The sequence below is a fragment of the Xenorhabdus griffiniae genome (assembly GCF_001028135.1).
GTDB lineage: Bacteria > Pseudomonadota > Gammaproteobacteria > Enterobacterales > Enterobacteriaceae > Xenorhabdus > Xenorhabdus bakwenae.
The window spans coordinates 1-50,554 of record NZ_LDNM01000041.1 but is presented as its reverse complement, the minus strand read 5'-3'; the positions used below and the strand labels follow the sequence as shown (position 1 = coordinate 50,554).

At 43.2% G+C, this 50,554-nt stretch carries 47 protein-coding genes and 3 pseudogenes; 26 read left to right on the top strand and 24 right to left on the bottom strand.

Annotation, left to right across the window (positions count from 1 at the left end):
- Nucleotides 1-523 precede the first annotated feature (523 nt).
- The gene (gshB, locus tag AAY47_RS10800; protein ID WP_047769719.1) at nt 524-1,483 is read right to left on the bottom strand and encodes a glutathione synthase; all 960 of its coding nucleotides are present in this window, start codon (nt 1,481-1,483) and stop codon (nt 524-526) included.
- A gap of 9 nt (nt 1,484-1,492) precedes the next feature.
- Nucleotides 1,493-2,224, bottom strand: coding sequence for a 16S rRNA (uracil(1498)-N(3))-methyltransferase (gene rsmE / locus AAY47_RS10795; RefSeq protein WP_047769717.1), 732 nt, complete (start codon nt 2,222-2,224; stop codon nt 1,493-1,495).
- Between the two features lie 289 nt (nt 2,225-2,513).
- Here rsmE and AAY47_RS10790 point away from each other — a divergent pair, with 289 nt between their 5' ends.
- Nucleotides 2,514-3,020: a prepilin peptidase gene (locus tag AAY47_RS10790; RefSeq protein ID WP_053014257.1), complete on the top strand. Its 507-nt coding sequence runs from the start codon at nt 2,514-2,516 to the stop codon at nt 3,018-3,020.
- A 701-nt stretch (nt 3,021-3,721) separates the two neighbouring features.
- On the opposite strand, the gene AAY47_RS10785 is transcribed toward AAY47_RS10790, so the two are convergent.
- On the bottom strand, nt 3,722-4,606 hold the full coding sequence (locus AAY47_RS10785; protein WP_047769715.1) for an MBL fold metallo-hydrolase: 885 nt from the start codon (nt 4,604-4,606) through the stop codon (nt 3,722-3,724).
- Between the two features lie 146 nt (nt 4,607-4,752).
- Between AAY47_RS10785 and AAY47_RS10780 the strand changes: the two genes are divergently transcribed.
- On the top strand, nt 4,753-5,667 hold the full coding sequence (locus AAY47_RS10780; protein ID WP_047769714.1) for a LysR family transcriptional regulator: 915 nt from the start codon (nt 4,753-4,755) through the stop codon (nt 5,665-5,667).
- Here AAY47_RS10780 and AAY47_RS10775 read toward each other — a convergent pair.
- A complete protein-coding gene (locus AAY47_RS10775; RefSeq protein ID WP_047769711.1) occupies nt 5,650-6,579 on the bottom strand; it encodes a LysR family transcriptional regulator in 930 nt (309 codons plus the stop codon). The genes AAY47_RS10780 and AAY47_RS10775 overlap by 18 nt on opposite strands.
- Before the next feature lie 131 nt (nt 6,580-6,710).
- On the opposite strand from AAY47_RS10775, the gene lysA reads away from it, so the two are divergent.
- Entirely contained in the window at nt 6,711-7,973 is a 1,263-nt protein-coding gene (gene lysA / locus AAY47_RS10770; RefSeq protein ID WP_047769709.1) for a diaminopimelate decarboxylase, read from the top strand.
- 69 nt (nt 7,974-8,042) lie between these two features.
- Here the strand turns inward: lysA and fadE are convergent, their stop codons facing one another.
- Nucleotides 8,043-10,490: an acyl-CoA dehydrogenase FadE gene (gene fadE, locus AAY47_RS10765; protein ID WP_047769708.1), complete on the bottom strand. Its 2,448-nt coding sequence runs from the start codon at nt 10,488-10,490 to the stop codon at nt 8,043-8,045.
- A 253-nt stretch (nt 10,491-10,743) separates the two neighbouring features.
- Here fadE and lpcA point away from each other — a divergent pair, with 253 nt between their 5' ends.
- The gene (lpcA, locus tag AAY47_RS10760; protein ID WP_047769706.1) at nt 10,744-11,325 is read left to right on the top strand and encodes a D-sedoheptulose 7-phosphate isomerase; all 582 of its coding nucleotides are present in this window, start codon (nt 10,744-10,746) and stop codon (nt 11,323-11,325) included.
- A gap of 36 nt (nt 11,326-11,361) precedes the next feature.
- A complete protein-coding gene (locus AAY47_RS10755) occupies nt 11,362-12,129 on the top strand; it encodes a class II glutamine amidotransferase (RefSeq protein ID WP_047769704.1) in 768 nt (255 codons plus the stop codon).
- A gap of 144 nt (nt 12,130-12,273) precedes the next feature.
- On the opposite strand, the gene AAY47_RS10750 is transcribed toward AAY47_RS10755, so the two are convergent.
- Nucleotides 12,274-12,579, bottom strand: a complete 306-nt coding sequence (locus AAY47_RS10750) for a hypothetical protein (RefSeq protein ID WP_047769702.1) — start codon at nt 12,577-12,579, stop codon at nt 12,274-12,276.
- 107 nt (nt 12,580-12,686) lie between these two features.
- Here AAY47_RS10750 and AAY47_RS10745 point away from each other — a divergent pair, with 107 nt between their 5' ends.
- The 8 genes from AAY47_RS10745 (at nt 12,687) to nqrM (ending at nt 19,876) form a co-directional block, all read left to right on the top strand.
- A complete protein-coding gene (locus AAY47_RS10745; protein WP_047769700.1) occupies nt 12,687-14,030 on the top strand; it encodes a Na(+)-translocating NADH-quinone reductase subunit A in 1,344 nt (447 codons plus the stop codon).
- Nucleotides 14,031-14,033: 3 nt separating this feature from the next.
- Entirely contained in the window at nt 14,034-15,272 is a 1,239-nt protein-coding gene (locus AAY47_RS10740) for an NADH:ubiquinone reductase (Na(+)-transporting) subunit B (RefSeq protein WP_047769698.1), read from the top strand.
- Nucleotides 15,265-16,059: a Na(+)-translocating NADH-quinone reductase subunit C gene (locus AAY47_RS10735; protein ID WP_047769695.1), complete on the top strand. Its 795-nt coding sequence runs from the start codon at nt 15,265-15,267 to the stop codon at nt 16,057-16,059. The genes AAY47_RS10740 and AAY47_RS10735 overlap by 8 nt, the downstream gene beginning before the upstream one ends.
- On the top strand, nt 16,052-16,681 hold the full coding sequence (locus tag AAY47_RS10730; RefSeq protein ID WP_047769693.1) for an NADH:ubiquinone reductase (Na(+)-transporting) subunit D: 630 nt from the start codon (nt 16,052-16,054) through the stop codon (nt 16,679-16,681). Before AAY47_RS10735 ends, AAY47_RS10730 begins: the two co-directional genes overlap by 8 nt.
- Before the next feature lie 8 nt (nt 16,682-16,689).
- Complete coding sequence (nqrE, locus tag AAY47_RS10725) at nt 16,690-17,286, top strand: NADH:ubiquinone reductase (Na(+)-transporting) subunit E (RefSeq protein WP_038235359.1); 597 nt, start codon at nt 16,690-16,692, stop codon at nt 17,284-17,286.
- A 15-nt stretch (nt 17,287-17,301) separates the two neighbouring features.
- Entirely contained in the window at nt 17,302-18,528 is a 1,227-nt protein-coding gene (gene nqrF / locus AAY47_RS10720; protein WP_047769692.1) for an NADH:ubiquinone reductase (Na(+)-transporting) subunit F, read from the top strand.
- Nucleotides 18,529-18,651: 123 nt separating this feature from the next.
- A complete protein-coding gene (locus tag AAY47_RS10715; protein ID WP_369813282.1) occupies nt 18,652-19,635 on the top strand; it encodes an FAD:protein FMN transferase in 984 nt (327 codons plus the stop codon).
- Between the two features lie 16 nt (nt 19,636-19,651).
- The gene (gene nqrM / locus AAY47_RS10710; RefSeq protein WP_047769688.1) at nt 19,652-19,876 is read left to right on the top strand and encodes a (Na+)-NQR maturation NqrM; all 225 of its coding nucleotides are present in this window, start codon (nt 19,652-19,654) and stop codon (nt 19,874-19,876) included.
- Between the two features lie 88 nt (nt 19,877-19,964).
- Here the strand turns inward: nqrM and AAY47_RS10705 are convergent, their stop codons facing one another.
- The 3 genes and pseudogenes from AAY47_RS10705 to AAY47_RS10695 form a co-directional block, all read right to left on the bottom strand.
- Nucleotides 19,965-20,477: a sigma-70 family RNA polymerase sigma factor gene (locus AAY47_RS10705; protein ID WP_047769686.1), complete on the bottom strand. Its 513-nt coding sequence runs from the start codon at nt 20,475-20,477 to the stop codon at nt 19,965-19,967.
- Between the two features lie 131 nt (nt 20,478-20,608).
- Nucleotides 20,609-22,908, bottom strand: a pseudogene (locus AAY47_RS10700) (TonB-dependent hemoglobin/transferrin/lactoferrin family receptor).
- 203 nt (nt 22,909-23,111) lie between these two features.
- Nucleotides 23,112-23,534 (bottom strand): hypothetical protein, encoded by a 423-nt coding sequence (locus AAY47_RS10695; RefSeq protein WP_047769684.1) that lies wholly within the window; start codon nt 23,532-23,534, stop codon nt 23,112-23,114.
- 575 nt (nt 23,535-24,109) lie between these two features.
- Here AAY47_RS10695 and AAY47_RS19990 point away from each other — a divergent pair.
- Nucleotides 24,110-24,805: a gp53-like domain-containing protein gene (locus tag AAY47_RS19990; RefSeq protein WP_053014256.1), complete on the top strand. Its 696-nt coding sequence runs from the start codon at nt 24,110-24,112 to the stop codon at nt 24,803-24,805.
- A 141-nt stretch (nt 24,806-24,946) separates the two neighbouring features.
- On the opposite strand, the gene AAY47_RS10685 is transcribed toward AAY47_RS19990, so the two are convergent.
- Entirely contained in the window at nt 24,947-25,414 is a 468-nt protein-coding gene (locus AAY47_RS10685) for a DUF1348 family protein (protein ID WP_047769682.1), read from the bottom strand.
- 102 nt (nt 25,415-25,516) lie between these two features.
- On the opposite strand from AAY47_RS10685, the gene AAY47_RS10680 reads away from it, so the two are divergent.
- The 3 genes from AAY47_RS10680 (at nt 25,517) to AAY47_RS10670 (ending at nt 27,615) form a co-directional block, all read left to right on the top strand.
- Nucleotides 25,517-26,080, top strand: a complete 564-nt coding sequence (locus AAY47_RS10680; protein WP_047769681.1) for a TetR/AcrR family transcriptional regulator — start codon at nt 25,517-25,519, stop codon at nt 26,078-26,080.
- 108 nt (nt 26,081-26,188) lie between these two features.
- Complete coding sequence (locus AAY47_RS10675; RefSeq protein WP_047769679.1) at nt 26,189-26,536, top strand: SH3 domain-containing protein; 348 nt, start codon at nt 26,189-26,191, stop codon at nt 26,534-26,536.
- Between the two features lie 110 nt (nt 26,537-26,646).
- Nucleotides 26,647-27,615, top strand: a complete 969-nt coding sequence (locus AAY47_RS10670; protein WP_047769677.1) for a threo-3-hydroxy-L-aspartate ammonia-lyase — start codon at nt 26,647-26,649, stop codon at nt 27,613-27,615.
- Nucleotides 27,616-27,678: 63 nt separating this feature from the next.
- Here the strand turns inward: AAY47_RS10670 and prpR are convergent, their stop codons facing one another.
- On the bottom strand, nt 27,679-29,349 hold the full coding sequence (gene prpR / locus AAY47_RS10665; protein WP_047769675.1) for a propionate catabolism operon regulatory protein PrpR: 1,671 nt from the start codon (nt 29,347-29,349) through the stop codon (nt 27,679-27,681).
- A 294-nt stretch (nt 29,350-29,643) separates the two neighbouring features.
- Here prpR and prpB point away from each other — a divergent pair, with 294 nt between their 5' ends.
- The 4 genes from prpB (at nt 29,644) to AAY47_RS10645 (ending at nt 35,220) form a co-directional block, all read left to right on the top strand.
- Nucleotides 29,644-30,549 (top strand): methylisocitrate lyase, encoded by a 906-nt coding sequence (gene prpB, locus AAY47_RS10660; RefSeq protein ID WP_047769673.1) that lies wholly within the window; start codon nt 29,644-29,646, stop codon nt 30,547-30,549.
- The gene (gene prpC / locus AAY47_RS10655; protein ID WP_047769671.1) at nt 30,542-31,714 is read left to right on the top strand and encodes a bifunctional 2-methylcitrate synthase/citrate synthase; all 1,173 of its coding nucleotides are present in this window, start codon (nt 30,542-30,544) and stop codon (nt 31,712-31,714) included. Before prpB ends, prpC begins: the two co-directional genes overlap by 8 nt.
- A 22-nt stretch (nt 31,715-31,736) precedes the next feature.
- Nucleotides 31,737-33,188: a bifunctional 2-methylcitrate dehydratase/aconitate hydratase gene (locus AAY47_RS10650; protein ID WP_047769669.1), complete on the top strand. Its 1,452-nt coding sequence runs from the start codon at nt 31,737-31,739 to the stop codon at nt 33,186-33,188.
- 139 nt (nt 33,189-33,327) lie between these two features.
- A complete protein-coding gene (locus AAY47_RS10645) occupies nt 33,328-35,220 on the top strand; it encodes a propionate--CoA ligase (protein ID WP_047769667.1) in 1,893 nt (630 codons plus the stop codon).
- Between the two features lie 155 nt (nt 35,221-35,375).
- Here the strand turns inward: AAY47_RS10645 and AAY47_RS10640 are convergent, their stop codons facing one another.
- Both AAY47_RS10640 and AAY47_RS10635 read right to left on the bottom strand, forming a co-directional pair.
- Entirely contained in the window at nt 35,376-35,783 is a 408-nt protein-coding gene (locus AAY47_RS10640; protein WP_053014255.1) for an Ail/Lom family outer membrane beta-barrel protein, read from the bottom strand.
- A gap of 268 nt (nt 35,784-36,051) precedes the next feature.
- A pseudogene (locus AAY47_RS10635) lies at nt 36,052-36,541 on the bottom strand (glutathione S-transferase N-terminal domain-containing protein).
- 223 nt (nt 36,542-36,764) lie between these two features.
- Between AAY47_RS10635 and AAY47_RS10630 the strand changes: the two are divergent.
- Nucleotides 36,765-37,319 carry a cytochrome b gene (locus tag AAY47_RS10630; protein WP_047769661.1) on the top strand — a complete coding sequence of 185 codons (555 nt, stop codon included), beginning with the start codon at nt 36,765-36,767 and terminating at the stop codon, nt 37,317-37,319.
- A 21-nt stretch (nt 37,320-37,340) separates the two neighbouring features.
- Nucleotides 37,341-37,922, top strand: coding sequence for a YceI family protein (locus AAY47_RS10625; RefSeq protein WP_047769660.1), 582 nt, complete (start codon nt 37,341-37,343; stop codon nt 37,920-37,922).
- Between the two features lie 66 nt (nt 37,923-37,988).
- Here AAY47_RS10625 and AAY47_RS10620 read toward each other — a convergent pair whose 3' ends face one another.
- The 3 genes from AAY47_RS10620 to pvcA are packed head-to-tail and all read right to left on the bottom strand — an operon-like array spanning nt 37,989 to nt 41,226.
- Nucleotides 37,989-39,269 (bottom strand): glycosyltransferase, encoded by a 1,281-nt coding sequence (locus AAY47_RS10620; protein ID WP_047769658.1) that lies wholly within the window; start codon nt 39,267-39,269, stop codon nt 37,989-37,991.
- Between the two features lie 30 nt (nt 39,270-39,299).
- Complete coding sequence (pvcB, locus tag AAY47_RS10615; RefSeq protein WP_047769656.1) at nt 39,300-40,184, bottom strand: tyrosine isonitrile desaturase/decarboxylase; 885 nt, start codon at nt 40,182-40,184, stop codon at nt 39,300-39,302.
- A 43-nt stretch (nt 40,185-40,227) separates the two neighbouring features.
- Entirely contained in the window at nt 40,228-41,226 is a 999-nt protein-coding gene (gene pvcA, locus AAY47_RS10610; RefSeq protein WP_047769654.1) for an L-tyrosine isonitrile synthase, read from the bottom strand.
- Nucleotides 41,227-41,782: 556 nt separating this feature from the next.
- Between pvcA and AAY47_RS23295 the strand changes: the two genes are divergently transcribed.
- Nucleotides 41,783-42,004: an ATP-dependent Clp protease proteolytic subunit gene (locus tag AAY47_RS23295; protein ID WP_369813280.1), complete on the top strand. Its 222-nt coding sequence runs from the start codon at nt 41,783-41,785 to the stop codon at nt 42,002-42,004.
- Here AAY47_RS23295 and AAY47_RS10605 read toward each other — a convergent pair.
- On the bottom strand, nt 41,948-42,541 hold the full coding sequence (locus AAY47_RS10605) for a TetR/AcrR family transcriptional regulator (protein ID WP_235428339.1): 594 nt from the start codon (nt 42,539-42,541) through the stop codon (nt 41,948-41,950). The genes AAY47_RS23295 and AAY47_RS10605 overlap by 57 nt on opposite strands.
- Before the next feature lie 113 nt (nt 42,542-42,654).
- On the opposite strand from AAY47_RS10605, the gene AAY47_RS10600 reads away from it, so the two are divergent.
- The gene (locus AAY47_RS10600; RefSeq protein WP_235428338.1) at nt 42,655-43,875 is read left to right on the top strand and encodes an MFS transporter; all 1,221 of its coding nucleotides are present in this window, start codon (nt 42,655-42,657) and stop codon (nt 43,873-43,875) included.
- Nucleotides 43,876-43,978: 103 nt separating this feature from the next.
- Here the strand turns inward: AAY47_RS10600 and AAY47_RS10595 are convergent, their stop codons facing one another.
- The 3 genes from AAY47_RS10595 to eco all read right to left on the bottom strand — a co-directional run bounded on the left by AAY47_RS10595 (nt 43,979) and on the right by eco (nt 46,044).
- Complete coding sequence (locus AAY47_RS10595; RefSeq protein ID WP_047769650.1) at nt 43,979-44,431, bottom strand: GNAT family N-acetyltransferase; 453 nt, start codon at nt 44,429-44,431, stop codon at nt 43,979-43,981.
- Between the two features lie 102 nt (nt 44,432-44,533).
- The gene (gene aqpZ / locus AAY47_RS10590; RefSeq protein ID WP_047769648.1) at nt 44,534-45,241 is read right to left on the bottom strand and encodes an aquaporin Z; all 708 of its coding nucleotides are present in this window, start codon (nt 45,239-45,241) and stop codon (nt 44,534-44,536) included.
- Between the two features lie 326 nt (nt 45,242-45,567).
- Nucleotides 45,568-46,044 (bottom strand): serine protease inhibitor ecotin, encoded by a 477-nt coding sequence (gene eco / locus AAY47_RS10585; RefSeq protein WP_047769646.1) that lies wholly within the window; start codon nt 46,042-46,044, stop codon nt 45,568-45,570.
- A gap of 269 nt (nt 46,045-46,313) precedes the next feature.
- On the opposite strand from eco, the gene AAY47_RS10580 reads away from it, so the two are divergent.
- Complete coding sequence (locus tag AAY47_RS10580) at nt 46,314-46,538, top strand: YdcH family protein (protein WP_047769721.1); 225 nt, start codon at nt 46,314-46,316, stop codon at nt 46,536-46,538.
- 143 nt (nt 46,539-46,681) lie between these two features.
- On the opposite strand, the gene AAY47_RS10575 is transcribed toward AAY47_RS10580, so the two are convergent.
- The 4 genes and pseudogenes from AAY47_RS10575 to AAY47_RS21980 form a co-directional block, all read right to left on the bottom strand.
- Nucleotides 46,682-46,918, bottom strand: coding sequence for an ogr/Delta-like zinc finger family protein (locus tag AAY47_RS10575; RefSeq protein ID WP_047769644.1), 237 nt, complete (start codon nt 46,916-46,918; stop codon nt 46,682-46,684).
- Between the two features lie 114 nt (nt 46,919-47,032).
- Entirely contained in the window at nt 47,033-48,496 is a 1,464-nt protein-coding gene (locus tag AAY47_RS10570; RefSeq protein WP_047769642.1) for a phage late control D family protein, read from the bottom strand.
- Complete coding sequence (locus AAY47_RS10565; protein WP_047769640.1) at nt 48,493-48,999, bottom strand: phage tail protein; 507 nt, start codon at nt 48,997-48,999, stop codon at nt 48,493-48,495. The genes AAY47_RS10570 and AAY47_RS10565 overlap by 4 nt, the downstream gene beginning before the upstream one ends.
- Nucleotides 48,996-50,554: pseudogene (locus tag AAY47_RS21980) on the bottom strand (phage tail protein); the annotation flags it as partial. The pseudogene AAY47_RS21980 and the gene AAY47_RS10565, both read right to left, overlap by 4 nt.

Below are 50,554 nucleotides of genomic sequence, written 5' to 3'. Positions count from 1 at the left end.
TCAGTAAAAACCTTGTGGGAAGGATGGCTAAAATTGCAGGCCATCCTTGAAGGCTATGAACTCGCACTGTCTCTTGAACAAGACTTATGATCAAGAGACAGCCTTCTATGAAGGTGGCTTTGATTTCGCCCCAGAGGGGCATACTAAAATCTCTAAAAACAAGTCCCTGCCACTTCTATTACTTTAAAATCTAAAAACCAATAAGGCAGAGCCAAAACCTGTTGCTGACCACCTCCGCAGGAGGTGGTATTCAGTTATGACTAAACGCGCATACGTCAAAATATTTAAGTTCAAGGTCACCGTCTAAAGACGGTGGTTTTAACCTTTCATATGGAAAAATAAAAAAGCCCCTCAAAAATCGAAGGGCTTTTGCTAGCGGTTTCAGTTATAAAGTGGATGAGATGTGGATGACGTCATATAAATCCTTTTATAATCAATATGTAACATCTCTAAAATTCCCACAGTATGTGGACTCTTATTATAAATGGCAAATATTGTCAGGAAACGAATGTTGTTTGACCTGTTAAGCTATCTGTTTTTCCAATCGTTTTTCGATAGCATCCATCAACATGCCAGTAATGGCGATGTCCGGGAAAGCGGCTTCAATTTCACGTACACAGGTTGGGCTGGTTACGTTGATTTCAGTTAAGCGGTCACCAATGATATCCAGCCCAACAAAAATTAACCCTTTCTCTTTTAATACCGGAGCAACTGCACGGGCAATTGCCCAATCGCTTTCTGACAATGGGCGAGCTTCTCCACGACCACCTGCCGCCAGGTTACCACGGGTTTCTCCTTGAGCCGGGATACGGGCAAGGCAATAAGGCACAGGTTCACCATCAACAACCAGTACGCGTTTATCGCCATCTTTAATGGCAGGCAGAAAATTTTGGGCCATACAATAACAATTGCCATGTTCAGTCAGGGTTTCAATAATAACGCCGACATTCGTGTCATCTTGTTTCAGACGGAAAATGGAAGCGCCTCCCATACCATCTAAAGGTTTAAAAATAACATCGCCATGTTTTTGGTGGAATTCGCGTAGTTTTTTGGCACTGCGGGTCACTAGCGTATCGGGTGTCCATTCTGGGAACCAGGCAGTAAACAGTTTTTCGTTACAATCGCGCAGGCTTTGGGGCTTATTAACGATCAGGCTGCCTTTGGTTTCTGCTCTTTCCAGAATATAGGTCGCATAAATGTACTCAGTATCAAAAGGTGGATCTTTGCGCATCAAAATAACGTGCAAAGTATCGAGAGCGATTTCTTGCTCACTGCCAAACTGATACCACTGTTGTGGATTTTCTTCCACCGTGAGCAAACGTGTGCGGGCGCGAGCCTCTCCCTGATGCAGGTAGAGATCATGCATTTCCATATAATGGATTTCCCATCCGCGTTTTTGTGCTTCCAGCAGCATGGCAAAACTAGTGTCTTTCTTGATGTTGATGGATGAAATAGGATCCATCACAATACCGAGCTTGATCATTTTTTCTCCTTAACCCAGGTCACCAAAACGTACTTGCAATGCGGTAATTGCAGTGAGTGCTGTCGTTTCTGTCCTCAGGACTCGAGGCCCTAACAGGATATCAGTAAATTGATATTTTGCTGTCATTTCTATCTCTTCGGCAGACAATCCCCCTTCAGGCCCAATCAGCAGGCGTACTTTTTCCACGGGGAGTGGGAGGGTATTGATGCTATGGCTGGCACGGGGGTGCAGATTTAATTTTAGGCTGCCGTCATTTTCTGCGCACCAGGTTTCAAGTGGCATAATGGGGCGGATTTCAGGGATCTGGTTACGTCCGCACTGCTCACAGGCAGAAATGGCAATTTTTTTCCATTGTTGTAATTTCTTCTCCAACCTTTCTGTATCCAGTTTTATGCCACAACGTTCAGACAGAAGTGGGGTAATCGTGTTGACACCCAATTCAACCGATTTTTGGATTGTAAATTCCATTTTTTCACCACGGGACATGACCTGCCCCAGATGCAGGTTCAGTGGTGATTCATGATCAGATAATTTGCCATCAAGGATAAACACCTTAACTGTTTTTTTACTGGCTTCCGTGATTATTGCATCAAAAACCTGATTACTGCCATCAAAGAGTTGTAATGCTTGCCCATTACTCATTCTAAGCACGCGACCCACGTGATTGGCAGCGTCATCACTCAAATAAACTTCCACGCCTGTTGAGAGCAGTTCAGGGTGATAAATGCGGGGTATTCGCATATTCTTCTTTCCTTCTTTTTCCGGGTTCTTCCGGTATGGCGCAAACAGCCATATGACAAAATTGATTCATTGCCATGATAAATGAGCGCTGTTTGCGTGATCAAGTTATCTCTTGGCTTAAGGGATACAAGATATCTCCATGCGAGCTGGTTCGCATATTTATTTTATAATTGCTTTTTTAGCTAAATTTTCATTGCCAATAACCGGAATAAAAAATTAATATTCATCTTGTCCTGATTGATGTCAGGAAATTAAGGAAAGAAGACGGTAACAAGGATGTTATTTATAAATGGATTTTAATTTATTACAGGTGAGAAACAGGAAGGGTTTTATTTTAATTAACGTAGATTATATAATAGTTATGTTTTTCTGTAGCACCTTATTGTTATTGGCCGTTATCGATGTTAAAACGTATTGCTTGCCGGATATTATCACTCTTCCTTTATTATGGCTTGGACTTTTGGTTAATATTGATGGCAATTTGGTTTCAATAAAGAGTGCAATATATGGCGCCATATCAGGGTATCTTTTTTTGTGGTTTTTGTATTGGTTATGTCGATATACCTTAAATAAGGAGGGAATAGGTTATGGTGATCTTAAATTAACCGCAGCGATCGGTGCTTGGTTGGGTGTGGAAATAATACCAATATTGATGCTGATGGCTTCATTATTTGGCGTGTTCGGGTTTGTAATAATTGGCGTGAAAAGAAAATCGTTTCCTAAATTTATCGCATTTGGGCCTTATTTATGTTTATCCGCGATAGTATTACTGGGGTATGGTATTGGCAGAGTATAGTATTCATCTGCAAAGTGAGACAATAAATAAAAAGTGGCGGAGAGAACAGGAACCTAACCTACGGTACGCATTCTGTAAATACTAGATGTTAAAAGCATCTAGTTGTTTTAAGCTGCTTTTCTGCACATGCCAGACGTTGGAAGCATCTGGTTAGCTTGAGCAGCGCATCCTGCGTACATTAGACGTTAAAAGCATCTGGTTGGTTTAGGCTATTATTCTGTATGCGCTAGATGTTAGAAGCATCTAGTTGGCTTAAGCTGCTTGCCCTGCATATTCTAGATGTTGGAAGCATCTAGTTAGCTTTAGGTTGCTGGCTTATCTCTCCGCTGACTGCAAATTTAAAAAAAATGAGATTTTTATTCAAGCTGATTTATTGGATTATGGACTATTGATCACAACTTAAGGTTATTAGTTATTTCAAAGTATAAAAAGGCGCTAAATATCACATTAATCAAAAAGTAATTATGTTTGTTTAATGAGTTTTTTCCATTTTTAAAATGAATGCATTATTGGTTTTTATATGGGGGTTAATATAAAGTATTAAAATAAATTTTGATACTAATTTTATTAAAGATGGGTAATGAGGTTTTGTTTTTTATTTGGCGTTGTTGATTCGTTGAAATTAAACGGGGCATTAAGGTGATATTTCAAATATTGTTATACGGGCGCTGCTATCCGCAACACCCGTGATGATTTTTAACTTACTGAGGCCACTTCATTTCGCCTTTTAATACTTTGGCACTTAGCTCAAGACTCGATTCATCAGCCAGATCTGGATAGTGTTTCTTCATGGCTGCAACCAGCGCATTGGAATCTTTTGCTTTCGGTAACTCTTTTTCCAATGTCGCCAGGTAATTTTGGGTAAAAGTCACTGAATCCAACGTCATTGATGAATTCCCCAGATAGTGGCCTGGTACAACAGTTTTAGGTTGCAGGCTTTTGATGCGATCCAATGTTTGTTGCCAATGCTGGCGTGACGCTTTGGTCTGGGTATCCGCAATCCATACATGGATATTGTCAGAAACAGTCACACCACCAACAACGGCTTTTAATTTAGGAACCCAGACAAAAGTACGATCTGCGGCTGGGCCATCTAAACCTTCAATAATCAGTTTTTCACCATCAACAGTGAAGGCGTTTCCTGTTAGTGGCTCTGGTACGACGATCTTTTTGGGGGCCTGGTCTGCAAGAATTCCTCCCCAATAAGCCAGCTTGCCATCTTTGGTTTCATTGATTGCTTTGATGGTTTCTGGTGATGCGATAACTTTGGCATCAGGGAAAGCTTCGGTGATCACATCAAGGCCAAAATAAAAATCAGGATCGGATTGGCTGATATAGATCGTTGTCAATTTTTTACCTGTTTGCCGGATCATTTTAACCAGCGCTTGTGCATCATTTTTCTTAAATTGGGCATCGATCAGGACAACTTCATGATCACCGCTGATAATTTCAGAAGAAACAGGGAAAACACCTCTTTCACCTGGATTATAGATATCCAATTTCAGATCGGTTGCTTGAGCCAGTGAGGTTATCCCTAAGGAGAGTGTCGCTGCCAGAGCGATGTTTAATGTTGTTTTGCGAGCCATCGTCGAATTCCTGTAGCAAAAAGCTAGTGTGCTTGAATGGCATGTATGATAAGTTGCATATTCCGATTTAAAAACCCCATAACCAGCAACTATTTGTTGCACAAATCGAGCGAATCAGGACGAAAAGAAAAATAGGTTGGCTGAAAATGGATAGGATCACCGCAGCACAAGTGTTTGTTACGATTGTTGAACAGGGAAGCCTCATCGCGGCTGCAGAACGGTTGGATATGTCGAGGGCAATGGTATCGCGATATTTGGCTGAAATGGAAAAATGGGCAGGTGTTCGCTTATTGCATCGTACAACACGTAAAATTAGCCTGACTTCGGCGGGTGAAAGTGCTTATCAACGCAGCCTTAAGTTAATGGAATTAGCAGAAGGAATGCCGGCGCAACAGTCTTTGGAAGCACAAACCTTGAAGGGATTGTTGCGAGTGAGTTGTTCCCAATCATTGGGCGTGAGTGCGCTGGCAGTTGCCATGCCTGAATTTATGCGGATATATCCGTACATTGCCGTCAATTTGCAAATGGATAATAAGGCTGTCAATTTGATAGAAGAACGCATTGATTTGGCAATCCGTATTACCAATAATCTGGAGCCAAATCTAATTGCTCGCCCATTATCAACTTGCCATTCCATCGTTTGTGCTGCGCCGTCTTATTTAGCGGAAAAATCTATTCCCAACAATCCTATGGAGTTAACATCACATAATTGCCTGACCTATAACTTTTTCGGCAAAAGTTTGTGGGTATTTAAAAAACAGTATGAGCACTATTCAGTTCCTGTCAGTGGTACGTTAAGTGCCAATGAATCGACCGTATTGATGGAAGCTGCTTTGCAGGGAGCAGGAATTGCAATGCAGCCTTACTATTCAGTTTCTTCTTATTTGATGTCAGGGCAGTTAGTTGAGCTGCTGCCTGATTACCAACCTCAGGCAATGGGGATCTATGGCATTTATGCCAGCCGCCAGAATATGCCAGCAACTTTGCGTGCACTGTTGGATTTTCTGGTGGATTGGTTTGCGACATCACCTCATTGGCAACAATTAATGTTGAAACGCTAATGTCAATTTGTCGGCAAATAGAGCAACCTGTTGTTTTAAATGTGTAATGAAGGTCTCTACGGACTCTGAGGAGGGGCGATGGATGGGTTTGATTAAACTGACTGTGAATGGAATGTCGATACTGAATGGCCGAATGCAGATTTTGGCGCTGTCATCTAAATAATCCAATGCAGTTAGCGGATTTACGATAGACACGCCAATGCCTTCGTTAATCATGGCGCAAACTGAGGCTGCGCTATGGGTTTCCATCACCATCTTACGATTGATTTGGTGCTCAGTAAAAATGGTATCAATCAGTTGCCTGTAACTGTCTGTGATCGAAAGACTGATAAATTTTTGATTGTGAAAATCTGCTGGCGTCAGTTGTGATTTTTGACCGAGCGGATGATTAATGGGTAAAACACAAACTTCATTTAAGGTTATCAACGTTTCTCGTTCAGTACCTGCTGGCGTCTGTAAATGTTCGGTTAAGCCAATATCATGGCGCTGTGCTGCAAGCCATTCTTCCAAAAGGGGAGATTCTTGTGGAATGATGGTCAGCCTGGCTTCGGGATAGTGTTCAATAAAACTGCAACAGGCTTTTGGCAGCAGAGATTGGGAGAACATTGGCAGGCAGGCGATGGATAACTGCGCCTGTTCAAATTGTCGGATACTGTCAGCCGCATTGATTATTCTTTCCAGCCCATAATAAGAGCGCTGCACTTCTTCGAATAACCGTAATCCTTGCGCGGTTGGAAACAAGCGCCCTTTGATTCGATCAAACAATTTAAGTTTCAGTAATTGTTCAAGGCGTGCAAGTTCACGGCTGACCGTGGGCTGGGATGTTTTCAGTAATAATGCTGCATCAGTCAGGTTTTTGGTGGTCATTACAGCATGAAAAATTTCAATGTGTCGCCATGAGCAGGAGTGCATACATTGTTCTCTTTGATTGGAAAATAGCCATAAGGATATCAAAAATGAATAGACTATAGCTAAATGGATATTTTTTTCCTGTCCTATTATTGTCAATAATGAGGGAACCGCTGATTTTGTGAGACACTTCCATGACTATATCGAGCTTACCTCATGACTTAAGGAAACATTTTACCCCTGAAAATCTGCTTCGTTTACCTGCTCAGTATGGAACACCATTGTGGGTTTATGATGGCGATAGCATCATCAAACAAATTAAAAAATTAAAACAGTTTGATGTCATTCGGTTTGCACAGAAAGCGTGTTCCAATATCCATATTTTACGCTTGATGAGAGAGCAGAGCGTGAAAGTTGATGCCGTGTCATTGGGTGAAATCGAGCGGGCGCTTTATGCAGGGTTTCAACCTGGGCGTGAGAAAGCAGAAATTGTGTTCACTGCGGATGTGATCGATGAGGCAACATTGTCGCGTGTCATTGAGCTGGATATTCCGGTCAATGCCGGTTCTATTGATATGTTGGCACAAATTGGTGAACGTCAGTCTGGTCATCCGGTTTGGTTGCGCATCAACCCCGGATTTGGGCATGGGCATAGCCAAAAGACGAATACTGGCGGCGAAAACAGCAAACATGGGATCTGGTTTCAGGATCTCCCTCTGGCAATTGAAAAAATTCATCAATATGGTTTGCAGTTAGTCGGGTTGCACATGCACATTGGTTCAGGAGTAGATTATCAGCATCTTTCCAATGTCTGTAATGCTATGGTGGAGCAGGTCAGGTTGTGCGGGGAAGATATTCAAGCCATTTCCGCAGGCGGGGGTTTATCAATTCCTTATAAGGACGGTGAAGAGTCAGTCGATACCGAACATTATTACAGCTTGTGGCATGAAGCTCGCCAACGTATTGAGCAGCATCTGGGGCATCACGTTGAGTTAGAAATCGAACCCGGTCGTTTTCTGGTTGCTGAGGCAGGGATTTTGCTGGCGGAAGTACGGGCGGTTAAATCTATGGGCAATCGGCATTATGTGCTGGCGGATGCGGGGTTCAATGACTTAATGCGTCCGGCGATGTATGGCAGTTATCACCCTATTTCGGTATTACCGATAAACGCGCTGCCGGAAACCACATTGGCAGAAACCATTGTCGCGGGGCCGTTATGTGAGTCTGGTGATGTGTTCACTCAGTTGGAAGGCGGAGAAGTTATATCACGTATGTTGCCTCGTGTTAGTGTCGGAGATTATCTGATTTTTCACCATACCGGCGCTTACGGTGCTTCTATGTCTTCAAATTATAATAGTCGTCCTTTGATCCCGGAAATTTTGTTTACCGGGGGAGAGGCGCATTTGATCCGTCGTCGCCAGACCATCGAAGAGTTGTTATTGCTGGAAGCCATTTAAATAAAAACGGGGCGTTGGTGCCCCGTTTCTTAGTCCCATATTTGCATTAATCAGGTTTTCTGGTCAGCATCATGCGGCTTTATCTTGACGCTGACTTTCAGGCTTTTTTGCTGAATTAGGTACAGCGAATGCATTTGGCTCAAATTCATCGACATTGATTGAACGCAGCCGACTGCTTTCAGCACGTTTCAGGATCTCTGCTTCTTCCTGGGTGATTCTGTTCTCAGCCAGTGCCTGTTCAGCTAATTTATCCAAACGGGTGAAGCTTAGATGTTTGCCTGCTTCGCGGCTCAAGCGAGCATGGATAGGCTCTGCGGCGATGATATCGTGCAAGGCTTCTTCCAGTAACCCGTGGGGGTTATGTTCGCTGGGCGTCAGATATTGCCCACGTCCAATCCGGCTACGGGTTGCAGAAGGAGTCTGTAATATCTGGGCCAGTTTGTGATCCAATTTATCAGATGGAGCGGTATGTACACGTCCCAATGGGAAGACGATTACACGCATTAAACCTGCAACCAAACGGTTTGGGAAGTTGCGCAGTAACTCATTCATGGCCTGTTCAGCTTGATTCAGGCTATCTTCTACTGCCCATTGTACCAATGGTAAATCTTCTTTTTGGCGCCCTTCGTCTTCATAGCGTTTCAACGCGGCCGAAGCCAGGAAGATTTGGCTCAGAATGTCCCCCAGACGAGCTGAAATGCGTTCACGGCGTTTCAGACTGCCGCCCAATACGCCCATTGAAACATCAGAGAGCAGGGCAAGGTTGGCGCTTAAGCGGTTGATCTTCTGGTAGTAACTGCGAGTAGCATCATTGACTGGCGAATGACTGCCTCTGCCTTTGGTAATACCAAGCCACAGGCTGCGCAAAGTATTGCTGGCAACATGGCCTAAGTGACCAAACAGAGCCTTGTCAAAGTGTTTCACATTGTTGCTTTCTGCTGCGGCGATTTCAGCCAGTATATAAGGATGGCAGCGGATTGCCCCCTGACCAAAGATGATCATGCTACGGGTCAGGATATTCGCACCTTCAACGGTAATAGCAATGGGTGAACCCTGATAACCGCGGGCAAGGAAGTTAGATGGCCCAAGGCAGATGCCTTTGCCGCCGGCGATATCCATGGCATCAATGATGGAACGTTGGCCTCTGTGCGTACAATGGTATTTCACGATAGCAGACAGAACGGAAGGTTTTTCGCCCAACATGATACCGCCGGTGATCATGGTTGCAGCCGCGTCCATCAGGTAAGCGTTACCTGCGATACGTGCCAGTGGCTCTTCAATCCCTTCCATTTTACCGATAGGTAACTTGAATTGACGGCGAATATAGGAATAGGCCCCGATTGCCATCGTTGCACTTTTTAATCCTCCGGTTGCGTTGGATGGCAGAGTAATACCACGACCAACAGACAGACATTCGACCAGCATACGCCAGCCCTGACCTGCCATTTTTGGCCCGCCGATGATGTAATCGATAGGAACAAAAATATCTTTACCACGCGTTGGGCCATTCTGGAATGGGATATTCAGCGGGAAATGGCGGTGACCAATTTCAACGCCGGGCGTACTGGTTGGGATCAGGGCACAGGTAATGCCCAATGATTCCGTATCACCCAGCAGATGATCAGGATCATACAGTTTAAATGCTAATCCCAACACGGTCGCAATAGGGGCAAGAGTAATGTAACGCTTATTCCAGTTCAGGCGCATACCAAGCACTTGCTCGCCTTGCCATTCTCCCATACAGACAACACCGGTATCAGGAATAGCTCCGGCATCTGAACCGGCTTCTGGGCTGGTCAAAGCAAAGCAGGGAATTTCTTCACCGCGTGCCAGACCGGGCAAGTAACGTTTTTTCTGTTCGTCTGTGCCATAGTGTTGCAGCAATTCACCCGGCCCCAGAGAGTTAGGTACACCAACAGTAATTGCCAGAATACCCGATACGCCGGCCAGTTTTTGTAGTACCTGAGACTGAGCGTAAGCGGAAAATTCCAGCCCCCCGTATTCTTTCTTGATGATCATGGCAAAGAAACGGTGTTCTTTCAGATAGGCCCAAAGCGCTGGTGGTAAGTCAGCCAGTTCGTGGGTGATTTGGAAATCATTTGCCATGCGGCAGGCTTCTTCTACCGGACCATCAATAAATGCTTGTTCCTCAGCAGTTAACTGTGGTTTTGGGTAGTTATGCAGTTTTTGCCAGTCAGGGTTACCCCGGAATAGATCGCCTTCCCACCATGTGGTTCCTGCATCAATGGCTTCTTTCTCTGTTTTGGACATGCTTGGCATAACTTTACGGAAAGCTTTTAGGCCGGGCGCAGAGAATAAAGAGATACGAACTGGTGTAAAGACCAGCGGGAACAGGACGATAGCGAGTGGTAACAGCAGCCAGTAACTCCAAAGGCCGGTTATGCCCATAACGAATGTATAGGCAACAAGCAGTAAACTACTGAGCATCAGGCCGACTTTGTGGTAACAAAGCCCGCCAATCAAGACTAAAAATAAGATAATGCTGAAAGCGGTCATAGTAAAACTCCTGTAAATCTCAGGTTGAGTTGTCAGAGGTCTGACCTGTTGTGATGTCCTTCTTTTTTAGATGAGGAAAATGTATTTATCAATACATTTACATCTTAATTACAATCTAGCTCACAAAGTCGTTTTAGTTTTGCAAACAATAATTCTTTCAAAATGTGATGATATCTTCTTTCAGATGGGGGAATCCGTTACACTGGTTAGCTGATATTATTAATCCCGAAGACTTTTCAGGAGTATGAATTCCATGTATCAAGAACTGATCCGCAGTGAGTTATCCGAAGCCGCAGATACGTTGGTTAACTTCCTCAATGATGATGCCAATATCGACGCCATTCAAAAAGCCGCCGTTTTGCTGGCTGATTCATTCAAGGCAGGAGGAAAAGTGCTTTCCTGTGGTAATGGTGGTTCGCATTGTGATGCTATGCATTTTGCGGAAGAATTGACTGGCCGCTACCGTGAGAATCGCCCGGGATATCCGGCCATTGCGATTTCTGACCCCAGCCACTTATCTTGTGTGAGTAATGACTTTGGTTATGACTATGTATTTTCCCGTTATGTTGAAGCTGTCGGTCAAAAAGGTGATGTACTGCTGGGCATTTCAACTTCTGGAAACTCTGGCAACATCATTAAAGCGGTTGAAGCAGCCCACGCCAAGGGTATGAAAGTCATTACGCTGACTGGCAAAGATGGCGGCAAAATGGCAGGAACGGCAGATGTTGAAATTCGGGTGCCCCATTTTGGTTATGCAGATCGTATTCAGGAAATTCACATCAAAGTCATTCACATCTTGATTCAATTGATTGAAAAAGAAATGGTAAAAGCCTGATTGCTTTTCATTAGGAATCGGCATTAGGGGTAGGTGATGTGTGAATTACTTGGCATGAGTGCCAACGTGCCAACAGATATTGTTTTCAGTCTGAGTGGCTTAATTCAGCGTGGTGGGCATACCGGCCCACATAAAGACGGTTGGGGAGTTACCTTTTATGAGGGATTGGGATACCGGACATTTAAAGATCACCAATCCAGTTGTCATTCACCTGTAGCTCGATTTGTACAAGGCTATCCAATCAAATCGGAAGTGATTGTTGCCCATATTCGTCAGGCAAACCGTGGTCATGTCTCCCTGGCCAATACTCATCCATTTACCCGTGAACTGTGGGGAAGGTATTGGACTTATGCCCATAATGGTCAGCTTAAGGGATACAGTAAGCTGAAAACGGGTAGTTACCGTCCGGTGGGTGAGACAGACAGTGAATGGGCATTTTGCTGGATATTACATCAGTTATCGTTGAAATATCCCAAGCGACCTTCCAATTGGCCTGCGGTATTTAAATTTATTGCTTCCCTGGCGGATCACCTGAGAAAGAAAGGTGTTTTCAATATGCTGTTGTCAGACGGGCAGTTTGTCATGGCTTACTGTTCGACTCAATTGCATTGGATTACTCGTCGTGCCCCTTTCGGCAGGGCTAAATTACTTGATCAGGATGTTGAAATCGATTTCCAGCAGCACACCCAGCCAGGGGATGTCGTATCTGTGATTGCCACCCAACCTTTAACCGGAAATGAAGTTTGGCACCGTATTGAATCAGGTGACTATGTGTTATTTCATCTTGGAGAGAGGATAATTTGATTCGCTGTTCCGAAAGGGTGATTGGTTTTCTGGTTTTACATTAATGACATATTGCCCGTCTATTACGTTAACTGTGGCAGGAATGCTATTTTGGACAAAATACGCATAAGCGGCTGTCATTGTTTCCAAAACAACTCATTGTCGTTATTTTACTGCCGCTTCCATTAAATTCCTGCCGGAATCTCCTTTTGATTTATCGAACCCGTTGGGAAGACTCAAATTAACAGCGCAATAATTAATTTTTGATTGAAAATCGCCCTGATGTAGAGAAAAGTGATAGAAACATTCGTCTTTATCGAATGGTTGACGGTTTAGCAGAGAAATTATTTTTATTTGCTTGAACTGTGTCACTTGATTAATCAGACAGTCAGTGGGGGAGGTGTTAGAATTACCCCGGCGAAAATTAAGAGAAACTTTGTAACGATTATCGGAGTGAATAACTTGAGACATATATTGCTCAAGGTTTTTTGTATTACTAGAGTCGCTGCATTACCTCACGGGAATACCGCAAGGTAATCTGTAGTATATGATTTAACTGATAAACTTGTGCAAATCTTATGATTAAAATTAAAAAAGGACTCGACCTCCCGATAGCAGGAGCGCCTGCCCAAGTTATAGAAGATGGTCCGACAATTCGCCATGTGGCTTTACTGGGTGAAGAATATGTCGGAATGCGTCCTTCTATGCTGGTAAAGGAAGGTGAGCATGTCAAAAAAGGGCAAATTCTTTTTGCAGATAAGAAGAATCCAGGGGTTGTTTTCACGAGTCCCGCAAGCGGGAAAGTTGTCACTATTGGACGTGGTGAACGTCGTGTCTTGCAATCTGTTGTTATTGAAGTAAGTGGCGATGAGAAAGTCACATTCGATCGCTATGAGCGTGCTGAACTTGCTGGTCTGAGCCGTGAACAAGTAGAGAAAAATCTGCTTGCGTCAGGATTGTGGACAGCGTTGCGTACACGTCCTTTCAGCCGTACCCCTGTCTCCGGTTCCACACCAAAGGCCATCTTCGTTACGGCAACGGACACCCAGCCACTGGCTGCTGATCCTCTCGTCGTTATCGCCACTCAGGAAGAGGCTTTTGTTGATGGCCTGAATATTCTGTCAAGATTGACGGAGGGGAAAATCCACGTTTGTTACGGCGCTGGCAATATTCCAACGGTGGGAAATAACGCTCAAATCACCTATAGCCAGTTTACTGGCCCACACCCAGCCGGTTTGGTGGGCACTCATATTCATTTCATTGAACCTGTTAGTGCCCAAAAAATGGTTTGGCATCTGGGTTATCAGGATGTTATTGCTATCGGTAAACTGTTTACCACGGGGGAGCTTTACACTGATCGTGTGGTGTCTCTGGCAGGGCCACAGGTGAAATCGCCACGCTTGGTACGTACTCGGTTAGGCGCTGATTTGCGGGAATTGACGCAAAATCAGTTGCAAGAGGGTGAAAACCGTATTGTTTCTGGTTCCGTACTGTGTGGTACAAAATCAGATGACATTCGTCATTATCTTGGCCGCTTCCATACGCTGGTTTCTGTCCTTGCGGAAGGTCGGGAAAAAGAGCTGTTTGGTTGGATCGCGCCCGGCGCTAATAAGTTCTCGGTTACCCGCACCACAATCGGCCATTTCCTGAAAAAGAAACGTTTTGCTTTCTCAACCACAACAAACGGTGGGGAACGTTCTATGGTGCCCATTGGCAACTATGAGCGTGTCATGCCGCTGGATATCATGGCAACTCACCTATTGCGTGACTTGCTTGCAGGTGATTCTGATAGCGCTCAGGCGCTGGGTTGTCTGGAGCTGGATGAAGAAGATTTGGCCTTGTGTACCTATGTTTGCCCCGGCAAATATGAGTACGGCCCGGTACTGCGTGAAGTGCTGACTAAGATTGAGCTGGAAGGGTAATTCATGGGCCTGAAAAATTTATTTGAAAAAGTAGAGCCTCACTTTGAGTCCGGTGGCAAACTGGAAAAGTATTATCCTCTCTATGAGGCAGTGAGCACCATTTTCTATACGCCGGGCACAGTGACAAAAGGAAGTGCCCATGTCCGTGATGCCATCGATCTCAAGCGCATGATGATCCTGGTGTGGCTATCTGTTTTCCCTGCGATGTTTTGGGGCATGTATAACGTCGGAAATCAGGCACTACCTGCGCTGACTCATTTATATAACGGAGATGCCTTACAACAGATTCTGGCTTCTGACTGGCATTATATGCTTGCTCAGTATCTTGGAGCATCATTAACACCAGATGCCGGATGGGGCAGTAAGATGCTGTTGGGAGCGACCTACTTCCTGCCAATTTATGCGGTTGTGTTTGTCGTGGGTGGCTTCTGGGAAGTTTTGTTTGCCATTATCCGCAAACATGAAATTAACGAAGGCTTCTTTGTTAGCTCCATTCTGTTCGCATTGATTGTTCCACCCACACTGCCATTGTGGCAGGCGGCTTTGGGGATTACTTTCGGCGTGGTGATTGCGAAAGAGATCTTTGGTGGTACGGGTCGTAACTTCCTGAACCCAGCTTTGGCGGGTCGTGCTTTCCTGTTCTTTGCTTACCCGGCCCAGATTTCTGGTGATTTGGTTTGGACTGCGGCTGACGGTTTTTCGGGTGCAACGCCTTTGTCCCAATGGGCAGCAGCGGGTAGCCACGGTCTGATAAATACCATTACCGGTCAGCCAATCACCTGGATGGACGCTTTTATTGGTAACATTCCAGGCTCAGTTGGTGAAGTCTCCACTTTGATGATTTTCATCGGTGGTGCCATCATTCTGTTTGCCCGCATTGCGTCATGGCGCATCGTTGCTGGTGTGATGATCGGTATGATTGCTGTGTCTTACCTGTTTAATGCCATTGGTTCCAGCACTAACCCCATGTTCGCTATGCCGTGGTACTGGCATATGGTTCTGGGAGGCTTCGCTTTCGGTATGATCTTTATGGCGACTGATCCTGTATCCGCAGCGTTTACGGATAAAGGGAAGTGGGCATACGGTATCCTGATCGGGGCTATGTGCATTTTGATCCGGGTGGTAAACCCCGCGTACCCAGAAGGAATGATGTTGGCGATTTTGTTCGCTAACCTGTTCGCGCCACTGTTCGATTATCTGGTCGTACAGGCCAATATTAAGCGGAGAAAAGCCCGTGGCTAATGATAAACCAAGAAATAATGATAGCATCGGCAGAACATTCCTCGTTGTTTTTGTGCTGTGCCTTGTTTGCTCGATAGTGGTTGCCGGTTCAGCCGTTGGTTTGAAAGCACAGCAGCAGGAACAGAAGTTGCTGGATAAGCAGCGTAATATTCTGGATGTGGCGGGTTTACTAAAACCTGCCATGACAACGGCGGAAATCAACGAAATTTATAACAGCCGTATTCAGCCTGAATTGCTTGATTTGAAAACAGCAACGTTGAAAAAAAGCAAGGGTAATTTTGACCTGAATAATGCCCTGCGCAGTGACGAAACCAGTATTGCTTTGTTACCAGAGCTGGATCTGGCGAAAATTCGCCGTCGTGCCAATATGACTGAAATCTATCTGGTCAAGGATGAAAGCGGTAAAACGACTGAGCTGGTTCTGCCAATATATGGCTCTGGCCTGTGGTCAATGATGTATGCCTTTATTTCCATTGACATAGATGGTGTCACATCCCACGGCATCACTTATTACTCTCATGGTGAAACTCCGGGTTTGGGGGGTGAGGTTGATAACCCGCAATGGCGTAAACAGTGGGTTGGTAAAAAACTCTATAACCCGCAAGGTGTTCCGGCACTTAAGATTGTTCGGGGCGGCGCCGGTGATAACCCTTACGGTGTAGATGGGCTGTCTGGCGCAACCCTGACTTCTAACGGTGTTCAGCATATGTTTGATTTCTGGCTGGGTGATAACGGTTTTGGCCCATTCCTGAAAAAAGTACGTGAGGGAGCCTTGAAAGATGGCTGATAGTAAAGAGATAAAACGCGTCCTTCTTGGGCCGCTGTTTGATAATAACCCAATTGCATTGCAGGTTTTGGGGGTGTGTTCAGCGCTGGCTGTGACCACTAAATTGGAAACTGCGTTAGTCATGACCATTGCAGTTACCTTGGTCACCGCGTTTTCCAGCTTTTTCATTTCATTAATTCGTAACTATATTCCTGGCAGTGTGCGAATCATCGTACAGATGGCGATCATTGCATCTCTGGTTATCGTCGTAGACCAGATCTTGCGGGCTTATGCCTACGAAATTTCCAAACAGCTATCAGTGTTTGTTGGCCTTATCATCACGAACTGTATTGTCATGGGACGTGCTGAAGCTTATGCCATGAAAGCGCCACCCGTTGAAAGTTTTATGGATGGTATCGGCAATGGTTTGGGCTATGGCGTTATTCTGTTGCTGGTTGGTTTCTTGCGTGAACTGTTTGGTTCAGGAAAATTGTTCGGTGTTACGGTGCTGGAATCTGTCAAAAATGGCGGTTGGTATCAACCGAATGGCTTATTCTTGCTGGCACCGAGCGCATTTTTCATTATTGGTATGCTGATTTGGGGTTTGCGGACTCTGAAACCTGCGCAGGTTGAGAAGGAGTAACAAACAAAATGGAACATTATATTAGTTTGTTTGTCCGCGCAGTCTTTATCGAGAATATGGCATTATCTTTCTTTCTCGGTATGTGTACGTTTTTGGCGGTATCAAAGAATGTTAAGACGGCCTTTGGCCTGGGTGTGGCAGTCACCGTCGTATTGGGAATTTCTGTTCCTGCCAATAACCTTGTCTACAATCTGGTGCTCCGTGATGGAGCACTGATGGATGGGGTGGATTTGAGTTTCCTGAACTTCATTACCTTTATCGGGGTCATTGCAGCATTGGTACAGATCCTGGAAATGATCTTAGACCGTTATGTTCCGGCACTTTACAACGCATTGGGAATTTTCTTGCCGTTGATTACAGTGAACTGTGCAATTTTCGGTGGCGTTTCATTTATGGCACAGCGTGACTATAACTTCAGTGAATCCATCGTATACGGTTTTGGTTCAGGTATGGGCTGGATGCTGGCAATTGTTCTGATGGCTGCTATCCGTGAAAAAATGAAATATGCGGATGTTCCGGCAGGTCTGAAAGGATTGGGGATCACCTTTGTCACCACCGGTTTGATGGCATTGGGCTTTATGTCCTTCTCCGGTGTGCAGCTCTAAAGGCGAGAGGAATTCATGGATATAATCATTTTAGGCGTAGTCATGTTTACCCTGATTGTGTTGGTACTAACGGCAATGATTTTGTTCGCAAAATCTAAGTTAGTGAACACCGGGGATATTAACGTTGAAATCAATGGCGATGAGGATAAGGGTTTCTCTGCTCCCGCTGGTGATAAGTTGTTGAATATGCTTTCCAATCAGGGGATTTTCGTTTCCTCTGCTTGTGGTGGTGGTGGCTCTTGTGGTCAGTGCCGCGTGAAAATTAAGGAAGGTGGTGGCGATATTCTGCCAACGGAGCTTTCCCATATCAACAAGCGTGAAGCAAAAGAGGGTTGTCGCCTGGCATGTCAGGTCAATGTGAAACAAGACCTGAAAATCGAACTGCCGGAGGAAATTTTCGGGGTTAAGAAATGGGAATGCGAAGTTATCTCCAACGATAACAAAGCCACTTTCATTAAAGAATTGAAGCTGAAAATTCCAGATGGGGAAGTGGTGCCATTCCGTGCCGGTGGTTACATTCAGATAGAATGTCCTCCCCATGTTGCCCGTTATGCTGATTATGATGTTCCACAGGAATATCGTGAAGATTGGGATAAGTTTAACCTGTTCCGTTATGTCTCCGAAGTCAAAGAGCCGACGGTTCGTGCTTATTCAATGGCGAACTATCCAGAAGAGCATGGCATTATCATGCTGAACGTGCGTATTGCCACGCCACCACCAAGAAACCCAGATGTTGTTCCGGGTATCATGTCTTCTTATATTTGGTCACTGAAAGCGGGTGATAAAGTCACGATCTCCGGCCCATTTGGTGAATTCTTTGCGAAAGACACTGATGCAGAAATGATCTTCATCGGTGGTGGTGCAGGGATGGCACCAATGCGTTCTCACATTTTCGATCAGCTTAACCGTTTAAACTCCAGGCGTAAAATCTCTTTCTGGTATGGTGCGCGCTCTAAGCGTGAAATGTTCTATACCGAAGATTTTGATCAGTTGGCCGCAGAAAATGAGAACTTCACATGGCATGTGGCTCTGTCAGATGCTCTGCCGGAAGATAACTGGGATGGCTATACGGGCTTTATCCATAATGTCCTGTATGAGAATTATTTAAAAGATCATCCAGCGCCAGAAGATTGTGAATTCTATATGTGTGGGCCTCCAGTCATGAACGCTGCGGTCATTAAGATGTTGAAAGACCTTGGCGTAGAAGATGAAAACATCATGCTGGATGATTTCGGCGGCTGATGGTATTAACGACAAGCGCCCACATTTTGTGGGCGCTGTGATTTAGAAACAGCCAAAATAAGCCAGAAAGAGTAAGTTATGTTGAGTAAAAAAATGATCAACTGGGGGGCATTGCTGTTTGCAATGATGATGCTGGCGGCATGCGATGGCACCAAACAGCAAAACCTGAATGGACAGACGATGGGGACTTATTACTCCGTTAAATATGTTGCTGATTCATCGACACCTGCCCCAGAAAACCTGCAAAAAGAGATTGATCGTCTGCTGGAAGAAGTGAACGATCAGATGTCCACTTATCGGCCGAATTCTGAACTGAGTCGTTTTAATCAAAGCCGTGAAGTGAATCAACTGTTTCCGGTATCTGCCGCTACGGCGAAAGTGGTCAAAGAAGCTATTCGAATCAATAAGCTGACAGAAGGCGCACTGGATGTGACGGTTGGCCCACTGGTGAATCTGTGGGGATTTGGGCCGGAGGGTCGGATTACCAAAGCGCCGACGGATGAAGAATTGGAGATGCGTCGTGTCTGGACGGGGATCGATAATTTGTCTGTTAAAGGCAATAATTTGATTAAATCCATCCCTGAACTGTATGTTGATCTCTCTTCCATTGCCAAAGGCTATGGTGTTGATGTTGTCGCTGAGTATCTGGAATCTCAGAATATCAAAAATTACATGGTTGATATTGGTGGTGAAGTTCGCACCTCGGGCAACAACGGCAAAGGAAATCCGTGGCGGATAGCGATTGAAAAACCATCGGATAGTGGCATGGAACAGAGCGCCCAGGAGATTATTGAACCGGGTAATATGTCTGTGGCAACGTCGGGTGATTACCGCAACTATTTTGAACAGAATGGCGTGCGCTACTCTCACACCATTAATCCGAAAACCGGCAGGCCGATAATGCATAATTTGGTCTCAATTACCGTAATAGCGCCGACATGTATGAATGCAGACGGCTTTTCTACCGCTTTGGATGTATTAGGGCCTGAGAAGGGTATAGAAGTGGCTGAGAAGCTGAATATTCCGGTTTTTATGATCGTTAAAACCAAAACAGGTTTTGAAGAACGCTATAATACGGCCTTTAAGGCATATTTACAGAAGAAATAAGAAAGGGGGAAAGGCGATGGAAGTCTTTATTGCCACTTTTATCTTTTTCTTGCTGGCTTTTGCTGGCATGGCACTGAGCTATATTTTTAAGCGCAAAAGCATTCAGGGAAGCTGTGGTGGCTTGGGAAGCATCGGCGTAGAAAAAGTGTGTGATTGTCCATCACCATGTGATGCCCGCAAGAAACGCATGGCAAGGGAAACTGCCCGTCAAGCACAGTTGGAGAAGGATCGTATTCTTTGATACGGTTTTTCCGTCAAGTAAATTTTCAGTTAAAACAAGTGCCCTGCTGCCAGATAAACAGCGGGGTTTTTTGTTCGGATATGGATGTTCAATGCGTATTAAGGCGACATTCCCTGTGGGCTTGCTGCAAATAATTTTTCACTGAGCTTATTGAGATCTCCAAATGTTCCGCAACCTCTTTATAACGCAGGCCCTGGAGTTGAATGAGCAGAAATGTTTGTCGAACTTTTGTCGGAAGTTCATCCAGTGTCTTATCTACCTTTTCTAACTGCTCTAACAGCAGAAGTTGATTCTCCGAAGAATTGGCTGAGATTTGAGGCTGTTCACTGACATATTCCAGATAATGGTCTTCCAGTTTTTTCCTGCGCCAGTAATTGGAGAGCGTTCGGCGCGCTATCGTCATTAAAAAGGCTTTGGGCTGGCGGATATTTTCAAGATCCGAAGATTGCATCAATTTGATGAAAACTTCATGGACGAGATCTTCAGCTTGATTAGGACAAGCACTGTTGTGTCTGATCCAGTTGCGTAACCAGTGATGGTAATCGGTATAGAGTTCCTGGGTGATTTGATTGTGCTTAAATGTGCTTTTTTGCACCGCCATAATGATATTGCCTGATAGGATACAACTGATAATAGTTATTATTTGTATTTGATGGACAGAAGTCAATGCAGTGTTTGGAAACCTAACCCTCTTTAGGTAAGAGGGTTAGGGATTGGGTGACCCAGTGTCAGTTAGAATTGTTGTGAAATACTGAATTTGTAATTCCGGCCGATACCTGAAACCTTATTTCCTAAGTACGGATAGTAATCACGGTTGAACAGGTTATCGATAGTAACTCGTGCTTCAAACCCTTTTATAAAATCAGGACGCCAGCTTGCAAACAGGCCGTGCAGGGCGTAGCCCTTACTTTTAGGTAGTGACCAATAGCTTGCCTCTGGATCTCCATCTACGGGGGATCGATCTTGTTTGCGGATAAAATCACCTTTCCATCCCATTGTCATCTGCCACTGTGGAATTTTAAACCCTAACATGGCATGTGCAGACGTTGGCGGTATTTCTGCAATCCAGGTTTTATGTCTTAACCACGGATTACGTGGAGAAGTATCACGCTGTCCACGCAGAGTAGAGAACGAGAATTTTCCAAAGAGTGTGCGGCTGTCGTAGAAGGTTTCTATTTCTAAGCCTTCAATGGTATATCCCGGTAAGTTGCGATAATTTCCCAATGATTTTCTACATGAATTGGTTGATCCACTATCAAGTTGGGCTTCACAGTAAATACCACGCCTTCTAAAGATTTCATCTTTGCCACGGTTACGGAATAAGGTGGTACGGATTTGCAGGCTATCCTCTTCAAGTATTAAGTTATCGAAATTGAGAATTGCACCGAGGCGTATTCCTGCCATTCTTTCGACGGCAAGATCGCGGCTGGAGCCTCTAAGGCTACTAATGTTCCCTTGTACCTCATATTGTTCATCAACGATTGGTGCACGCCATGTACGACTAATATCTGCAAATAATGAAAGGTTTTTATTTGTTTGCCACAGAATGCCTAAGTGGGGGGACCAGCCGGTATAGGTGACACTGCTATAGTCATGATTAGATTCTGGCGATGTATCGTTATACAGGAGTGCGTTATTTTCTTTACCCCTATTTTTGACATGATCATAGCGAACACCCGGTGTGACGGTGACGCTCCCTATTTTCAGGGAATCTTGGATATAGAAACTGTAAGCTAATTGATCTCCAGCAGGCATATAGCCTGGTTTATAATAACCATAGTTATAGTCTTTATTTTTTATTTTGTCCTTATTGAACATCAGTACATTGCGTTCATTTTTATGCCAACGGGTTCCCACCAGTAATTTATGTTCAATCATACCGGTTGAAAATACGCTTTTGTTATTGATATCAAACAGATTATCGGTGTAATCAACCCAGCTTTTATTACCCATTGATGTACTAAAATAGCGGGAAGCATTTTCTGGGCGAGTATCGTCTTGCTTGGTTTTGGAATAAGCATGGAGCATCGTCAGGTTTAACCACGGGCTATTTTCTGGTGCGATATTCCATTTGGCAGTAAAGTTCTGATCAAGTTGATCACGAAAGACCAATTTTCTTTTCCAGGCGTCATCCAAACCATATTTCTTTATATCAACAGCTGATGGAACGGGCATCTCATCACTTTTAGTCGACCAAGGCTGCCAGCGCCATCCGATTTAGATCGCATAGCGGACAGGCTAATCGTATGAGCGTCACTGGGATAAAAGTTGGTTTTCAATAAATAAGATATTTGGTTATTTTGTGAAAACTCAAAACGTGTGCCATCAGGGCGTTTAATATTGTGCCCATTTCGCTTGCTTACATAAAGCAAGCCATCGGCAAAGCCATTGGGATCCCTGCCGTATATTGCGCCACTATTGATCCACTGCCTGTCATTGGTGTGGTAGCTTTGTTTGACAAAACCACCCCAATCTTCATCGGGGCGCAGTAAATCGTTCGCCTCTTTTGTCACCAGTTTGACCGAACCACCAAATCCACCATTACCGTTGAATAAATTGTGTGGCCCTTTATCAACCTCTACCCGTTTGATTAATTCAGGCTCAATAAAGACGGAACCCTGCATATATTTCTCAAATCCTTTTGGCGCATCGTCCAATGTGACTTTGATATCTTCCTGATCGCCCATTCCCCAGATATTCAGTGTTTGCCCACCAGGACGCGGAGAGCCTGACATTGAAACACCGGGAAGCTGGTCGAGTAACTGAGCAATATTATCGGCCTGAGTGCGGTCAATATCTGCCTTTTTAAGTACTGAACTTCCCGCGCTGGTGCTGTTATGTAAACTTTCGACAACGGAAAGGGTGGGTAATTTCATTACCTCATTTTGCTTTTCCGGCTTTTGCTCTTTGGGGTCTTCGGTCGCGTAAACCGCGCTAGAGAACGCCGCTCCCAATACTAATGTCCCTGTTAAAATTTGCTGAATCATGGTAGCGATTGGGCGTTTTTCTAATTTTTGACTGTTATTTGCCATAAATTTCCTGAAATATGATCAAGTGAAATATTTTCAAAGTAATAAGTCACCTGAGAAATCAAAAAAGGCAAATAAAAATGAGAATTATTTTTGTTTATCTGTGGTTTTGGGAAGCATACCATACGATGATAAGGTTTAACCCATAGATAGTGTGATTTTGGCATTGAAATTTAAGTTCAATTTCCTTACGTACAAGGGGGTCGTCAATGAAGAAAAAGATTCTTGGTTCTCTGATCTTGGCTGCTATCGCAATAGTAAGTGACACTCCATTGCACAAAACAAGCGCCAAAGTCTAGGCTGGCAGGATATTTTTTCGTGCTCACCGCCCAAATTATCTTTTTTTGCCTCCCTACACACGTCGTACTGGAGTTAATATCCTGAACACGCACACGATGTTCTGGAGTTGATTCATCAAGCTTGAAATTTAGTGGGTTAGGAATAGCTGCTATACACGAGTCATTTATTTTAGACAAATAATAAACGTCAACAGAACCTGGTTTAAAAGGCACGTTAAGACTTTTAGATAACCATTCATTCACAAATCTTATGTCATAATCTTGCCAAGCCAAAGCTGGCTGTATGATTAAAGATAACGCTATCAAAATTATATTAAATAATACTTTCATATCGCCCCCTTTTGATGAAATCACTCAAAAATAAAATTATTATTACTTCATCATTAATGGAGTACTGAAATGATAACTTCTATATCATCCAAGTTATTCATCTATCCGATTTCAGTATAAATAATCCTCTCTAATCAACGTAACTCAAAACTCAGCAAGCGACTAAAGAGATTTAATATGCCCCCCAACTGCACTATGTTATAAATACTATCTATCAATAGGTTAAAGGATGTGAAATATCGACTTTATCACATAAAAAAACCACTCATCGAAATAGATTAATACGTGATAATAGTTGAATAAATTGATTATATGCGAGGGATTTTTTACAAATGTGCAATCAAAATACCTTATTTATATAATTTTGTCAGAATAAAAATAAACTTTATTAATTATTCACTGACTTTTTTATGCCATCCTATCATCAAAACATATGCAATTTTCTAACGGAGCTGAGTCAAAAATGACTCTCCAATATTGATTAACTTATTTTATTGATATTCACAGGTGAAGAAATAATCCACTGCATTCATGTTACCTAGCACTAAACTTATTAATTAAACAAGGGAGTAAATATGAAAACTAAATATAACCAACCTAATACACCAACCTTAGAAGAAGATGAATTTGTCATAGTACCAACTCGAAAGTATGTAAAAGATTTAATTCAAAATCATGCTCAAAGCCGGAATCATCCTTATGCAACACTGCAAGATAAAGGACTTGTTACCCTAAGCAATGACATTAGTAGTGATAGCGAAACTAATGCCGCAACACCAAAAGCAGTAAAAATAGCATACGATTTAGCAAATACAGCTAATCAAAATGCCAGTAATGCAAATGAGAATGCCAATACTCGCTTGTCTAAGGATCAGAACGGTGCGGATATTCCTGATAAAGCAGAATTTGTGAAGAATCTTGGCTTATCAGAATTGGTTTATAGAACTGTAGGAAATGGATCAGACCAGATACCGGATATGAACAGTTTTGAATCAAAACTTAGTGAATCGGGTTATCAAACGCTCCCTGGTGGACTAATTATTCAATGGGGAGTTGTGAACGGTGGAATAAGAAATACGGACTTACGAAAATTTCCAATTCCATTTAAAAATAAGTGTTTTGTTGTAACTGGTAGTTATGTTAGAGGAGATCAGTGGGGGCAAGGCATATCTGCTGAAATTAGATCAAAAGAAGAATTCTTAATTGTTGTTCACGACTCACTTGGAAACTGGTCAAGTTCACAAGTACAATATATAGCTATCGGATATTAATTGTATTAGTCACAACTCAATCTGAAACATCCTACTCTGGATATCAGGGGCAATCTGATCCGCCCCTGTCTTTCTCGCTCAATGCCCATTGAGGAACGTCATTCTGATAATTTCTTACCTTGCAAAACAATTTTTATTAGTTCATAAGCCATATTCACTTAGTCCCTTATGTTCATCAGGACGACGCCCTAATGGCCAGTAAAAAAGCCTTTCCGTCTCCTTGATTGGCATATCATTGATACATGCGAAACGACGTGTCATTAAACCTTGTCCAGTAAACTCCCAGTTTTCATTGCCAAAACTACGGAACCAATTATCTGAGTCATCATGCCATTCATAAGCAAAGCGTACAGCAATACGATTTTTATCAAATGCCCATAACTCTTTGATAAGACGGTAATCAATCTCCCTATTCCATTTGTGTGTCAAAAAATCGACAACGGCTTCACGTCCTTCCACAAATTCAGTACGGTTACGCCAGAATGTATCTTTTGTATACACTTGCGCGACCTTCTCTGGATTCCGGGTGTTCCAAGCGTCTTCTGCCAGACGGACCTTCAATTCAGCAGTTTCAAATGTGAATGGAGGTACAGGTTGCCTTATTTCCATAATAGTTTCCTTATTGCATGTAGACAGATCTGTCTACACACAGTAAATTAAGCGGGCGGGTCTGTCCACATAAATAATAATTGCATGAGGAGATAAGGGATTATGAGTAAAAAAGTATCCAAAGCTCGTGAGCGCATACTAAAAGCAGCCCACATGTTGTTTTACCGTGATGGTATACGAGCTACAGGCATTGACCGCATCATTAAGGAATCTGAGGTAACGAAAGTCACGTTCTATCGCCACTTTCCATCCAAAAATGACCTGATACTGGCCTTTCTTGATTATCGCCATGAACAGTGGATTCAGTGGTTTAGAGGATCTCTCCAGGCTAACATAAATCGTTCTAGCTCACCGACTGAAGCTCTGACAAAAACATTAGCTGAATGGTTCAACTCTAATGAATTCAGAGGGTGTGCATTCATCAATACAGTCATCGAAATAGGAAAGGAACAACCACAAGTTATTCCTCTTATTCAGGCGCATAAAAAGCAAATAGAACAGGTAATTGCGTCTTCTCTACCCCCAGAACTTAACGGAAAACGTCTGGCGCAGAAATTTGCTTTACTTGTCGAAGGAGCGATCATTATGATGCAACGCACTGGGCACAGTGATGAAGTATTGTCACTGTTGCAAGAGTGCCTATTGGATATTGCAATGTCTGAATGACTACGAATTAACGGTCATGTATCCAACCCGTTGGTATAGCACATAATTATTTCTGTATCTTTGAGTTGTAATATCCTAATCATAATTATCAGTGAGGAGTAAAAAATAATGAGAAAAGGTATTGTTATACACGATTATGTTAGCGCTTATCCAAATCCGATCAAATTACAAGCTGGAGATATTGTTTCGATCAGCCATAGCGATATTGAGTACCCTTACTGGATTTGGACTACAAACTCTTTAAATGTCAGTGGCTGGGTTCCTCAACAAATTCTGGATCTCATTTATCCTGATAACGCAATATGTAAGGAAGATTACACCGCTCACGAGTTAACAGTAAAAGCGGGAGAATATCTGTATCTGGACCGAGTATTAAATGGTTGGTATTGGGCATATAAAGACTCAGGGGAAGCAGGCTGGATGCCTCAGGAATATATAGATTCTAAGATGCCATAATGATACAGCCATCCCAGTATTAACCACAATATTGTGATTGTATTGTCTTCTTATTATCAAGGTATTCAATAATATTTGAGATACGTTATTGGGCAAAGGAGACTAAAATAATGAAGTTTATTCCCGATTATAATCATATCCATGCAGCACATTCTCGTATTAAACCCTATATCAATAAGACGCCTGTATTCACATCAACAACTGTCAATAAACTCTTTGACGCTACAGTCTATTTCAAGTGTGAAAACTATCAAAAAATGGGAGCATTCAAATTCCGCGGAGCCATGAATGCGCTATCCCAGTTTAATGATGAACAGAAAAAAGCAGGGGTTATTGCTTTTTCATCCGGCAATCATGCACAGGCAATTGCGCTGGCAGCTAAATTACTGAATATTTCAGCCACCATTGTCATGCCACACGATGCTCCTCAGGCTAAGATAACAGCAACAAAAGGTTATGGTGGTAAAGTCGTTTTTTATGACAGATATACTGAAAATCGTGAAGAAATCGGCCGGCAACTGGCGGAAAAACACGGTATGACACTCATTCCACCTTTCGATCATCCCCATATCATTGCAGGTCAAGGCACCGCAGCTAAGGAGCTATTTGAAGAAATCGGCGAGTTGGATGCTCTGTTTATACCCCTTGGCGGTGGGGGATTATTATCTGGCTCTGCGCTTGCCGCTGCTCACTTATCCCCTACATGTCAGGTTTTTGGTGTCGAGCCGGCAGCCGGTAATGACGGTCAGCAATCTTTTAAAAAAGGTGAAATAATTCATATAGACACCCCAAAAACCATTGCAGATGGTGCCCAAACACAGCACTTAGGGCAACACACGTTTGCCATCATTCGCCACCTTGTCCAAGATATTCTTACTGCGTCAGATGATCAATTAATTGATGCCATGTATTTTTTGGCAGAGCGAATGAAAACCCTTGTCGAGCCTACCGGTTGTTTGGGATTTGCTGCGGCAAAAGCAATGCGGGAACAATTGCAAGGGCAACGTATCGGAATTATCTTGAGTGGCGGAAATATTGATATAAAACGATATGCACATTTGTTAGCAAACAAGATCTAATGAGCATTCATTGTCTAACAATTAAAATAGCCGATTAGCATGATAAAAACGGGGAAACTGTTTCTACTTAACTTTTTCCTGCTCCTTCTTTAACTTCCGCCATAGCGTCGTGCGGCTAATGCCCAGATATTCCGCTGCCGCACGCCGATTACCTGAGAATCTCGCCACAATATCATGTAATGAAATACCGTGTAATGAAGACGTGTTTTCAATAAAAGAAGGGGTCGCAATTTGAGCAGATTTCATACTGCTAATGGTATTGGTGCCAATCTGGCGCTCAGGTGACAGTGATAATATCAATGCAGAGGTTAACGCCTGTTCTGGATGTGCACTTAAATAGAGCGCTATCCGTTCCATTAAGTTACGTAGTTCACGCACATTGCCCGGCCAATGATAGACGTGCAACACGTCATGACACCCAGCAAGCTCTTGTATTCTCAATGCAGAAACGGGTAAGTTAAGTACCGCAAAAGCCCGTTGTAAGTACGCTATCGCCAACAAACCAATATCATCTCCCCTCTCCCTTAAGGCGGGTATGTTGATCCGCAATACACTCAAACGGTAGAACAAATCTGCCCGAAAACGCCCTTCCCTGACCCAGGTATCCAAATCACAATGCGTCGCACAGATGATCCGCACCTCGACAGCAATCGGGCGATATCCCCCCACCCTGACAACCGATTTTTCCTCCAATACCCTTAATAACCGCGTTTGCAAAGGCAACGGCATTTCACCGATTTCATCCAGAAATAACGTCCCTCTATGTGCAATTTCGAATAATCCCGCACGTCCGCCACGTCGTGAACCAGTGAAAGCGCCTTCTTCATAGCCAAACAGTTCAGCCTCCAGCAAAGACTCAGTAATCGCGCCACAGTTAACCGCCACAAACGGCCGTGGATGCTTACCCGCGAGTTGCCCATACCGCAAGGTATATTCATGATGAATAGCCTGTGCCACCAACTCTTTTCCCGTACCGCTTTCTCCCTGAATTAACACTGTTGCCGTTGAACGGGAGTACAGCATAATTGTATTGCGCACCTGTTCTACCGCAACAGAATTGCCCCTGATATCGTTGATTGTATGCCGTGTGCGTAGTTTATCTTCTGTAGGATAAGGCGAAATCACGGCCTGATTCAGTTTGCTCATCCGGGCCATCTCCAAAGCATCCCGAAATGCCTGCCGAATCGAATCCGCTGAATAGACAAAAACCCCCACTAACCCAGCTTCATAAGCAAGATCGGTAATCAATCCTGCCCCGACAATCACGTTGATGCCCATCGCTTTCAAAGCATTAACCTGCGCCCTGGCATCTTCCTCTGTGACATAACTGCGTTGTTCAATGCGCAAATTGAAACGCTGCTGAAATTCTTCTAATGCAGGCAACGTATTCTGGTAGGTAATCACACCCATTCGGGAACTGATTTGTCGGGCACGCGCCAATGCCTGCATAACATCAAATCCGCTGGCTTTAGCAATAATCATCGGCACGGATAAACGGCTTTTTAAATAGGCTCCATTAGACCCAGCGCAAATCACAGCATCACAATGCTCGGTTTCTAGCCGTTTGCGAATATGTTGAACCGCCCGTTCAAAACCCAACTGAATCGGTGTGATATCAGCTTGATGATCAAATTCCGGTGTAATATCACGAAAAAGATCAAACAGCCTGGAAACAGAGACTGTCCAAATCACGGGTTTGTTGTTATCACGTTCCCCTGCGTGTGCTGATGCCATATCTCCTCCCCCATTTCTTGTATACTGTTTCACCGCCAAAACATGAAACAAAAATGAAACCTATTTGATTCAAGATGAAACAAATATACATTATAGCCAATAGCTAAACAATAACCACCCACCAACCAAAACCTATTCACCCAATTAATTTAGATAATAAAAACAATACGATTTTTATATCCCTGCGGGTTCACTTTCCCGCTTTTAAAGTATTGGCACAAACCTTGCCTTAAACATTCCCATAGTAACAATCAAACACAAATCGGTTTCATTTTAGTAACAACGGGGTTGTATATGGCATTTTCTTCCGCTGGTTTAGCTTTTCGTCAGGCAATAAAGGACGAATCTCCGCTACAAGTCGTCGGAACCATCAATGCAAACCATGCATTGATGGCAAAACAGGCAGGTTACAAGGCGATTTACCTTTCAGGCGGTGGGGTTTCCGCAGGTTCACTGGGGCTACCCGATTTGGGGATCTCTACGCTGGATGATGTGTTGATTGATGTCCGCCGCATTACTGATGTCTGTGACTTACCGCTGCTTGTCGATGCCGATATTGGATTCGGTTCCTCAGCGTTTAATGTCGCCCGCACAATTCGTTCTATTATTAAAGCAGGGGCCGCAGGTGTCCATATTGAAGATCAGGTCGGTGCTAAACGTTGTGGCCATCGTCCAAATAAAGAAATTGTCTCCAGACAGGAGATGGTAGACCGTATCAAGGCTGCCGTTGATGCCCGCACTGATGAGAATTTTGTCATTATGGCCCGCACAGATGCACTGGCCGTAGAAGGGTTAGATGCCGCACTGGACAGGGCCGCAGCTTATATCGCAGCGGGTGCCGATATGCTGTTCCCTGAAGCAATCACAGAGCTGCCTATGTATCAGGAATTCGCGTCCAGAACGCAGGTTCCCGTTTTAGCGAATATTACCGAGTTCGGTGCGACACCGCTCTTTACAATCGAAGAATTAAGGCGCGTCAACGTCGCCATTGCCCTTTACCCTCTATCGGCATTTCGGGCGATGAATAAGGCGGCCGAACAGGTCTATACCACTTTGCGTCGGGATGGCACCCAGAAAAATGTCATCAATATGATGCAAACCCGTAATGAACTTTATGAAAGCATCAACTACTACGATTTTGAACGAAAACTGGATGCCCTGTTTTCCCAGAAAAATAGCAGAGGTGATACTTATGAGTAAGCAGAATACGACAGCGGGAGTCTCTGAATCTACACCCATCAAACCCAAAAAATCAGTTGCACTGTCCGGTGTTACGGCAGGCAATACGGCGCTCTGTACCGTTGGCAAAAATGGCAATGAGTTACATTACCGTGGCTATGATATTCTCGATTTGGCCGCCCATTGTGAATTTGAAGAGGTCGCTTATCTTCTCATCCACGACAAGCTTCCCTCCCGCGCAGAATTAACTGCCTACAAAAACAAATTGCAATACTTGCGGGGCCTGCCCGGCAGCGTTAAAGCCGCCTTGGAAGCACTGCCTGCGATGGCGCATCCTATGGATGTCATGCGTACTGGTGTTTCTGTACTGGGTTGTACTTTGCCAGAAAAAGAAGATCACAACCTGGCGGGTGCCCGCGATATTGCTGATCGCTTACTCGCCTCGCTCAGTTCAATACTGCTTTATTGGTATCACTACAGCCATCATGGCCGCCGCATTGAAGTTGAAACCGATGATGATTCCATTGGCGGACACTTTCTCCATCTCTTGCATGGTCAAAAACCACAGAGATCATGGGAAAAAGCCATGCAGACTTCCCTTATCCTGTACGCCGAGCATGAATTTAATGCTTCTACCTTTACCAGCCGGGTCATTGCGGGTACCGGATCAGATATTTACTCTGCCATTATCGGGGGGATTGGTGCCCTGCGGGGACCAAAACATGGCGGGGCCAATGAAGTTTCATTTGAAATCCAGCAACGTTATGACACTCCCGCGCAAGCCGAGGCCGATATTCTGGCCCGTTTGGAGAGAAAAGAAGTCATCATGGGTTTTGGTCATCCGGTTTATACTGTTTCCGATCCCCGCCATAAAGTGATTAAAGAAATTTCCCGGCAACTGTCTCAGGAAGCAGGGGCGCCCCAGATGTATGACATTGCGGATCGGATTGAATCCATAATGTGGGATAACAAGAAAATGTTCCCGAATCTCGATTGGTTCTCTGCGGTTTCCTATCACATGATGAGAGTCCCTACTGCCATGTTTACCCCGCTGTTTGTGATTGCCCGTACTTCCGGTTGGGCCGCTCACATTATTGAACAACGTATTGATAACAAAATCATCCGTCCATCCGCTAACTATATTGGCCCTGAAAATTTGGCATTTATACCGATTGAACAACGTTAATAATTCGATTTAAGGATTAATTATGTCTACCTCTGTTGTTAACAACCGTCCTGATTACGATCAGGTGATTGTAGATATTGTGGATTATGTCATGGACTACACCATTACATCCCCAATTGCTTACGCCACAGCCCACCACTGCCTGATAGATACGTTGGGTTGTGGACTGGAAGCGCTGGAATATCCCGCCTGTACAAAGTTATTAGGGCCAATTGCGCCGGGCACAACGGTGCTTAATGGCGCGCGTGTACCCGGAACTCAATTTCAGCTCGATCCTGTTCAGGCTGCATTCAACATTGGAGCCATGATCCGCTGGCTTGATTTCAATGACACCTGGCTGGCGGCCGAATGGGGACATCCTTCTGATAATCTTGGCGGAATACTTGCCACCGCCGACTGGTTGTCCAGAAATGCGCTTGCCCACGGAGAAAAACCACTCACCATGTGGGATATTCTGACAGCGATGATTAAGGCGCATGAAATTCAAGGCTGTCTGGCATTAGAAAATGCTTTCAATAAAGTCGGATTGGATCATGTCGTTTTAGTCAAAGTGGCATCTACGGCGGTTGTTGCCCAACTATTAGGGTTGAAACGGGAAGAAATATTAAGTGCGGTTTCATTAGCCTGGGTTGACGGACAATCCTTGAGAACTTACCGCCATGCCCCCAATACCGGCTCTCGCAAATCCTGGGCGGCGGGAGATGCAACTTCCCGTGCCGTACGTCTGGCGTTGATAGCCCAAACAGGCGAAATGGGCTATCCCTCCGTATTGACGACCAAAACCTGGGGGTTTTATGACGTCCTGTTCAATGGTCAGCCCTTCAAATTCCAGCGCCCTTATGGCGCTTATGTGATGGAAAATGTGTTGTTCAAAATCGCTTTCCCGGCAGAATTCCATTCACAAACTGCGGTAGAAGCGGCTATGATCTTACATCAGCAACTGAAAGAGCGCGGCAAGGGAATTGAAGATATTGCTCACATCACAATACGCACCCACGAAGCCTGTATCAGGATCATTGATAAACGAGGACCATTGAATAATCCCGCCGACAGGGATCACTGCATTCAATATATGGTTGCTATTGCACTGATTTTTGGTCGTCTTACGGCGGCGGATTATGAAGATGATATCGCGGCCGATCCACGCATTGACGCCTTGCGGGAAAAAATAGTCTGCGTCGAAGACCCCGATTTTACCCGTGATTATCACGATCCCGAAAAACGCGCCATCGCCAATGCGCTGACGTTGACATTCATCGATGGCACCCAACCGGACGAAGTTAAAATCGAATTCCCGCTTGGACACGCCCGTCGCCGCAAAGAGGGCATTCCGCTATTAGAGAAGAAATTCAAAACCAATCTGGCGCGTCGCTTCCCGCAAGAGCAGCAACAAAAAATTTTAGCGGTATCTCTTGACCTGATGTCATTGAGAGACATTCCGGTAAACGAATACCTTGATTTGTATGTCATATAATGTGTATACCCATCCAACTTCAAGATGCGTGTTATATTTCCCCGCACAGCGGGGAAATATAAGGCCTCGCGTCGTCTTACGGATTGCAGCTTGAAGTTTATCGGGTATATACCCCTGAGCGATGGATGTAGGAGAGATTATGTCATTCCAAGATTTCTATCAGCATTCAATTGATGATCCCGCTACTTTCTGGGCAGAACAGGCTGAACGAATACACTGGCAACAGCCTTTTGAACAGGCGCTGGATCATAGTCATCCCCCGTTTGCCCGTTGGTTTTGTGGGGGAAAAACTAATCTCTGCTACAACGCACTCGACCGCTGGTTGGAAAGCCAACCCGATGCCAGAGCACTGATTGCCATTTCAACGGAAACTAAAACCAATAGCGAGCGAGTTTTCACCTATAAAGAATTACATCGGGAAGTGAATCGAGCCGCCGCCATCATGTTGTCGCTCGGCGTAAAAAAAGGCGATCGTGTCGTTGTTTATATGCCAATGGTGGCCGAAGCCCTGTTTATTTTACTGGCCTGTGCCCGTATTGGGGCAATCCATTCGGTCGTATTTGGCGGTTTTGCTTCCCACAGTCTCGCTACCCGATTAGATAACGCCGAACCGGTTTTAGTCGTCTCAGCGGATGCGGGTTCACGTGGGGGAAAAATCATCCCCTATAAGCCTCTGCTTGATGAAGCTATTGCGTTAGCCAAGCACACGCCCCGCCATGTTTTAATGGTAGATCGCGGGCTATCCGATATTCATTGGGTGAACGGCAGGGATATAGATTTTGCCACACTACGGCAGCAGCATCTTGATGCGGAAGTTCCTGTCACCTGGCTCGGTTCCAATGAAACGTCTTGTGTGCTCTATACATCAGGTACAACCGGAACCCCGAAAGGGGTTCAACGTGATGTCGGCGGTTATGCCGTAGCGCTGGCAACATCAATGGACCTTATTTTTGGTGGTAAGGCAGGCGGCGTTTTTTTCTGCACATCGGATATTGGCTGGGTTGTCGGGCACTCTTATATTGTCTATGCCCCCTTGATCGCCGGCATGGCTACTATCATGTATGAAGGTCTCCCGATACGCCCGGATGCGGGCATCTGGTGGCAAATTGTCGAAAAACATCGTGTCACCCGAATGTTTTCTGCCCCTACAGCAATCCGCGTTCTGAAAAAATACCCGACGGATTGTATCGCCAAATATGATATCTCATCGCTTGAAACACTCTATTTAGCGGGAGAACCCCTTGATGAACATACCGCCCGTTGGATTGCCGAAACCATTAATGTGCCTGTCATTGATAACTACTGGCAAACTGAAACGGGCTGGCCCATTATGGCGATTGCCCGCAGTCTGGATGACAGACCAGGCTGTTTTGGCAGCACCGGCTTTCCCATGTACGGTTTTAACGTCAAACTGCTCAACGAACTGACGGGGCAGGAATGTGGGGATAATGAAAAGGGAATGCTGGTCATCAAAGGCCCTTTGCCACCGGGTTGCATCCAGACCATCTATGGCGACGATCCCCGTTTCATTAATACTTACTGGCGTCACTTTGACCAGCAAGTTTATTCGACATTTGACTGGGGGATACGTGACAGCGAGGGTTACTATTTTATTCTGGGACGTTCGGATGATGTGATTAACGTTTCCGGTCATCGTTTGGGAACACGAGAGATTGAAGAGTGCATTGCCAGCCACGAAGATGTCGCCGAAGTTGCCGTCATTGGTATCAAGGATGAAATAAAGGGACAAGCTGCCGTGGCGTTTGCTGTCCTCAAAGAAGGACGAGAAATCCAGAGTGCTGACCATTTTGCCACATTGGAGAAAGCATTAATGGAATTGGTTGATAAGAAAATCGGCAGCGTCGGACGTCCGGTTCGGGTCTATTTTGTGACGCAATTACCGAAAACCCGTTCAGGAAAAATGTTGCGCCGTACCATGCAGGCTATTTGTGAAGGACGTGAGCCAAGCGATATTGCCCTGATTGAGAACCCCGCTTCATTGGAAGCCATTCGGGATGCGATATCTCATTAGTCAATGGATGAAGGATCAACCTATGATAACCATTGATATTTGGTATGGCTCGGTTGATAAACGGCGCAGTTATGCACTATCAGCCATACCAAGTATTCGCCATCAGAAACAACTTGCCCAAACTAAGAAGTTAGAAACGATAGCCAAAGCCGATATTAAAACTCGTTCCCCCATGCTGATGCGCTTTTTGATAAATGACTTTGTTCAATAGCACTATCACCATTATTTTCTGTAAATTTCCCTTTAAAGGAAGCAATACCCACTTGCCCATACATGCTGATATATTGATTAATATGGTAAGTGGGATCTTTCATAGATGAGTAATAATTAAATTTTGCCTTGTAAGTCTCTTCTCTCTCGCCCTTAGCAAGGGTAAATGAAGATAATATTCCCCACTCATTATTAAGTTCATAACGATAATTTAGTGTTACGCTCTTTAATGCTTTTTCTTGTTGTAGTTTGATATGTGCATAACCTACAGAGATAGCTTGAACTTCTGCCTGTGTACATGAGCAAAATAGTAAACCTAGAGCCAGAGTCGATCCCACAATTGAATTTTTCATTCTAACTATCCATTTCTCTATAACTGTTAAAAATACTGATTATACTGCCGGAGATAGACTTCAAAGGTGGGATAATCCGAGGGAGATCAATAATATTTCTAAGGTTAGATGTTTTTTATGCAACCTTGCATTTTGTTTAATCCGCATTTAATGTCGCAGAGTTATTATACTTTTGTACTACATTTTCCCAGCTACTTTTACCCATTTCAGCTCCGTTCCTATACGGAGCTTTTTTTTCCAGATAAATAGATTAACGCTTTTATACCAATCAATGCGTTATTTTAGGCTCTTTTCGTGCAGCTTCTGCCCATTCCACCATTGCAGGATGTTTTGACATACGATCAACCCATCCCTGACTGATTGCAGAAAATTTCAATCCGTAGGTTTGGGTGCGGAAAACCACAGGGGCATAAAATGCATCAACAGCCGTAAATTTATCTCCCGCCAGCCATTCACCCCCAAATCTAGTTAGCCCTTCTCGCCCATTCCCTGGCTGTTTTATCTGATGGCCAAACTTGTATATGTTCTTCAGCAAGATATTCCACAATTACCAGAGAATCCCAGACAGTAATCTCTCCATCAATCAGACAAGGAACCAAACCCGTAGGTGAAAATGCCTGGAATTTCTCACGGCTGCTTTTAGCATCTTCAAAATAGCTCAACTTTTCATTAAAAGGTATATCCAACACTTTGAGCAAAATCCACGGACGCAGTGACCAGGAAGAGTAATTTTTATTGGCTATCCACAATGTATACATCGTCTTTCTCTCTATAATAATGAAACAGTGTAATTAAATAAAATTTAATATTTTCCTATTAAAATAGTGAATTATTTAATCCATTATAAAATACCATATTATTAGAATAACACCCCATAAAAAATAAAATAACACATAAAATAAAGAAATTAATTCACTACGCAATTTAAAAACTCTCGGCTATATTGTAGAAACATATTTATATTAAAAATAAGGATATAATATGTCATTCAAAAACACCTCCACCAGCTTTGGCCAGATTTCTATTCTAATTCATTGGCTAGTCGCGCTCGCTGTTTATGGAATGTTTGCACTTGGATTATGGATGGTCACATTAAGTTATTACGATAACTGGTATCATCGTGCTCCTGAGCTGCATAAAAGTATAGGTAGTTTATTATTTATTGTCATGATTATTCGGGTAGTATGGCGATTTATTTCACCACCACCAAAACCTTTGGCAAGCTACAGTCTTTTTATACGCCTCAGTTCACAATTGATGCAACTCACTCTCTACATCACCTTATTTGGTATTCTATTTAGTGGATATCTTATTTCTACCGCCGATGGGCAACCTATCAGCATTTTTGGCTGGTTTGAAATTCCTGCAACCTTAACAGGTCAAGGCATACAGGCTGATACGGCGGGCGTTATTCATCTTTATCTTGCCTGGACTGTTGTCGTGCTCTCCCTATTACATGGCCTTGCTGCACTGAAACATCACTTTATTGAAAGTGACACCACCCTAAAAAGAATATTTGGTTACAAACCAAATTAAAATGACTTTTGGAGAATTATTATGCTGAAAAAGACGCTAGTAGCCCTGACCGTAGGGGGATGGCTTATGAGTACAGGAAGCGCACTCGCTGCTGATTATAAGTTCGATAAAATAGGCCAACATGCCTTTATTGAATTTCGTATTCAGCATTTAGGATTTAGCTGGCTTTATGGGGGTTTTAAGGATTTCGATGGTAACTTTACTTTTGATCCGCAAAATCCGGCAAACGATAAAGTGAATGTGGTTATCAAAACCGATAGTGTAGATACCAAACATGCCGAACGAGATAAGCATTTACGTGGATCTGACTTTTTGAACAGTAATAAATATCCTGAAGCTAAATTCACATCAACGAATATTAAGAAAGAAGGTGAACATTACTTTATTACCGGCGATCTCACATTAAATGGTGTGACCAAGCCTGTCACACTGGACGCAAAATTGATCAATGCCGGAAACGACCCGTGGGGAGGATATCGCGCGGGTTTTGAGGCGACAGGCAAACTCAAACTAAAAGACTTTAATATTAAAGAAGATCTGGGACCAAAATCTCAGGAAGTCGAACTGATCATTTCCGTTGAAGGCGTGCGGGAAAAAGCCTAATCATAAAAGAACGCGGTAAGAAAAACGTACCGCGTTCTATTTTATCCCCTTCGGCTTTCAAAATACCTATTGGGTCATCAGTTCATTAATATGACGCGTTATTGATGCCAACGCATTATGGGCATCATAATCTGCCTTAATGATCTGTGACTGCTGGTGCCATATCGGGGAAGATAATATCCTTGTCACCGCCTGATATAATTGCTGCTCACTGGGTGTATCAGTATGCAAACTGATACCACAACGTGACCAGATAACGCGGGCGACGGCCTCCAGCTTACCATCTCCTGTTCCCGCGACCACCAAAGGGACACCGTGACGAATGGCTGAATTCAGTGAACCATATCCACCATTGGTAATAAAAATTGATGATTTCGGAAGCCAGTGTTCAAAATTGAGATACTCTACCACTCTGGCATTTTCTGGCAGATCGTTGCCCAGGACATCAATAGAACGGCCACCGGTAATCGCTAATACCCGAACTGGCAACGTAGCCAATGCGTGCAATGCCGGTAATATCAATTGGCTAAAATCAATATTAGCCAGTGTTCCCTGAGTCACCAGAATCAAGGGCTGGCTCTCATCCGGCCAACTGATTTGCGTTTTATCCTCTTCCACTTTCACCGATAATGAGCCGATAAACTCCACCGTTTCAGGTAAATCATCACGAGAAAATTCAAATGACTGAGTTGCCAGTTGTAAGAAACGATCAACTCCGCTCATCAAAACATCATTATGATCTCCTGTCAGTGGGAGACAATCTACGGCAGCAAGTGACTGATTGAATGCGGCCCTGACCTGTTCAATTAATTGGTGCGTTTCCTCATCGACCAATTGCTCGCGTGTTAAATCAGCAGGTAATAATTCAGGTGGGATCCTGGCCCCCCAAAATATGGCATCTTTTGCTGACCACGGCAGCGGAGAAACACCAATAGCAATGACAGGAATACGTTTTTCAGCCGGTTTCTGCAATAACGGCAGCACTGAATAAAAGGTATTATCGATAATGAGCAGGTCAGCTTGTCCTTCTTCGATCACTTGCATCAATTGTTTCGATAACACAGGAATAGGTTCGGCAAAAAATCGCCTTAGCGATAGTGCCATCTGAGTATTTCCCGGTGGATGTTCTGCCCGTTCGGGAAAATATTTTTCCAGATAGCGGTAATCCACATCGACTTGCTTATCGAAAGGAATAAAAGTGGCTCCTAACGCTTCTCCCTTCTGTTGAAACAAGGAACCACTGAATATTGTGACATCGTGTCCCTGTCCTATTAAATGCTCCGCAATAGTGAATATTGGCAAAACATGACCAGGCGTTGCAACCGCAGCTAAGACAATACGCGACATTAATCAAACCTCCTTCAAAGTAACGTCTACTTAATCGGCATTGGAAACAGAACCGGAAACAGAAATAGTACGGAAGCTGTGATTTTTACACACGGGCACGCCGTGGATATGCACTCGTTGAATATGACGAGGAGAACGGGAAATAAAAGCTTCACGTCCATGTAATAAAGTGAAGTTATCGCAAATCGCAATGTCACCAGACTGCCATTGGTGGGCGTAGAAATAACGCGGATCATACAATCGGTTATACAATGTTTTCTCAAGAGCTTGTTGCTCTTCGTGTGACATGCCATCTATCTTCAAAGCGTGATGATCAGCATACTTCACATCTTCTTTGCCCATCGGCTCATTATAACGCATCACCCATTTTTTACCGTCGGGATGAAGACAAACCAACGGTGAAATCACTTCGCCGCCATAATGTGTCACTCGTCTTGTACGGTAAGTAATAGTCGTATTTTTCCATGCATTACGCTCATCATCACTGGTCTCAGTAATCAATTGTTCCGTGTTGACAAACGTGGTGCGCCCTCCTTGAGCCGCTTCGGGGGCAGATACACAGTGAAATATCTGAAATTCAGGGATCGTTTCCCTATACATTCCATCCCAATGCAACGGTACACTACTGCTATCCAGAACATGGTCAGAGGGTTTCGGAGACTCCATAACATCCAATACAGCACCAAATGGCCACATCATGATTTCACCCCAACGGCCAGAATATTCCGCTAATTTCTCTTTATCCGTAAAACCGGATTGAAAGCCACGCAATACAACCAGCAGATGAGTTCGGGCTAATTCACGCAAAGCATCAACCGACAGTGCGGTAATATTCTGGCCAGGGTAATTGGGCGTAATCAATACGCCAAAAGGTTTCATCGCCTCAATATGACAATCAAGTTCATAGGTATTCATGATTTCTCTCTCTAAAATACGGTATACCACGTGGTTATTCTGCTTATGCTGTCGCTGTTTGGAATTCTGTTTGCGGGTTTTCTTCTGATGACATTTCAATCACGTAATGGCTTGGAACACCCCGAATTTCGATCAGCTTTCCATTCATCTTTTTCACTTCATCGCTTTTCATCAGTACAAACTGACCGTTAATATTGGCCGCCACGCCGTGCCACGGCGTCAACCAATCATCGCGGGTTGGCATCATATGAATACCAATTTTGATACTGTCCACGGGCTGCGGGTGAATAGAAAGACGGATCGCCAAAGGGAACTGTTCTGCCAACAAATTACCCCACGCCCAGCTACGTTGAATAACCCCAGCCGAGCGCTGGCGTGCATCTTTTTGCAACGCATTTTTTGAACCTGTATATTCCGGCAATAAGCTATCTTCATAAAGAAAACGAGTAATCGCCCGATATAATTGAACACCTTCTTCCGTTTTTTTAAGTTCTTCTTTGATCTCCTCGATTGAAGAGGCGTAACGACTAACCAATAATTCACGCAGTTGATCGTAATCATTAGTATATTGCGTTAGTGATTCAACGTTACCAAGATTAAAAACTGAAAGATGAGTCGCGCCCAGTTCATGCAACAATTTTTCAATTTCTAATTGATAATGGGTAATTGTGTCATCATCGACAAGAATAAGATCACTAAAAACATGACCATCAGAACAAATAACAATATTTGCCCCAGGTGGATAATAAAGCTGAATACGCTGACAAAGGGAATTCAGAAAAATCAGTGATAATTTTTCTGCCATATCCGGCATTTTACCCAATACTTTTCTAGGATTGGGGGATTTTGTCGGAAAGGCAGGTAAAATACATTCGATAGGTTTCCCTTGCTCCACAAATGCACGGATACGTGGTAGCTGAACCTCGGAAACCTTTTTTTCTTCATCTTGAAGTGTATATTCAGACTCAGGAAAACGACGTCGATACTGCAATAATTCGTGTAAAATTTTGTCAGACACTTCTTCTATGTCAAGATGTTCCATAATTCATTCCTAATTTATTACATTTACATCACGGCTAATTAATGCAATTGACAACATAGCGATATTGCTGGGTATAAAACATCAGCTCACATGCTTTCAAATATATAAAAAAACACAGAAATAAAACTTACAGCATGGAAGTTACAATATACAACTAAATTCAACCATAAATACACTGAGTTTTTTTATTGTATCTTTTTTTATTACATGTGTTATACAACCATAAAAATCATGAACATAAATATATATCATTATAATTTCATAAAAAAATTAAAATTTTTAAAAATTTAATTCAATTTTTTTGATGATGTTACAAAACAAAAATAAAGTTCAAAGTTCTTAATAAATATTATTTTTAAAGGCTATATTATTTATATATCCAACATTATTTGTTACGGAATAAAAATAATGCATAACGAATTTACCAATAAATCCGAAAACGAGGGGGCAATAACCCCATGTACTCAAAATCAACTCATTAAATCGCGCTGCGTTATTATCGCGGGAGAAATTAATCAACAACTCGCTGAAAAAAGTAATAACGAAGCTAATAATTTTGCAGGAAATCAGTAGTGATCCAATAAAAATATTTATCAATAGTCAAGGTGGGCACGTTGAAGCAAGTGATACCCTGCATGACATGATTAAATTTATCAAACCCAGAGTCGTGATGATTGGTACTGGTTGGGTAGCACGTGCTGGCTTTCTGGTATCAATTAATTTAAGAAGGTATTGCAGCCATTGCCGGCTCAATCAAACTCATCAGTTCTTCTTTTGACACGCCATCACGTGACTGCAATGAAATGGCCTGCATAATCCCCAAAAAATATGATGCCAATTTTCCAACATTGGTATCATCGGGTAACTCACCATCTTTTACCCCTTTTTCTATCCGACTATGAATCAATGCGAGTGTGTTTTTACGCACAGTTTTAAGATAAGCATGAACATCCTCATTTTCTTGAGAATGGTTAATCACTCCTAAAATCAGCAAACAGCCGCCGGATCGGTTCGAAGTCGCCACCTCGACAGAGCACTCTAACATTGCTCGCACACCTTCCCTTACACTAACAGCTTCATTAAGACTGTCCATTGCTTTAGCCCCGACTGTTTTAATATAGAGTTCAACCGCTGCATAAAAGGCTTTTTTCTTACTGCCAAATGCCGAATAGAAACTCGGTGGGTTGATATTCATCGCAACCGTGAGATCAACAAGTTGTGTACCTTCATAACCTTTATTCCAAAACAGCTCCATTGCTTGTTGAAGCGCAATATCACGATTAAAACTTAAAGGACGTCCTCGTTGTGCCATCATATGTACCATTGTTATTTTTGTAGTAACTATAACATAAATATATTGACCCATTTTCGCAAGTCATATAATTTTGTAATCCCTACTACATAAATGATCAACAAAAGACGCTAATTATGGAAAACTTAAGCCCTAGTAATATGAATAATTGCCATACTACGACAAAGCATAAATCGATTCCTCTGGCCATTTACATCCTAACCATCGGTATCTTCACTATAGTGACTAGTGAATTTCAAGTGACGGGAATGGTACCAATTATGGCTTACGATTTAGGCGTATCCATTTCTCAAATTGGTTATCTTGTTTCCTTATATGCTTTAGCCATGGCGTTTGGTGGCCCACTTCTCGCTACGGGATTATTAAAAACATCCCCCAAAACAGCATTAATTAGCCTATACGTGACTTTCATTATCGGTGAAATCCTTGGTGCACTTGCAAATTCCTATCCCATGCTAATGGTCGCAAGGATTATCACTGGTGCCGCTTCGGGAGCCTTCTTTGGTGTTGCACTGGCAATCTGTGTGGAAATCGTAAGGGAACAGCAACGAGCATGGGCAATTTCTATTGTACTTTCCGGCATTATGTTGGGAACGATCTTAGGGCTACCCATGGCTAACTTAATAGGCACATATGTCGGTTGGAGAGAAAGTTTTTGGACAACCAGTGTATTAGCCACAATAGCAAGTGTTATCAGCATATTTTACCTTCCCTCTATCCCCAAAATCCCTGCTATTAGTTTACGTGCGGAACTAAGAGAACTAAAAAATCTGAAATTATGGTGTGTTTTTTCCACCAGCTTGCTGATTATCGGGGCAACTTTTGCGGCATTTACTTACTTTATACCAATATTAAAAGAGGTAACGGGTTTCAGTGATGATATGATCGCCAGTTTGCTGATTCTCTATGGTATCGCCACAATAGTGGGCAATATCGTGGTAGGTAAATTCGCAGATCGCCATATAATCACAGTCTTAACCATCGGCTTAATTTCTCTTACCCTATTTCTCCTGCTCTTTGGTTTGTTTGCTGATAACAAATCACTTGCAGCCTTATCCCTAATTGGTATCGGATTAGTCGGAGTAACGATGAACCCAGCTATGGTCATTCGGGTGATGCGAACAGCTAATAGTCGCCCACTGGTTAATACAATTCACTCCTCCGTGATAACGCTTGGTGTGGTCATCGGCTCTTTTCTTGGTGGATTGTGTATTGATTTAGGCTGGGGATTGCAAGCTCCACTATGGGTTGGTGCATTGATGGCTTTCATTGGCTTAACAACTTTATTACCTGATATTTTCACCTTATATAAAGAAAATAATACGGCTAATAGATGATGAGATTTATTTTCAGCGTGAATTTTTATTTCTAATGAGTGGATATAAACAGCGCAGGCGGTATTATCCAAACACTAATAAGAACCGCCTGCTTTCTTAACACTTATTGAGGTACTCCAGGGATTTTCGTTTTGTCTAATGTCCATACAAAATCCTGCTCTACGACAGGTGAAAATCCCAGTTTCTTATAAAGCCAACCTGCATGAGAAGTCACCAACATCACATGTTTTACATAGGGAATAATCGGATGCTGTAAAACACATTCTACCAACCAACGCCCTAATCCTTTCTTCTGATAGTCATCGATAATAAACACATCAGAAAGATAAGAAAACATTGAAAAATCAGTTACTAATCTTGCAAATCCAATTGATTTATCACGATGAAATAATGCAAAGCATAAACTATTTTCTATTGCAGTTTTGACTTTATCCAACTCAACACCCCGCGCCCAAAATAATTGCGTTAATTCACTATGAACGAAATGCATATCGATCTTACTCTTATCCGTTGTGATCCAATATTCACCCCGTTCCCATGTTATATTTTGTTCCATCATTTTTCCTTTTAAGAAGAGCTTGAAATGTGAATAAATCTACCATAAAAAGGAATAAAAAAAGCCATGCTATAACATGGCTTAATCAAAATGAGGGAAATATCAATTAACGGATGAATCATCTTTCTGTAAGAGTGTCCGGTATATCAATCCACCGATAGTACCGCCAATTAATGGAATCAACCAAAATACCCAAAGCTGCTCCAAGGCCCAGGTCCCCTGAAAAATAGCAACCGCAGTACTTCTTGCCGGGTTAACCGAAGTATTTGTGACTGGAATACTGATTAAGTGAATAAGTGTCAATGCTAAACCGATAGCCAATGGTGCAAAACTTGCTGGTGCATTTTTATCTGTTGCTCCAAGAATGACAATCAAGAAAAAACCGGTTAATACTAATTCAATAATAATTGCAGCTTGTAATGAAAAACCACCAGGAGAATGTTCACCATAGCCATTAGATGCAAAACCACTTGCCGTTGCATCAAAACCACTTTTACCGCTGGCGATAAGGTACAGTACTGCGGCTGCCGCAATTCCTCCTATGACCTGGGCAATAATATAAGGAATAACATCTTTAGCTGAAATACGCCCGCCAGCGAACAATCCCAATGTTACCGCCGGATTAAAATGCCCTCCTGAAATATGCCCTACGGCATAGGCCATCGTTACCACCGTTAAACCAAAAGCCAGAGATACGCCGACAAAACCAATCCCCAGCTGTGGAAATGCCGCAGCTAAAACAGCACTACCACATCCACCAAACACCAACCAAAAAGTCCCCAAAAACTCTGCCGATAACTTTTTAAACATTCGATGATTCCTCAATGAGATTTGCATGAATGCAAAAGAATCCACAAACAGTTTAGTTAGTGTTTTTAATTATGGGCAAGGAACCACAGACAGAAAAATAAAGAAAAAACCAATATAAATCGATTTATACTCGATAAACTTCAAGTTGCAATCCGCCAGACGACGCAAGGCCTTATATTTCCCCGTGCAGCAGGGAAATATAACACGCATCCTGAAATTGAATTGGTATATTGTTACATTAACAATAAGCAACGAAGAAATGCATTTTTAAACAACCTGAGTTTAATATAACAACCCAGGTTGTTTATTTTAGTTAATCAAAAAATTTATTTGATAACTGCTTTTTTTACCTCATCCGAGGCTTGCCAAATACGATATTTAACGGTCAACGATTTTGGCGTATATACTACGATAGGTAATTTGCTGTTATAACGGATAAAAGCATCCTTACCTAACTGAACCTGAACAAAACGCACTGTTTCTTCTTCATTTGGACAAGCCATTTTTGTTGAAGCGGGACCCGTCACATTATTTAGCACATAATAGTCATATCCCCAACCCTCCAGCGTTTTAGTCTCCAACTGACCGCCAAACCAGTGATGATTACAATCCACTTTCATATCTTTGCCAATCACCAACTCAACTATATAGCCGTTTTCATGTTCTTTCTGAGGCAATTCAATCACGCTACGAGCCATTTTCTCAGAAGGCGCAGGATAAGGGGCGATATCTTCCAGTTTTTTGTCGGCAAAAACCGAAGTTGATACCATCAATGCAGCTAAAGGAAATAGATATTTTTTCATATATTACCTCTGAATATGTTTAAAAAGGAGACTAGATAATAACAACAAAAAAATTGGGGTAAATTATGTTTTTTGGCAAGGCACTGATTCTTAAAGGCATCAAATAAGAGAAAATCTATTACTCATAATCAATGTTAATTTTTATTAATCACCAATCAGATGAACAGGTTCTACCAGTTCTTTTTTATGTGATATTTCTCAAATCTGATATTAAAATGACCTGCTACACTCTCATTGAGTGTGGTAGTGAATTTCGTATAGGAGGTTTTATGTTTCCAGAATATCGTGATTTAGTATCCAACCTGAAAGAGTCTCATCCCCGCTTCCAATCCCTGTTTGAAAAACATAACCGACTTGACCACGAGATAGCCCAACTTGAAGGCCCAAATGGTGCAGGTTACAACGATAAAGTTGTGCGCCTGAAAAAAGAAAAACTACACATCAAAGATGAAATGCAAAGGATTTTGCAGGAACAATATCAGAACCAGAAATAAACAGCTAAATGGTTTTGACGCCTACTTTGTTGACGAGTGGGCGTCACAAAAAGTTCTCGAATAGAGAACCCCTTCAGTCCAGCATCAAAAAAAAAGCCACCATAACGGTGGCAAAAAAACTGGAGCAATAATTTTTTCGTTATTTATTGTACGGCAGCTGCTTTCTGGCGAGGTTGTCTCTTGGTTTTTGCCCTTGGATGTGGCGTCACATTCTGGACTTCACCTGGCTTAGAAATGAAACGGACAAAGGTTTCATGGCTGACGAACGTTGCCCCACAATTGATATTCTGACATTGGTTATAGCGCTCCTTTGTTTGGCTCGAATGCTCAAAGCTGCTACGTGTATGTGCTGATTGATCACACAGAGGACACTTAATCATATTGTTCACCTTTCTGAAATCGTTATCTTGAAATAACTGTCTTGAAATAACACCGTCTCGTCTGGTGAATAATATATCAAAGATCTCATATCGAGATCAAGTACTCATTTCAAATTAGTCGCTTTTTATTTCGAGATCTAATGATGTCGTAAAACCACTGTCATTGAGCGTATGAGTGACTTTGACCAAGGTCCAGTCAGTTCCATCAATTTCTGGCTTAAACCCTTCTAACTGGATAGGCATTTCAGGATAAATATCAGCACGCCCCAATGCTAATGTGATAGAGAACTGCGCAGCACCTCGTTGTATTTTTTTCCAAGCAGCGATAGCGGCACGCTCTGCACTTTCTTTGTCAGAATAAATACGTGAAAGCGCCAGAGTATTCTCCTGAGTTCCCACCAAATAGCTTGCAGATTCTTGCTGTACCGTCGTCGTTTGATGGTGTTCAACCGTTGATTCACGCTGTTCTTCATAAGATGAGCTTGCTGCAATATCGTAATTTGCTTCTATCTCGATACTGCCGTTACCTTTGTTTTTGCTTTTCTTTTTACTCCCCTTTTTAATATAAGCTGGCTTACCACGACCTTTCGTTTTTGGTTTTTTCTTCGCCAAATTAACTTTGCCAGGTGCAGGTGGTTTAGGTTTAAGATCTTTGTCTTTTTTAGAGGATTGTGGTTGCTTTTTCCCGGAAGAAGCCGCCTCTTTTCTAGTGGTTTTTTTGTCTGTTTGAGAAGAACTTTTGCCTGATGATTGGCGACTACTTTCATATTCAACGACAAGTTCAGCTTTTCCTTCCTCTGATTCCTTTCGCCTCAGTTTAACCGTCTGTTTAGTTGCTGTACGTGTATCCATCCATTGGGCAACAACACCAGTATAGACCTCACGATCGGACAGAGAAAATCTGTGACTATCCCCTGACTGACGCGTGATCAGCACAGTCTGAATATTCTGACCACTCACTGTTTTATTCTGCCCTTGCTGAACAAACAATAATTCGCCATTTTTGACTGAAGCGATTGCACCTTCTTGTTTTGCCAGTCGAGTCAAAAAGCTCATGTCAGATTCATTGGTTTGATCGATATGCACAGAGATATTTTCCAACTCTGAGCTTATCTTAAATGCCAATTTATTTCGGGCAGCAATGGTACTGACAATACTGCCTAGCGTGCATTTATGGTAAGAAATTTCCTTTTTCGTATTCAGATCACCACGAAAATCTGCACTGCGGGCACGAATGGTTAATCGATCGGGCGCACCACTATGTTCAATTTCATCAACAACAAATTTTCCTTTCGGTGTTAAGGAGTGGCCATGCCACCCCAGTTCTAAGATAAGAATATCGCCACGACGAGGCAGCTTCAGCATTCCGTCCGCATCATCCAACTCAATATCGAGCTGGTCTGATTCCAAACCACGATTATCCGTCAATGTTAATGACATCAGGCGTGATTGAATCTTTCCACTGATATCCTGGTTGTTGATTTCCAGCCGAAAAGCAGGCTTACTGGTTTTTCCAGTGACCAAATCAAATTGAGGAACCCAATCCGTGTCGGGTATCCACTTTTCAGAATCAATCATGAGAACACTTCCTTGACTTTACCCACAACATCATCTTTGGATGCAGAAAGTTTCTTTGGCAAATTAGGTAAATCTTTCTTGATATCAGAAAGCTGATCCTGCAAATCGCCCAACATTTCAAACAAATTATTGTCAACACGTCGCAAAGTCAGCGTAAAACTGATTTTTCTGGCCGCACCGCCTGACATAAATTCTGTTTTTGTCTCATCAATGCTTTCGATAACGAACATACCGTAAATGGCACCACTGCCATCAATAAAAGACCACGCCTTGCCACTATCAGCCATCAATTTCAATGCGGTTAATGAAAGTGAACCCCCTGTCAGTTCAGGATAAAGCTCCCCTGATAGCGTGATCGTATCATTGTCTGAACCGACAAACTGCCATGCAGGCCGCGCTCCCACGCGGCTGTTAAAGGCATGTCGCCAACTCTGTTTATATTGAAAAGTCTGATAGGGCGTTGTTTTCAGCATAAAAACAAATAAACCAAGTGCAGCCATCATGAGAAATCTTCTCCTCTGTCTGAAAATGAGCTACGCGTACGAGCCTGTTGTATGCGTTCCCTTTGTTCCAATTCCTGCCTGACCATACGGGCAATATCCTGCGCGGATTGTCCCTGGGAGCCATAGACATAGATGTTATATTGCGGTGCTGCGCCACTGTATTGCTGTGGCTGACTCCGCTCCCGTTTCGCCTGCACTTCCTCATAAGCGTGAGCAGGTAAACTCTGCGCGTGGAATGGTGCATCCTGCGCCACAACCGGTAGTGACATTGTGCTAAGAGCAACACCAGCGGCAGCATATTTCGCTGTATTTCTCCGACTGATCACACTTGCCGGCCCTCTGATAATTTCAGGGCCACGCTCACCTGCGATGCCGAATTCTCCAGCCGGAATATTCCCGCCTGTATCGTATTGAGCAATCTGCTTCGCCTGTTTAGCTGTTTCGCTCTTGGTAACTTCCTCTGATTTTTTTAACGTGACCTCTTTTTTCTCATCATCAGACCACCACGATTTAAACCAATCAGTAATAGAGGCAAATTTATTTTTCAGGTTCTCCCATTTTTCTTGAATACCAGATAACAAACTGTCGATCATATTCGAACCAGCCTGTTTTAATTTTTCAGGAATAGCCTGAACATCAGCAACAATTTCATTCCATCTATCTGAAATTGATTTTTTAACGCTCTCCCAAATTTCCAATGTATTCTGTTTAACGGACTCCCAAACTTCACCTATTTTAGCTTTAACGGATTCCCAGGCTTCTAAAGTGCTTTTTTTAATCGTGTCCCAATTTTGGTAAATAAGACCAATTAATCCCCCATCCATGAAATAACTCTTAATACCTTCCCAAGCAGCACTGACTCTGTCTTTAATTCCCTGCCATGCATTGCTACAAACATTTTTGATGTTTTCCCACAAAGCAGTGAATTTGGGTCCTAATGTTTCCCAATTCTGCCAAATATAAATAGCAGCCATTGCGATAACGCCGATAATAGCAAGAATGGGGTTCGCCATCATAGCTCGGCCAATAAACAGCATTGCTTTACCTAATACACTAAAAGCACTACTTAAAAAAGACAGGCCTTTTACACCAACACTTGCCAGAATATTTATTCCATTACCTAAAACGCCAAAAACCTTTTGACCGATATTCCCTAATACCCCCAAACCTTTTCGTTGTCCTCCAAAGGTATCTTTACCTCCTTTATTAGACAGCAAATCAGCGCCATCATTAAGTGAACCAAAAACCTTGTTTCCGGTTTTACCAAAAAAGTCCATGGCGGCTCTTAGCGCTTCCAAAGCCTCGGTTCCAAATTGTGCAAATGCCTTCAAACCATCTCTTAAATTCTCCATGGCCTGAATCCCCACCTGCGCAAATCTATTCAGATTGGCTCTTAATTCTTCCAGTCCCTGAACTCCAATCTGGGTAAATATATCCAGACTGGATTTTAATTTGTCCAGCGCCTGAACACCCAAATCAGCAAAGAAGGCGAGGCTGGCTTTTAATTCTTCAAACGCTTTCAGCCCCAACTGGGTAAAGACATCCAGCGGTGCCA

Excerpts from the sequence above, each read along its gene's own strand:
- eco (WP_047769646.1), bottom strand. The coding sequence starts at position 46,044 with ATGAAAAAATATCTATTTCCTTTAGCTGCATTGATGGTATCAACTTCG.
- AAY47_RS10650 (WP_047769669.1), top strand. The coding sequence starts at position 31,737 with ATGTCTACCTCTGTTGTTAACAACCGTCCTGATTACGATCAGGTGATT.
- AAY47_RS10565 (WP_047769640.1), bottom strand. The coding sequence starts at position 48,999 with ATGATGGCTGCACTTGGTTTATTTGTTTTTATGCTGAAAACAACGCCC.
- AAY47_RS10775 (WP_047769711.1), bottom strand. The coding sequence starts at position 6,579 with ATGCACTCCTGCTCATGGCGACACATTGAAATTTTTCATGCTGTAATG.
- nqrM (WP_047769688.1), top strand. The coding sequence starts at position 19,652 with ATGGAAGTCTTTATTGCCACTTTTATCTTTTTCTTGCTGGCTTTTGCT.
- AAY47_RS10595 (WP_047769650.1), bottom strand. The coding sequence starts at position 44,431 with ATGGAACAAAATATAACATGGGAACGGGGTGAATATTGGATCACAACG.
- AAY47_RS10625 (WP_047769660.1), top strand. The coding sequence starts at position 37,341 with ATGCTGAAAAAGACGCTAGTAGCCCTGACCGTAGGGGGATGGCTTATG.
- AAY47_RS10780 (WP_047769714.1), top strand. The coding sequence starts at position 4,753 with ATGGATAGGATCACCGCAGCACAAGTGTTTGTTACGATTGTTGAACAG.
- AAY47_RS10715 (WP_369813282.1), top strand. The coding sequence starts at position 18,652 with ATGATGATGCTGGCGGCATGCGATGGCACCAAACAGCAAAACCTGAAT.
- rsmE (WP_047769717.1), bottom strand. The coding sequence starts at position 2,224 with ATGCGAATACCCCGCATTTATCACCCTGAACTGCTCTCAACAGGCGTG.
- pvcB (WP_047769656.1), bottom strand. The coding sequence starts at position 40,184 with ATGAATACCTATGAACTTGATTGTCATATTGAGGCGATGAAACCTTTT.
- AAY47_RS10740 (WP_047769698.1), top strand. The coding sequence starts at position 14,034 with ATGGGCCTGAAAAATTTATTTGAAAAAGTAGAGCCTCACTTTGAGTCC.
- AAY47_RS10755 (WP_047769704.1), top strand. The coding sequence starts at position 11,362 with ATGTGTGAATTACTTGGCATGAGTGCCAACGTGCCAACAGATATTGTT.
- nqrF (WP_047769692.1), top strand. The coding sequence starts at position 17,302 with ATGGATATAATCATTTTAGGCGTAGTCATGTTTACCCTGATTGTGTTG.
- AAY47_RS10675 (WP_047769679.1), top strand. The coding sequence starts at position 26,189 with ATGAGAAAAGGTATTGTTATACACGATTATGTTAGCGCTTATCCAAAT.
- AAY47_RS10645 (WP_047769667.1), top strand. The coding sequence starts at position 33,328 with ATGTCATTCCAAGATTTCTATCAGCATTCAATTGATGATCCCGCTACT.
- prpB (WP_047769673.1), top strand. The coding sequence starts at position 29,644 with ATGGCATTTTCTTCCGCTGGTTTAGCTTTTCGTCAGGCAATAAAGGAC.
- AAY47_RS10785 (WP_047769715.1), bottom strand. The coding sequence starts at position 4,606 with ATGGCTCGCAAAACAACATTAAACATCGCTCTGGCAGCGACACTCTCC.
- fadE (WP_047769708.1), bottom strand. The coding sequence starts at position 10,490 with ATGACCGCTTTCAGCATTATCTTATTTTTAGTCTTGATTGGCGGGCTT.
- AAY47_RS10575 (WP_047769644.1), bottom strand. The coding sequence starts at position 46,918 with ATGATTAAGTGTCCTCTGTGTGATCAATCAGCACATACACGTAGCAGC.
- prpC (WP_047769671.1), top strand. The coding sequence starts at position 30,542 with ATGAGTAAGCAGAATACGACAGCGGGAGTCTCTGAATCTACACCCATC.
- AAY47_RS10580 (WP_047769721.1), top strand. The coding sequence starts at position 46,314 with ATGTTTCCAGAATATCGTGATTTAGTATCCAACCTGAAAGAGTCTCAT.
- AAY47_RS10620 (WP_047769658.1), bottom strand. The coding sequence starts at position 39,269 with ATGTCGCGTATTGTCTTAGCTGCGGTTGCAACGCCTGGTCATGTTTTG.
- AAY47_RS10730 (WP_047769693.1), top strand. The coding sequence starts at position 16,052 with ATGGCTGATAGTAAAGAGATAAAACGCGTCCTTCTTGGGCCGCTGTTT.
- AAY47_RS10670 (WP_047769677.1), top strand. The coding sequence starts at position 26,647 with ATGAAGTTTATTCCCGATTATAATCATATCCATGCAGCACATTCTCGT.
- AAY47_RS10685 (WP_047769682.1), bottom strand. The coding sequence starts at position 25,414 with ATGGAAATAAGGCAACCTGTACCTCCATTCACATTTGAAACTGCTGAA.
- AAY47_RS10705 (WP_047769686.1), bottom strand. The coding sequence starts at position 20,477 with ATGGCGGTGCAAAAAAGCACATTTAAGCACAATCAAATCACCCAGGAA.
- gshB (WP_047769719.1), bottom strand. The coding sequence starts at position 1,483 with ATGATCAAGCTCGGTATTGTGATGGATCCTATTTCATCCATCAACATC.
- AAY47_RS10695 (WP_047769684.1), bottom strand. The coding sequence starts at position 23,534 with ATGAAAGTATTATTTAATATAATTTTGATAGCGTTATCTTTAATCATA.
- AAY47_RS10750 (WP_047769702.1), bottom strand. The coding sequence starts at position 12,579 with ATGTCTCAAGTTATTCACTCCGATAATCGTTACAAAGTTTCTCTTAAT.
- AAY47_RS10790 (WP_053014257.1), top strand. The coding sequence starts at position 2,514 with ATGGATTTTAATTTATTACAGGTGAGAAACAGGAAGGGTTTTATTTTA.
- AAY47_RS10570 (WP_047769642.1), bottom strand. The coding sequence starts at position 48,496 with ATGATTGATTCTGAAAAGTGGATACCCGACACGGATTGGGTTCCTCAA.
- prpR (WP_047769675.1), bottom strand. The coding sequence starts at position 29,349 with ATGGCATCAGCACACGCAGGGGAACGTGATAACAACAAACCCGTGATT.
- pvcA (WP_047769654.1), bottom strand. The coding sequence starts at position 41,226 with ATGGAACATCTTGACATAGAAGAAGTGTCTGACAAAATTTTACACGAA.
- AAY47_RS10640 (WP_053014255.1), bottom strand. The coding sequence starts at position 35,783 with ATGAAAAATTCAATTGTGGGATCGACTCTGGCTCTAGGTTTACTATTT.
- AAY47_RS10630 (WP_047769661.1), top strand. The coding sequence starts at position 36,765 with ATGTCATTCAAAAACACCTCCACCAGCTTTGGCCAGATTTCTATTCTA.
- AAY47_RS10745 (WP_047769700.1), top strand. The coding sequence starts at position 12,687 with ATGATTAAAATTAAAAAAGGACTCGACCTCCCGATAGCAGGAGCGCCT.
- lpcA (WP_047769706.1), top strand. The coding sequence starts at position 10,744 with ATGTATCAAGAACTGATCCGCAGTGAGTTATCCGAAGCCGCAGATACG.
- AAY47_RS10600 (WP_235428338.1), top strand. The coding sequence starts at position 42,655 with ATGGAAAACTTAAGCCCTAGTAATATGAATAATTGCCATACTACGACA.
- nqrE (WP_038235359.1), top strand. The coding sequence starts at position 16,690 with ATGGAACATTATATTAGTTTGTTTGTCCGCGCAGTCTTTATCGAGAAT.
- lysA (WP_047769709.1), top strand. The coding sequence starts at position 6,711 with ATGACTATATCGAGCTTACCTCATGACTTAAGGAAACATTTTACCCCT.
- aqpZ (WP_047769648.1), bottom strand. The coding sequence starts at position 45,241 with ATGTTTAAAAAGTTATCGGCAGAGTTTTTGGGGACTTTTTGGTTGGTG.
- AAY47_RS10680 (WP_047769681.1), top strand. The coding sequence starts at position 25,517 with ATGAGTAAAAAAGTATCCAAAGCTCGTGAGCGCATACTAAAAGCAGCC.
- AAY47_RS19990 (WP_053014256.1), top strand. The coding sequence starts at position 24,110 with ATGAAAACTAAATATAACCAACCTAATACACCAACCTTAGAAGAAGAT.
- AAY47_RS10605 (WP_235428339.1), bottom strand. The coding sequence starts at position 42,541 with ATGATGGCACAACGAGGACGTCCTTTAAGTTTTAATCGTGATATTGCG.